The following is a 56,642-nucleotide window of genomic DNA, read 5'->3' as shown; positions in this document are numbered from 1 at the left end:
TCAGCTTGTCGATGGACGGGCCCAGGGCCGCCGGCAGGCTGGTCTTTTGTGCCGCCAGGTGCTGGATCTGCCGTTCGATCTTGTCGGCTTTGCCATTGGACACGTGCTGCGCATATTCCAGGGCGCTCAAGGTCAGCTTCGAGGCGCTGTAGAGCACGCTCAGGGTTTCCACCGGGTGTTCGGCGCTGAAGGGTTCCAGGTCGGTCTGGACGGTGTCTTCGATCGCCGACAGGGTTTCCAGGTCATCGCGCAAGGCGGTGTTGTGGGCCTGGAACTGCTCGATCAGCTTGTTCTTTTCCGCCGTGGCGTCGAGGTAGGCCTTCTTGCGCGCCTGCCAGATGCTGGAGTTGTCCAGGGAGCTGTTCTGCGCGACCAACTGGTCCCAGCGTCGGCTGGAATCGGCGATGGGGATGGCCAGCAGGTTGTAATTGTATTCGTCGCTGATGCGGGTCTTGAGAATCTTCGCGTCGAGCCTGGCATCCAGCTGCTTGAGCTGGCGGAGCAGGTCGCGGGACTCGAAATAGGTGGAGGTTTCCCGGGAAAAGGCCTTGATCAGCAGGAACGCCAGGAGGCTGACCAGAATGGCAAACAGGGTGACCAGCGCCGCACTTCTATATCGGCTCCATCGCATCATTGCGTACTTCCTGTGTCCGGTTGACGTGGCGGCTTCGGGCTCTTTTCGCAAAGTGTAGTGCCGCTGGGTCTGCAAGTGCTGGAAAAGTGTCATTTCTTTGCATGGGCGGGGGCTCCAGGGGTTTCATCAACTGCAACTGCTGACGGTATTCGTCGGTGATCTGGCGGGCCTCGCTGTTGTCGGTGATCACCCGCGGGGTGATCGGCACGATCAGTTCCGCTGACCGAGGCGGGCGTGCAACTGTTGCCGCCGGCGCTGCCTTCATCCAGCAAGGCCGCCTGGGCCGCAGCGCTGAGCCCGGAGAGGGCCAGACAAAAAATGACAATATTGAAGACGTCGGTGATGGACGGTTTATTCAGTTTCATGAACGTATCCTCATGATGAATCGCCAGGCTCCATACCTATGGGAAAAGACTGAGCCTTAATCAAGGGAACGCCTACTGTCATCTCTGGCAGTAGGCAGCCTGAGGGTTTGGGGCAGGCTGATTTATGAAAACGGTTTTAAGTGTGACACATGGGTTTTCGAGGAGATTGATATGAACGGGGTGTTCAATGACCTGGTAAAGGATGACGTTGTGGCTGATGGTGTTGCGGTTGGGCTTGTGTTGTATGGGCGAAAAGTACTTGTGTCATTTTTATGGGGTGTTACGGTCTGCTTTGTCGGAGGATTTACTTCTCAGGCACACGCTCAGCCCGTGCGCGACTTGGCGTCAGCCTTTAATGAGGCGTTGGGTGAAAAGCATTTCACAAATCAACTTGTTGTCGATAAGGAGTATCCAGAGCTGCCGAATGAAGAAATAGGCGATTCCCCCCTTCGGTCCCGGCCAGCCGCACTCCGAACACGGCTGAGGGTAGCATCAAGAAGAAATTTTGATTTTGCTGAAAAGGAGTGTGGTACAGCCCGCCGTTGCTCGGTGAGATCAGCACTGCCCGTTAGAGGAAACCATGTTTCATGAATGTTTCGTCATCTTTCCGGCGGGCGGAAGCCGTGGCGGGGGCTAGATAGAATTCAATTAGCTAAGTGTTAAGGCGTTTATAAACTATTAGTTAATAAGCTCTGCCAATTCCTTAATCCATAGATAATGGTCGATTGAGAGCCTGCGCAGGTGCAGTCTGCCCAGCGCGGCGGGTTATTCCCTATTTCTCATATCGAGTCAGTGATCATGAATATCTATACCAAGTGCTTGACCGTTGCGATCGTGCTTTTCAGTGCCCAAACCTTTGCCCTGGATAGAAAAGACATCGCGCAAGTTATCAGCGTGGATTCCGATCCTTATGCCTGCGGCATCGTCGACGCGAAGATGACCTACAAGACGCCGACCGGGGAGATCAAGGAGTACAAGTACAAGACCTGGGGCAGCGGTTGTTCCGGGGATTGATGGATCGAGTCGGTTGATAAGCAGTCTGGATTATTGAAAACGTCATATCACCTGATGTGGGAGCGAAGCTTGCCCGCGAAGCTATTGGCGGCCTCAAGGGCCTCTTCGCGAGCAAGCTCTGCTCCTACAAGGACCGTGTTCGGTCCTGATTGAGCGGCATCAGGGTTTTCCAAGCCCCACGGTTTCTTACCAGATCGGGATCACATAACTCACGTAGAAGCGGTTTTCGTCCTGGATCGTCTGGCCGGTGATGTCCGGGCTGGCATGGGCATTCTGCCAGCGCACGCCGAGGCCTTTCAGCTGGCCGGTAGGGACGTTGTAGGCCAGGGAGATATCGCGTTCCCATTCCTTGGCATTCGGATCGGCCGGTGTACGGATCTGGTCGCCATGGACGTAGGTGGTGGCGAACACCAGGCCATTCACACCCAACTGGGCGAAGTCATATTTGTACTGCGCCAGCCAGCTGCGCTCACCCGCGTGCTGGAATTTGTTCAATTGCATATTGGTCAGTGCCGGGCTGTCGGCGCCCGAACCCGGGCCCTGGAGTTCGGCACCGCTGTTCAGGCCGGAGTCCAGGTACGGGAAGTCGCTGTTGCCGCTGTTCTTCTGCACGCCGAGGCCGACGGTGTGGCCGGACAGGCTGTAGCTTTCCATCAGGCTGACGGTCGACTGGTTGATCCGGCCCTTGGTCAGGCCGTTGCCGTAGTAGCCGGCGGCCGAGTACTGGCTGTCGCCATCGGCGTTGCCGCCGGTGCCCAGGCTGCGGTAGGCGCGGAAGTCGCTGTCGATGGCGCCGACAGGCAGGGCGTCATGACGCTTGGCACCGAGGAAGGCCTGTTGGTAGTAGTCCGACAGGTTCGAGTACCAGGCGCTCAGGGTGGTGCCCGGGATACCGGCGTAGTCGGCACCGCCGTAGAGGAAGCGATCGCTTTTCTTGGTGCCGCCGGCGGTGATCATGCCGGTGTCGCCGGTTTCGTTGCGGATCTTGGTCTGGGTGATATCGCCGACGGTGAAGGTGAAGTTGTCCAGGTCCTTGGACACCAGTTGCGCACCGGTGTTGGTCTGGTGGTACAGACGGCCGTCGGTGTTGGCCAGCATCGGGTTGTTCTGGTACAGGGTACCGATGCGCAGTTCATCCTTGAGGAAACGTGCCTTGAACGTCGGGCTGATCACGCCGAACTGGTCGACGGACTTGCCGTTGTCCAGCGGGAACATACTGCCGGGGTAGCGGCCCTGGTGGGTCTTGTCGTCCAGGTCGCCGCCGGAGTCGAGCTTCAGGCCGTAGAACGCCTGCAGGTCCAGGCCCAGGCCGATGGTGCCGTCGGTGTAGCCGGACTTGAAGTCGAACTGGAAGCCCTGGCCCCAATCGTGATAGCTCTTGGCCTTGGCCGTGCTGCCACTGACGCCTTGACCATCCTGGTTCAGGTAACGGTTAAGGAGGGTCACGTCGGCGTGACTGTCATCGATGAAATCCGCATGGGCGTAGATCGTGACACTCGCCAGGGCGGCGCCCACTAAGGGGCTCAACAGCTTGTTCATTGGGTTCGGATCCTAGTCACAGAATTGAAATAAGAGCAGCAAACTCTTGAAACAATTAAAGGGTCGGTATGTGACAGTTCCGAGTCAAAAGCCCCTTGCAGGACATGAACTTTAGTTTAATAAGAGCCTGATTTCGGTCAGGTTTTTTTCTGGCTGGAAGGCTCAAGACGGCGGCTTTCAAGACCGCCGCCGGTTTCGCTGATCAGGCTTTTTGTGCTTCTGGCAGGAACCAGTTCAGCAGCAGCGCACAGATGCCACCGGTGGCCACCCCGGACTCCAGCACATTACGCAACGCCGCCGGCATATGGGCGAGGAATTCCGGTACCTGGGAGACGCCAAGGCCCAGGGCCAGGGACACGGCGATGATCAGCAGCGCGCGGCGGTCCAGGTGGATGCTGGCGAGGATATTGATGCCCGAGGCCGCCACCGCGCCGAACATCACCATGGCCGCGCCACCGAGCACCGGCTCGGGCACCGCCTGGATCGCCCCGGCCACCGAGGGGAACAGGCCGAGCAGCACCAGCATCAGGGCGATCCATTTGCCGATATGCCGGCTGGCGATGCCGGTCAGCTGAATCACCCCGTTGTTCTGGGCGAAGATCGAGCTGGGAAAGGTGTTGAACAGCCCCGCGAGCAAAGAGTTGGCGCCGTTGACCAGCACGCCGCCCTTGATCCGTTGCATCCACAGCGGGCCTTCCACCGGCTGGCGCGACACCTTGCTGGTGGCGGTGACGTCACCGATGGCTTCCAGGGACGTCACCAGGTAGATCACCAGCATCGGGATAAACAGCGACCAGGAGAAATCCAGGCCGAAATGCAGCGGCGTGGGGATCTGGAACAGCGCGGCCTCGTGCATGCCGGTGAAGTTCAGCCGACCCAGGTAGCCGGCCAGGGCATAGCCGACCGCCAGGGCGATAACGATGGCGCAGCTGCGCATCCACACCAGCGGGATACGGTTGAGGATCACGATGATCGCCAGCACCACGCCGGACAGCAGCAGGTTCTCGCCATTGGCGAAGGTGCCGTTGGCCATGGCGCTGAAACCGCCGCCCATGCTGATCAGGCCGACCTTGATCAGGGTCAGGCCGATCATCAGCACGACGATACCGGTCACCAGCGGGGTGATCATGCGTTTGACGAAGGGCAGGATGCGCGAGATGCCCATCTCGACAAAGGAACCGGCGATGACCACGCCGAAGATCGCCGCCATCACCGCTTCCACCGGTGTGCCTTGCTTGACCATCAGCGCGCCGCCGGCAATCAGCGGGCCGACGAAGTTGAAGCTGGTGCCCTGGACGATCAACAGCCCGGCGCCGAAGGGGCCGAAGCGGCGGCACTGGACGAAGGTGGCGATGCCGGAGATCACCAGGGACATCGAGACGATCAGGTTGGTGTCCCGCGCCGACACCCCCAGGGCCTGGCAGATCAGCAGGCCGGGGGTGACGATGGGCACGATGATCGCCAACAGATGTTGCAGCGCTGCCAGAAGACCGATCAGCAGGCGGGGGCGGTCCTCGAGGCCGAGGATCAGTTCGCTGGCCTGGGGCTCGGCGGCGGGCGGAGTCTGGTGAGCGGTCATGGCGGGGCCCTGGAAAAAATGAGGTCGCGATTCTACTGGGCTTGGCGCGGGGCGCCCAGCTTCGGTGGGGCTTATTCGAGAATATCGAAACCGCTGCTGCCCAGGCGCTCGCCATTGACCAGCAAGTGCACAGCGTGGTGGCCACTGTAGTGCTTGCGGGTAGTCAGTTCGCGGATGTGCTGGCGGCGGCTCAGGGTTTCACTGGCGCCGGCGGCCAGGTGCAGGGTCTTGAGCTTGAAAACCTTGCTCGAGGTGGCGCCCGATGCCTTCACGTAGTCGATAGCGTAGTCGATCACCAGCTTCTGGCTGGCGGTTGCGCTAGAGGCCAGGGTGAAGGAGAGGGTGACGCTGTCGCCGAGGCGGATCACCGCCGGTTCGACCTTCAAGTCCAGCACCTCGACCTGGGCCTTGGCACCGGCGCCCATCAGCGTAAGGGCGCGCGGGTTGCCCTGTTTGATCAGGCTGCGCAGGGCGTGACGGGCAATCCAGGCGGTGCGCGGGTCGTCCAGCGACCAGCCTTCGATCAATTCGAGCACCCAGTCGGGATGCTCCTTGGTGATGTCGTTGAGGTGGTTGGCCACCGATTTGCGCACGTAGAGGCTGTCGTCGGCTTTGAGCGTGTCGAGTATGTCGGCGGCGAGGCTTGGGTCGGCCTGGATCCTGGCCAGCCGGAAGGACCATGGCAGGCGCGGTCGCGAGCCTTCGCTGGCAAGACGGCGAACATGTTCGTTGGGGTCCCGGGACCAGGTTTTCATCACCTCCAGGGTGCGTTCGAAATCGTTGAGCAGAAAATGCCGTATGGCGAACTCCGAGGAGCCGAAGGCGGTGAAGTACTTCAGCGCGTCCATCGACAGTTCGAAGTCCTTGGCCCCGTAACTCGCCACATAGTGCGGCAGGCACATGCTGACAAAGGCGCTGTTCAGGCGCGGAGCGAGCTGGCGCAGCAGCTTGAGGGACTGCTTGTAGCTCTGGGGCAGTACCGCGTGCAGGCTTTCGCTGACCCGCGCCAGGCGCTGCATGATCGACAGCTCGTCCAGGCCCTGGTGGGTGCGGCTGATAAAGCCGGCGCTGTCGAAGTCGGGGTACACCGCGCGCATTTCGTGGGCGATATGCAGCAGGCGTTCGCTGTTAAAGATTTCCTTCAGCGCCGGGGCGGCTTGTTCGGTGCTCATGACGGGACCTTGTGGGGTTAGAACGTGGGCGGGGTGATGACCCAGATGACCACGGCGTCGACCTCGCCGGGGTTGCCGTAGCGGTGCGGTTCCTGGCTGGAGAAGCTGAAGCTGTCGCCCTCGGTCAGCTGGAAATGGCGATCGCCGACCCACAGCTCGAAAATCCCGGACAGCAGGTAGCCGGCTTCTTCGCCCTCGTGGCTGTAGCTTTGCTGGCTGTAGGTGCCCGGGGGGAAGCGCGAATGGAGCATTTCCAGCTGGCGGTTGGGTTGCGGGGTCAGCAGTTGGTCGACGATGCCGTCTTCGTAGTGCACGCTCAGGCGGCTGTTCTTGCGCACCACGTAGCCGTTGTCTTCGGGGGCGGTGATGGCTTCGCTGGCGAAGAACCACTGGATGGTCACGCCCAGGCTGCGGGCGATATTGAACAGGGCCGGGATCGACGGGTAGGCGAGGTTGCGCTCCAGCTGGCTGATATAGCCGGCGGTGAGTTCGGCCTGGGTCGCCAGTTCGGTCAGGGTCATGCCACGCCGTTTGCGCAGGCCGCGAATGCGCGTGCCGAGAAACTGCGGGCCCGCGGCGGCGCTGTCACCGGCGGGCGTTGGGGCGTTGCTCATGGCCTGCTCCAATCCTTGAAAGGGCCGCAGTATAAGGCACTTGGCGAGTGCTGAGGATGTGACTGTCAGATCTCCCAGGCGACCTTCAGCCCTTCATAGATCGCTTCCTCCACCGTGCGCGGCGCCAGGCAGTCGCCGATCCGGCGGAACTCCACCAAGCCCTGCAATTCATCACCCAGGGTATCGACCGGTTGATGCCCCTGGCACAGCACCAGGGTGTCGACCTCTTCGAACAACATCGGCTCGCCGCTGGCGGTATGTTGCAGGTACAGGGTGCTGTCGTCGCAGCCGTAGAGCCGGGCATACGGCGTGATGGGAATGCCCAGGCGGTGCAGCTCGCCGGCCAGTTGATCGCGCACATACAGCGGCAGGCTCTCGCCGCAATGGGTGCCGTTGACCGCCAGTCGCACCTGATGCCCGGCCCGCACCAGACGCTCGGCAATCCCCGGCCCGATCCAGTCGCAACGCCAGTCGACCACCACCACCGAACGGCCGATCTTCACTTCGTCACGCAGCACCTGCCAGGCATCCACCACCTGCAATTCACCTCCGCGCTCAAAGGCCGGCCAGTAAGGTTCGGCACCGGTGGCGACAATCACCAGATCCGGCTGCTCGCGTTCCACCAGCGCCCGGTCGACCCGGGTATTGCGCACCACCCGCACCCCGGCCAGTTCCATTTCCCGTTGCAGGTTGGTGCTGGCGCCGCCGAACTCGCTGCGCCGTGGCAGCAATTGCGCCAGCAACACCTGGCCGCCCAGCTGCGAACTGGCCTCGTACAGCGTCACCTCATGTCCACGCTGCGCCGCCACGGCCGCAGCTTTCATCCCGGCCGGGCCGCCACCGGCAATCATCACGCGCTTGCGCTTGGCCGTAGCAATCAACTGCCCGTACTGCAATTCGCGCCCGGTTTCCGGGTGCTGGATACAGCTGATCGGCAGGCCCTTGTGGAAATGTCCGATACAGGCCTGGTTGCAGGCAATACAGGCGCGAATATCTTCGCTATGGCCGCTATCGGTCTTGTTCGGCATCTGCGGGTCGCAGATCAGCGCCCGGGTCATGCCGCAGACATCGGCCTGGCCACGGGACAGGATCAACTCGGCCTCCTGGGGCTGGTTGATCCGCCCGGTGACGAACAGCGGAATCGACAGACTGGCCTTGAAGGTGCCGGCTTCCTTCGCCAGATAGGCGGCTTCGATGGCCATCGGCGGGACGATATGGATCGCGCCACCGAGGGATGCCGAGGTCCCGGCGACGATATGCACATAGTCCAGTTCGCCTTGCAGTTGCACCACGGCGGCCAGGGACTCGTCCTCGGTCAGGCCTTCGGCATCGCGCTCGTCGGCGGAAATCCGCAGGCCGATGATGAACTGCTCGTCAGTGGCCGCGCGCACGGCGGCGATCACTTCCCGAAGGAAACGCAGGCGCTGTTCCAGCTCACCGTTGTAGCCGTCGGTGCGTCGATTGACCCGTGGGTTGATGAACTGCGCCGGCAGGTAACCGTGACTGGCGACCACTTCCACGCCGTCGATCCCGGCCTGGTGCAAGCGCCGCGCCGCCGCTCCATAGCCCGCGACGATCTCGTCGATCATCCCCTGGTCCAGTGCCCGCGGCATGACCCGGAAGCGCTCGTTGGGCACGCAGGACGCCGAGTAGGCGACCGCCAGCAGGCCGTCGCTGGACTCCATGATTTCCCGGCCCGGATGGAAGATCTGCGACAGCACCAGGGTGCCGTGGGCATGACAGGTCTCGGCCAGCCGCCGATAGCCGTCGATGCAGGCATCGTCGGTGGCCATCAGCACATGGGAGGTATAACGCGCACTGTCGTGAACCCCCGCCACCTGCAACACGATCAGGCCGACACCGCCCTCGGCGCGGGCCCGGTGATAGGCGATCAACTGTTCGTTGACCAGGTTGTCGGTGGGCATGGAGGTGTCGTGTCCGCTGGACATGATGCGGTTCTTCAGGCGCTTGCCACGCAGCTGCAAGGGTTCGAACAAATGATGAAAGGCGTGCGTCGACGTCGACATGGCAAGGCTCCAGGCGGCCCGGGATCGAACGCGGGCGGTTGTTATTATTGTTCCATGAAAATTTACCTGTAGTAAAAAATCAACTTGTTTTTTTACTTTGCCTTGGGTTAGCTTCAAATCACGCCTGCTGACCGGGCGTACCTCATACAACAAAAAAATGGATCGCCAGGTGCTTCGGACCCGGGCGATACCGCACGAGGACTCATCAATGAAATCGAACACCCGCAAGTACGGTTTTTATCCTTTGCTCCTGACGCTGGCCATGGGCAGTGTCCAGGCCGGTCAGGACATGGTGGTGGTCGGCTATGGTGGCGCCGGGCAGAAAGCCCAGGACACGGCGTTCTTCCAGCCTTTCAGCACCAAGGACGGCAGCAAGCTGATCCAGAGCGAATACAACGGTGAAATGGCCAAGATCAAGGTCATGGTCGACACCGGCAGCGTGGACTGGGATGTGGTGCAGATCGAAGGACCGGATTTGATGCGCGGGTGTGACGAGGGCATGTATGAACGCCTCGATTGGAAGCAGATCGGCCATGCCGACCAGTTGATCCCCGACGCCGCCCAGGAGTGCGGCTCGGCGGCGTTGGTCTGGAGTGTCGCCATCGCCTACGACACCGACAAGGTGGCGCGGCCGCCGACTTCCTGGGCCGATTTCTGGGATGTGAAGACCTTTCCCGGCAAGCGCGGCCTGCGCAAGCGTGCGGTGTACAACCTGGAATTCGCGCTGATGGCGGATGGGGTGAAGGCCGAGGACGTGTATACGGTGTTGAGCACGCCCAAAGGGGTCGACCGGGCCTTTGCCAAGCTCGACCAGCTCAAGCCCTACATCCAGTGGTGGGAGGCGGGCGCCCAGCCGGCGCAGTGGCTGATGGCCGGCGATGTGGTCATGACTTCGACCTACAGCGGTCGCGTGGCCGCCGCCGCGCAGCAGGGCAGCCATCTGGCGCTGGTCTGGCCGCAGAGCCTGTATGGCATGGATTACTGGGCGATCATCAAGGGCTCGAAACACGTCGACCAGGCCAAGCGTTTTATTGCTTTTGCCAACCAGGCCGATGCCCAGATCAACTATGTGCGGCAGATTCCCTACGGCCCGACCAATACCGAGGCGGCCGCGCGGCTGGATCCGAGCCTGGCGAAGTGGGTGCCGACGGCACCGCAGAACCTCAAGGGCGCGTTGTCGATGAACGTGGCGTTCTGGAACGATCACGGCGAAGAGCTTGAAGAACGTTTCAATGCCTGGGCAAGCAAGTAAAGTAGGCAGCCTGGCGCCTTTGAGCGTGCCGGCTGCCTGATTCGATCCATTCTGCCTGAGGGAGTGATCCGCTTGAACGACCTTCTGCACACCGCCGCCGCGCCGGCGGCCATCGAGCGTCAATTGCGCGAGCAACTGGCGGCCTGTTACCGGTTGACCGCGCACTTTCGCATGACCGACCTGATCTTCACCCATATCTCCCTGCGCTTGCCGGGGCCTGATCATCATTTCCTGATCAACCCCTATGGGCTGATGTTCGAGGAAATCACTGCGTCGAGTCTGGTGAAGATTGGTCTGGATGGGCGGGCGGTGGAGGACTCGCCGTATCCGGTGAACCCGGCCGGGTTTGTGATTCACAGTGCGATTCATGGTGCCCGGGAAGATGCGCAGTGCGTGTTGCACACTCATACCCGCGCGGGTTGCGCGGTGGCGGCGCTCAAGTGCGGGTTGTTACCGGTCAACCAGATTTCCATGGAGTTCTTCGGGCGCACGGCTTATCACGACTATGAGGGCGTGGCGCTGGATCTGGACGAGCAGGCGCGGCTGGTGCAGGACCTGGGGGACAAGTCGGTGATGCTGTTGCGCAACCATGGTTTGCTGACGGTGGGCGAGAGCGTGGCCCAGGCGTTTTTCCGCATGTATTACCTGGAGAAGGCCTGCGAGATCCAGATTGCGGCCCAGGCGTGTGGGGAGTTGGTGTTGCCGTCGGACGCGGTGTGCGCCCATACCGAGCGACAGTTCAATGACCCGGGCCGGCCGCTGGAGGAGGGGCAGTTGAGCGACCCGGATGCCATGGGGTTGGCGTGGGCGGCGATGTTGCGGTTGCTGGATCGGGTAGCGCCGGGGTATCGGGATTAACACTTAGGGAATGTTGGACTCGTTTTTGTGGGAGCGGAGCTTGCCCGCGAAGAACGATAACGCGGTGTATCTGATACTCCGCGTGTTCTCGAGATTCGCGGGCAAGCTCCGCTCCCACAGTGTCCGTGTTCAGCCCATGGATCAGCGGTGTTTAGAGGTGCAACGCATGCCCCAACGCCCGCAGCGCTGCTTCCTGCACCGCTTCACCCAAGGTCGGATGGGCATGGATGGTCCCGGCGATATCTTCCAGGCAAGCGCCCATTTCCAGGGATTGCCCGAACGCCGCCGCCAGTTCCGAAACCCCGGCACCCACCGCCTGCCAGCCGACAATCAGATGATTGTCACGCCGCGCCACCACCCGTACGAAACCGCTTTTCGATTCCAGGGTCATGGCCCGTCCATTGGCCGCAAACGGGAAGCTCGACACCAGGCAATCCAGCCCGGCGGCCTTGGCTTCATCCGGCGTCTTACCGACCACCACCAACTCCGGATCGGTAAAGCACACCGCCGCAATCGCCGTCGGATTGAACTCGCGATGCTGGCCGGCAATCACCTCGGCGACCATCTCGCCCTGGGCCATGGCCCGGTGTGCGAGCATCGGTTCGCCGGTCAGGTCGCCGATGGCCCAGACATTGCGCATGCTGGTCTGGCAACGGTTGTCGATCTTGATCGCCGCGCCGTTCATCTCCAGTGCCAGGGCTTCAAGATTCCAGCCCTGGGTACGCGGTTTGCGTCCCACGGCTACCAGCACCTGGTCGGTCACCAGTTGCAGAGTTTCCCCTTGGGGATCGCGCACCGACAGGGTGTTTGACGTCGCATCGAAACCTTCGACGCTATGCCCCAGATGCACGGTAATACCCAGGGCCTTGATCGACTCGGCCACCGGCTGGGTCAGTTCACGGTCATAGGTCGGCAGGATGCGGTCGCGAGCTTCCACGACCGTCACCTCGGCCCCCAGCTTGCGGTAGGCAATCCCCAGCTCCAGGCCGATATAGCCGGCGCCGACCACGGTCAGGCGCTTGGGTATCGAGGTCGGAGCCAGCGCTTCGGTAGACGAAATAATCGCCCCGCCAATCGGCAGCATCGGCAGGTTCACCGTCTGCGAACCGCTGGCCAGCAGCAGGTGTTCGCACTGGATACGCAAGCCATCGACCTCGACATGCTTGCCGTCGATCACCTTGGCCCAACCATGGATCACCTTGACGCCATTCTTCTTCAGCAATGCCGCGACGCCGCTGGTCAGGCGGTCGACAATCCCGTCCTTCCATTCGACGCTCTTGCCGATATCCAGGGTCGGTGCCGACACCTTGATCCCCAGCGGCGAAGTGTCGCCACTGTAGCCCTGGGTGGTATGGAACTGCTCGGCGACATGGATCAGCGCCTTGGACGGAATGCAGCCGACGTTCAGGCAGGTGCCGCCCAGCGCCTGGCCTTCCACCAGCACGGTGGGAATGCCCAACTGGCCGGCACGAATGGCCGCGACATAACCGCCGGGGCCGCCGCCGATGATCAACAGGGTGGTGTTTTGGGTCTGTTGCATGATCACTCCACAAACAGGCTGGCGGGTTGTTCGAGCAAGCCGCGAATGGCCTGGATGAATTGGGCCGCGTCCATGCCGTCGACCACCCGGTGATCGAAGGAGCTGGACAGGTTCATCATCTTGCGGATGACGATCTGGCCCTTGATGACCACGGGCCGCTCGACAATGCGGTTGACCCCGACAATGGCCACTTCCGGCAGGTTCAGCACCGGTGTGCTGACAATCCCGCCCAACGCCCCGAGGCTGGTCAGGGTGATGGTCGAACCGGACATTTCATCGCGACTGGCCTTGCCACTCCGGGCCGCCTGGGCCAGGCGGTTGATCTCGTCCGAGGTGCCCCACAGGTTGAGGCTCTCGGCGTGGCGCACCACCGGCACCATCAGGCCACCGTCGGTCTGCGCGGCGACCCCGACATGCACCGCGCCATGGCGGGTGATGACCTGGGCTTCGTCGTCATAACGCACGTTGATCTGCGGGAAGTCCCGCAGGGCCACGACCATCGCCCGCACCAGGAACGGCAGCAGGGTCAGCTTGCCGCGGCTGTCGCCGTACTTGTGATTCAGGTGCACCCGCAGCTCTTCGAGGGCAGTGACATCCACTTCCTCGACATAGCTGAAGTGGGCGGCGCGGCGCTTGGCATCCTGCATGCGCTGGGCGATCTTGCGGCGCAGGCCGATTACCGGGATCTGCTGTTCGTCGGTGCGCCTGGCATAGCTGGCAACGGCCGGGGCCGGTTGCTCGCTCTGGGCCAGGTAAGCGTCGAGGTCGTCGTGCAGGATGCGCCCGGCCGGGCCGCTGCCGTGGACAAAACGCAATTCGATCCCGGCATCCCAGGCGCGTTTGCGCACGGCCGGGGAGGCCAGCGGACGTTCATCGGCGGCACGGGCCACCGGGGCTGGGCGAGGCGCTGCGGCGCTGGTTGGCGCCGGTTTGGCGACGGGCTTGCTCGGTGCTTCAGCTTCGGCAACCGGCTTTTCCACGACGGCCACAGGTGCTGCTTTCGCTGCCGGCGCTTCAGTGCCTTCGCGCAGGTTGCCGGCGCCTTCCACTTCAATGCTGATCAGCACGCTGCCGACCGCCATGACTTCACCGGGAACACCGCCCAGGGCAATCACCTTGCCGTGGACCGGCGAGGGAATATCGACCATGGCCTTGTCGGTCATGACATCCGCCAGCACCTGGTCTTCGACCACCAGGTCACCGACCTGCACGTGCCACTGGGACAGTTCGACTTCTGCGATGCCTTCGCCAATGTCCGGCATCTTGATGATATGAGTACCCATTCAGACCTCCATGACCCGTTTCAAGGCCGCACCGACCCGTACCGGACCTGGGAAATAAGCCCATTCCTGTGCGTGGGGGTAAGGCGTGTCCCAGCCGGTGACGCGCTCGATCGGCGCTTCCAGGTAATGGAAGCAATGCTCCTGGACCAGGGCGATCAGCTCGGCACCGAAGCCGCAGGTGCGGGTGGCTTCGTGGACGACGACACAACGACGGGTTTTCTTCACGGAATTGACGATGGTTTCCAGGTCCAGCGGCCAGAGGCTGCGCAGGTCGATGACTTCGGCGTCGACCCCGGTTTCCTCGGCGGCGGCCTGGGCCACATAGACGGTGGTGCCGTAGGTGAGAATGGTCACTTCGCTGCCGGGGCGGACAATCGCCGCGCAGTCCAGCGGCACGGTGTAGTAGCCCTCGGGCACGGCACTGGCCGGGTGCTTGGACCAGGGCGTTACCGGACGCTCGTGATGGCCGTCGAACGGACCGTTGTACAGGCGCTTGGGCTCAAGAAAGATCACCGGGTCATCGTTCTCGATGGCGGCGATCAGCAGGCCCTTGGCGTCATAGGGGTTGGACGGCATCACCGTGCGCAGGCCGCAGACCTGGGTGAACATCGCTTCCGGGCTCTGGCTGTGGGTCTGGCCGCCATAGATGCCGCCGCCGCAGGGCATGCGCAGGGTCATCGGTACGGTGAACTCGCCGGCGGAGCGGTAGCGTATCCGCGCCGCTTCCGAGACGATCTGGTCGGAGGCGGGGTAGAAATAGTCGGCGAACTGGATTTCCGCCACCGGGCGCAGGCCGTAGGCGCCCATGCCGACGGCGACGCCGACGATGCCGCTTTCCGAGATCGGGGCGTCAAACACCCGCGAGGTGCCGTACTTGCCCTGCAGGCCTTCGGTGCAGCGGAACACGCCGCCGAAGTAGCCCACGTCCTGGCCGAACACCACCACGTTGTCGTCGCGCTCGAGCATCACATCCATGGCCGAGCGCAGGGCCTGGATCATGGTCATGGTGCTGGTGGCCACGGCGTTCTCCGTTTGCAGTTTGCTGTGATCGTTCATGGCTTATAACCCCAATTCCTGACGCTGCCGGCGCAAGTGCTCGGGCATGTCCTTGTAGACGTCCTCGAAGATGGTCGCGGCGCTGGGCATCTGCCCGCCGGCCAGGGTGCCGAAGCGTTCGGCTTCCTTCTGCGCGGCAATGATCTCGGCTTCCAGTTCGGCGCTGACGGCCGCGTGCTCTTCCTCGGACCATTGGCCGATGGCGATCAGATGCTGCTTGAGGCGCAGGATCGGGTCGCCCAGGGGGAAGTGGCTCCAGTCGTCGGCGGGACGGTACTTGGATGGATCGTCGGAGGTGGAGTGTGGGCCGGCGCGGTAGGTGACCCACTCGATCAGGGTCGGCCCGAGGTTGCGCCGGGCCCGTTCGGCGGCCCAGACGGAGGCCGCGTAGACGGCGATGAAGTCGTTGCCGTCGACCCGCAGCGAAGCGATGCCGCAGCCCACGCCACGCCCGGCGAAGGTGGTGGCTTCACCGCCGGCGATGGCCTGGAAGGTGGAGATCGCCCACTGGTTGTTGACCACGTTGAGGATTACCGGGGCGCGGTAGACGTGGGCGAAGGTCAGGGCGGTGTGGAAGTCCGACTCGGCGGTGGCGCCGTCGCCGATCCAGGCCGAAGCAATCTTGGTATCGCCCTTGATCGCCGACGCCATGCCCCAGCCGACGGCCTGGACGAACTGGGTGGCCAGGTTGCCGGAAATGGTGAAGAAACCATGGTCACGCACCGAGTACATGATCGGCAGTTGCCGGCCCTTGAGCGGATCGCGCTCGTTGGACAGCAGCTGGCAGATCATGTCCACCAGCGGTACGTCCCGGGCCATCAGGATGCTCTGCTGGCGGTAGGTGGGGAAGCACATGTCGTCGAGGTTCAAAGCCAGGGCCTGGGCGCTGCCGATGGCTTCCTCGCCGAGGCTCTGCATGTAGAACGACATTTTTTTCTGGCGCTGGGCAACCACCATGCGCGTGTCGAAGATCCGGGTCTTGAGCATGGCGCGCATGCCCTGGCGCAGGATCGCCACCGGCACGCCTTCGGCCCAGGGGCCAAGGGCCTGGCCCTGGTCGTCGAGCACGCGGATCAGGCCTTTGGCCAAATCGGCGGTGTCGGCGGGTTCGACGTCGATAGGGGGTTTGCGGACCTGGCCGGCATCGGTCAGGCGCAGGTAACTGAAGTCGGTCTTGCAACCCGGACGGCCTGAGGGTTCAGGAACGTGCAGGCGCAGCGGTGCGTACGCTGGGTTCATGGCTTTCTACGCTCTATCTTGTGAATTTCTTGTAGTGGGCGCGCGAGCTGGCAGTCATCCCCTGGGTAAGGGAAATCTTGTCCTACAACAATCATAGGCCGGTCGTGGGAGAATATTTCTCTCTGTTTCGTTGCGCTCAAGACGATTTGCAGATAAAAAATCTGCATAACCATAAAAAGCAGGTGTTTTTATCTCATGCGCAAACTGGATCGCACCGATATCGGGATTCTCAACAGCCTTCAGGAGAATGCCCGCATCACCAACGCCGACCTCGCCCGTTCGGTCAACCTGTCGCCCACGCCCTGCTTCAACCGGGTCAAGGCCATGGAGGAACTGGGGCTGATTCGCGAGCAGGTGACCTTGCTCGATCCGGAATTGCTCGGCCTGCACGTCAACGTGTTTATCCATGTCAGCCTGGAAAAACAGGTGGAAGAGGCGTTGCAGCATTTCGAGGCGGCGATTGCCGATCGGCCGGAAGTGATGGAGTGCTACCTGATGGCCGGGGACCCGGACTATCTGATCCGCGTGCTGGTGCCGACGATCCAGGCGCTGGAGCGCTTCATGATGGATTTTCTGACCAAGGTGCCGGGGGTGGCGAACATCCGCTCCAGTTTTGCCCTCAAGCAGGTGCGCTACAAGACGGCGCTGCCGTTGCCGGCGGGCGGTCTGATCCTGGGCAGTTGAGAAAACGGGGGAGGTTGAGCCAGTAGCGAGGAGAGGGGGGAGCTTTCGTCAGCCGCGGCCAATGGCAGGGCTGACGAGGGAGCGGGCTTGTTACTTTGGTTCTTTGTCTCCGGCAGACAGGCCGGCCTGGATACGCTGGTAAATCTCTTCACGGTGCACGGCAACGTCTTTGGGAGCGTTGATGCCCACCCGGACTTGCTGGCCGCTAACGCCCAGAATCGTGATCGTGATGTTGTCACCGATGTTGATGCTTTCACCGACTTTGCGGGTGAGTATCAGCATGTCTTTCTCCTTGAATGTTACTAAGGTGCCTTTCTCAGGCATTCCTGGCTTAGGTCTTACACACAGAATACCGCTAAGTGCATTCGAACGGGTGGCTCATTACAGACGTCATTTCATTCTATTTAATTCCCCAGAGTCGGAAAATCGTCGGTAATTCAGCCTGATAAGACCGCCACAGCCAGTGGAACGAGGTTAAGACAGGCTGCAAGGTGATAAAATCACATTAACTGATCATTACGGGAGACGCTTTGTGCGCAGAATAGCAGTGATGATGGCACTCGTGGTGCTGGGCGGTTGTGGTGATGGCTCGGGAAACAAGGTCGAGCCGACGAAAGTGGCTTCGCCGGTGGTCGTGGCGGCGCCGCCGGTGGTCGGCGGTTGGGATCTGTTGATCAAGGATGACAAGACCAAGGCCCTCACCGATTGGACGGCCTGGCTGATCGAGCATGGTTATCCGTTCAAGATCCTCGATGACGGCAAGGTCATTGCCGGGCCGTTCGCGAGCAAGGAAATTGCCGAGCAGAAAAAGGCGCAACTGGCCGACAAGCAGAACATGGATTCCGAGGTGGTGGAGCACAAGGCGCCCGCCGACAGCTCAGCACCCAATACCGCTGCGCCGGCGCCGGGCTACTGAGCCTTAGCCGCAGGCCTTGAGGTTCACCGGCCCGACAAAGCCGTTGCCATGGCCCATGACGCAGGCCACGCTCTGGTTGCGCTGGCGTTCCCACGCCTGGACCGGATAGGTCTTGTTCCAGGCTTCGTACAGCTGACGGTCCTGCCTCGACAGGCGCAGGCCGTACTGCTTGCTCATGTAGAAATAGGTCCGCGCGATCATCCCGCGAATCGACGGGCGTGGCATGACCTTCTTGGCCTTGAAGTCGACCTGGGTCAGGCAGGAACCGTACTGGCCCTTCTGCACCGGCAACCAGCCGAAGCTGAAGTTGCTGCGGTCGCCGTTGACCTCGCCGATGCTCGGCACCAGGTTGTGCAGGTCGGCCTCGGCCTTTTTGTAGGTCGCGTCGTTCTGGCTGCAGTTCTTGCGTCCGCCCTGTTGCCAGCACTGGCGCTGATGGCCGATCTGCCAGGCCGGGACAATATGTTCCCACTCGATGCGTTCAGCCCGCTTGGCATTCTTGCGCGGCACATACCCGCAGGCCGCGAGGTCGACCCGGTTGCCGTTGTACTTGCAGCCACAATAAAACTCCGTGGACTGCCGCGCGTAGAGCTTCCAGGCGACTTTCTTGGCTTCGGCAAAGGTGCGGGGCGCCTCGGCCTGGGCCGGTAAAACACAGAAAAAACACAGCAAAGCGATAAAGCGGACAATCATTGGTTCAGTCTTCCTTCGGCACAACCCAGAAAATCTGCACGCCACCGTCGTCGCGGTAGGCCAGCGTGACGTTGTCGTTTTCGGCAATTTCCTCGAGCAGTTGCTCCCACTCGTCCACCGGTTCGTCCGGCAGCCGAAAGAGCAGGGCGGCCTTGGCTTTTTGCGCGTTCGGCGAGTTGATGATTTTCTGGACGCGCAGGCCCATGCGTTCGTAGGTGCTGGGGGGGGCGGAGGCGGAAGTTGAGTTGGCCACGGAACAATCCTTAATTAGCTGTACGTGCATACAGTATTTAACTGTAAGCCATTTCGCAACTGTCAGGGAATGATGAGGTGCTTCTGACAACGCTTTTTGCGATTTGGTGCACGCCAATCAAGAAATTATTAGGTTTTACAGTGGGATGCGCAGTATGACGGCGGGGGCTGGGGGCCGCCGCCAGGGAAATCCTCGCCCGACCTCGTCAAGGAGGCCTTGTTTGTAGGAGGGGCGACTATGCTGTGACAGACCGTTGACAAATCCTCGCAATATTCCCATAGTTGGATTACGCAAACGTTTGCGCGAACCGTTTCCAGGGCTGTGCACACGCATTTCCCGTCACGCTCCTGGCGTTGCTCACAACAATCATAAGATCCGGAGTAAACCCATGAAGTTGCCATTCGCTGGACGCCTTCTTGCTGTCGCCGTACTTGCTGCCGCCTCCGCTACCCTGCCGCTGTCCCAGGCCTTCGCTGCCGACGCCGCCGCTAAACCCAAAGTCGGCCTGGTGATGAAATCCCTCGCCAACGAGTTCTTCCGCACCATGGAAGACGGCGCCAAGGATTACCAGAAAGCCCACACCGCCGATTTCGACCTGATCTCCAACGGCATCAAGAACGAAACCGACACCACCGCGCAGATCGACATCGTCAACCAGATGATCGTCTCCAAGGTCAACGCCATCGTGATCGCCCCGGCCGACTCCAAGGCCATGGTCTCGGTGATCAAGAAAGCCAAGGATGCCGGGATCGTCGTCATCAACATCGACAACCAGCTCGACGCTGGCGTGCTGAAAAGCAAAGGCATCGAAGTGCCGTTCGTAGGGCCTGACAACCGCAAGGGCGCGCGCCTGGTCGGCGAGTACCTGGCCAAGCAACTGAAAGCCGGTGACGAAGTCGGCATCATCGAAGGGGTGTCCACCACCACCAACGCCCAGATGCGCACCGCCGGTTTCACCGATGCGATGAAAGCCGCGGACATGAAGATCGTCTCCGTGCAGTCCGGCGATTGGGAAATCGACAAGGGCAACGCGGTGGCCTCGGCGATGCTCAACGAATACCCGAACCTCAAGGCGCTGCTGGCCGGCAACGACAGCATGGCCTTGGGCGCGGTCTCCGCCGTCCGTTCGGCGGGCAAGGCCGGCAAGGTGCAGGTGGTGGGCTATGACAATATCAACGCCATCAAGCCGATGCTCCAGGACGGTCGTGTACTTGCCACCGCCGACCAGTTCGCTGCCCGCCAGGCGGTGTTCGGCATCGAAACCGCACTGAAAATCATCAAGGGCGAAAAAGTCGACAGCAAGGACGGCGTGATCGAAACCCCGGTCGAGCTGGTACTGAAGAAGTAAACCTCTCGCCGTTCAATGGTGCCCGCTCGTCCTGAGCGGGCGCATGGAGACTCCCTATGTCATCTTCCGCTCCGAACGCTGTCCTGTCGGTCAGCGGTATCGGCAAGACCTATGCGCAACCTGTCCTCAGCAACATCGACCTGACGTTGCTGCGCGGCGAAGTGTTGGCGCTGACCGGTGAAAACGGTGCCGGCAAAAGCACGCTGTCGAAGATCATCGGCGGGCTGGTCACGCCGACCACCGGGCAGATGCTGTTCAACGGTCGCGCCTATACCCCGGGCAGCCGGACCCAGGCTGAAGAGCTGGGTATCCGCATGGTCATGCAGGAACTCAATCTGCTGCCGACGTTGTCCGTGGCGGAAAACCTGTTTCTCGACAACCTGCCCAGCCACGGTGGCTGGATCAGCCGCAAGCAGTTGCGCAGCGCCGCCATTGAAGCCATGGCCCAGGTCGGCCTCGATGCCATCGACCCGGACACCCTGGTGGGCGAGTTGGGCATCGGTCACCAGCAGATGGTGGAAATTGCCCGCAACCTGATCGGCGATTGCCATGTGCTGATTCTCGACGAGCCGACCGCGATGCTCACGGCCCGCGAAGTCGAAATGCTGTTCGACCAGATCACCCGCCTGCAAGCCCGTGGCGTGGCGATCATCTATATCTCCCACCGGCTCGAAGAACTGGCCCGGGTCGCCCAGCGCATTGCGGTGTTACGCGACGGCAACCTGGTCTGTGTCGAGCCGATGGCCAATTACAACAGCGAGCAACTGGTCAACCTGATGGTCGGCCGCGAGCTGGGCGAACATATGGACATGGGCGTGCGCAAGATTGGCGCGCCGGCCCTGACCGTCAAGGGCCTGAGCCGTGCGGACAAGGTGATCGACGTTTCCTTCGAGGTGCGCGCCGGTGAGATCTTCGGGATTTCCGGCCTGATCGGTGCCGGTCGTACCGAGCTGCTGCGGCTGATCTACGGCGCGGATATCGCCGACAGCGGCACGGTGGGCCTGGGCGCCTCGGCGCAGGTCGCGGACATTCGTTCGCCGGTCGACGCGGTGCGTCATGGCATCGCTTTGATCACTGAAGACCGCAAGGGTGAGGGGTTGCTGCTGACGCAATCCATCAGCGCCAATATCGCCTTGGGCAATATGCCGGCGATTTCCAGCGGTGGCGTGGTCAACGGCCGTGACGAGACGGCACTGGCACGGCGTCAGATCGATGCCATGCGCATTCGCAGTTCCAGCCCGGACCAACTGGTGTCCGAGCTGTCCGGCGGCAACCAGCAGAAGGTGGTGATCGGCCGCTGGCTGGAGCGCGACTGCGCGGTGCTACTGTTCGATGAACCGACCCGCGGGATCGACGTCGGCGCCAAGTTCGATATCTACGCCTTGTTGGGCGAACTGACCCGCCAGGGCAAGGCCCTGGTGGTGGTGTCCAGCGACCTGCGCGAGCTGATGCTGATCTGCGACCGCATCGGCGTGCTCTCGGCCGGACGCCTGATCGAGACCTTCGAGCGTGACAGCTGGACCCAGGATGAGTTGCTTGCCGCCGCGTTCGCCGGCTACCAAAAACGTGATGCGTTGCTCAATGAAGCGGCGCCCAGGAATACCCTATGAAAAATGCACCTTCTGCCGGCAAGACCTCGCGTCACTTCTATGGCCTGGGCACCTACCTGGGCCTGGCGGGCGCGTTGCTCGCCATGATCATCCTGTTTTCCAGCCTGAGCAGTCATTTCCTCTCCTATGACACCTTCAGCACCCTGGCCAACCAGATTCCCGACCTGATGGTGCTGGCGGTGGGCATGACCTTCGTGCTGATCATCGGCGGCATCGACCTGTCGGTGGGCTCGGTCCTGGCCCTGGCGGCTTCGGCGGTCAGCGTGGCGATCCTCGGTTGGGGTTGGGGCGTGTTGCCGGCTTCCGTGCTGGGCATGGGGTGCGCGGCGCTGGCCGGCACCGTGACCGGTTCGATCACCGTGGCCTGGCGCATTCCGTCGTTTATCGTGTCCCTCGGCGTGCTGGAAATGGCCCGTGGTTTGGCCTACCAGATGACCGGCTCGCGCACCGCCTATATCGGCGACTCGTTCGCCTGGCTGTCGAATCCGGTGGCCTTTGGTATTTCGCCGTCGTTCATCATTGCCTTGCTGGTGATTGTCGTTGCCCAACTGGTGCTGACGCGGACCGTGTTCGGCCGCTACCTGATCGGCATCGGTACCAATGAGGAAGCCGTGCGCCTGGCGGGGATCAATCCCAAGCCCTACAAGGTCCTGGTGTTCAGCCTGATGGGCCTGCTCGCCGGTGTCGCCGCGCTGTTCCAGATCTCGCGCCTGGAAGCGGCGGACCCGAATGCCGGTTCCGGCCTGGAGCTGCAAGTGATTGCCGCCGTGGTGATCGGCGGCACCAGCCTGATGGGCGGCCGTGGTTCGGTGATCAGCACCTTCTTCGGCGTGCTGATCATCTCGGTGCTGGCGGCGGGGCTGGCGCAGATCGGTGCCACCGAGCCGACTAAACGCATCATCACCGGTGCGGTGATCGTGATCGCGGTGGTACTCGATACCTACCGCAGCCAACGCGCCCGTCGGCGGACCTGAGGCATGGCTACCATCAAGGATGTGGCCGCGTTGGCCGGGATCTCCTACACCACGGTGTCCCATGTGCTGAACAAGACGCGGCCGGTGAGCGAGCAGGTGCGGCTCAAGGTCGAAGCGGCGATTGCCCAGCTCGACTATGTGCCCAGCGCCGTGGCGCGCTCGTTGAAAGCCAAGACCACCGCGACCATCGGCCTGCTGGTGCCCAACAGTCTCAACCCGTACTTCGCCGAGCTGGCGCGGGGCATCGAGGATTACTGCGAGCGCAACAACTACTGCGTGATCCTCTGCAACTCCGATGACGACCCGGACAAGCAGCGCAGCTACCTGCGGGTGCTGCTGGAGAAGCGGGTCGACGGTTTGATCGTCACCTCCACCGGCGGCGATGACAGCTTTGCCGGCGGCTTGGCGGCGGTGCGCACGCCCATGGTGATTGTCGACCGGGGCATTGCCGGGGTCGAAGCCGATCTGGTGCGTATCGACCACGAAGAGGGCGCCTACCTGGCGACCCGGCATCTGCTGGAGCTGGGGCATCGGGCGATTGCCTTTATCGGCGGCCCGGCCGATACCAGCGTGGCGCAGATGCGTCTGGCCGGTTATCGGCGCGCGCTCGAACAGGCGTCCGTGCAAGTGCCCGAGCGCTGGGTGGTGGAAAGCGATTTCACCAGCCCCGGCGGTTATCAGGCGGCGGCCGTGCTCCTGGAGCAGGACCGGCCCAGCGCGATTTTCGCCGGCAACGACATGCTCGGTATCGGCGTGCTGCGCGCGGCGGCGGAACGCAATATCCGCGTGCCCAGCGAGCTGTCGGTGATCGGTTTCGACGATATCCAGATGAGCCGTTATGTCTACCCGGCGCTGACCACGGTCGGCCAGTCGATTCTCCAATTGGGGGAAACGGCGGCCGAAATGCTCTTGAACCGAATCGCCACGCCGCTGCTGGCGGTTGACCGGCGGATTGTCAAGCCAAGTATTGTCCTGCGCGAATCGACGGCCGCGGTGCCGGGCGTGTTTGCGCAATACCGCTGAATCGAATTGATGGGTACTGATGTATGCAAGCAAAAGTAGTGGTGGTGGGCAGCCTCAATATGGACCTGGTCACCCGTGCCGAGCGCTTGCCGCGGGCCGGGGAGACCCTGGTGGGCCAGTCGTTCGCCACGGTGTCCGGCGGCAAGGGCGCGAACCAGGCCGTGGCGGCCGCGCGCCTGGGGGCCGCGGTGTCGATGATCGGCTGCGTGGGTGACGATGCCTACGGTCCGCAACTGCGCGATGCGTTGTTGGCGGAGGGCATCGATTGCCAGGCCGTTACGGTGGCGCCGGGTGTGTCCAGTGGCGTCGCGCTGATCGTGGTCGATGACAACAGCCAGAACGCCATTGTGATTGTCGCCGGAGGCAACGGTTGTCTCTCCCCCGAGGTGCTCAAGGGCTTTGACGCGGTGCTGCAGGAGGCGGATGTGATCATCTGCCAACTGGAAGTACCGATGGAGACTGTCGGCTACACGCTCAAGCGTGGGCGCGAACTGGGCAAGATCGTGATCCTCAATCCGGCGCCGGCCAGCGCGCCGCTGCCGGCCGATTGGTACGCGTCCATCGACTACCTGATTCCCAATGAAAGCGAGGCTTCGGCCCTGAGCGGCCTGCCGGTGGACTCCCTGGCGAGTGCCCAGGCGGCCGCGACCCAACTGATGGCCGCCGGGGCAGGGAAGGTGATCGTCACCCTCGGTGCCCAGGGTTCGCTGTTCGCCGACGGCCAGGGCTTTGCGCATTTCCCGGCGCCGAAGGTCAAGGCCCTCGACACCACGGCGGCCGGCGACACCTTTGTCGGCGGCTTCGCGGCGGCGCTGGCCCAAGGGCAAAGCGAGGCTGAGGCCATTCGCTTCGGCCAGGTCGCGGCGGCGCTCTCGGTCACCCGTGCCGGCGCCCAGCCGTCCATTCCCCACTTGTCCGACGTACAAGGTTTCAAATCGCCATGAAAAAAACACCGTTGCTCAATATTGCCCTGTCACGCCTGATCGCTTCCCTTGGCCACGGCGACATGGTGGTGATCGGTGACGCCGGCCTGCCGGTCCCGCCGGGTGTGGAACTGATCGACCTGGCCCTGACCCACGGCATCCCCGATTTCGTCAGCACCCTGCGCACGATACTCAGTGAAATGCAGGTGGAGAGCCATGTGCTGGCCGAGGAAATCCTGCTCAAGCGCCCACCGGCGCTGGAACACCTCGACGCGCTGAACGCCGAGGGCGCCATGGGGCAGCGCCGGTTGCTCAGCCATGAAGAATTCAAAGTGCTCAACCGCAAGGCCAGGGCTGTGATCCGCACCGGTGAATGCCAGCCTTACTGCAATGTCGTGCTGGTGGCCGGCGTTACGTTCTAACTGTTCTTTCTCGCACAAGGAGTGCGCTATGCAACGCTATGCTCAGATCTTGCAACGCTGGTTTCGGAGTCTGCTGATTTTGTCCTTTCTCACGGCTACAGGCGCCCAGGCGGCGGAAAAGATCGACCTGATTATCGACACCGACCCGGGGGCCGATGATGTGGTGGCACTGCTGTTCGCCCTGGCCTCGCCGGAAGAGCTGCATATCCGTGCGCTGACCACCGTGGCCGGCAACGTGCGCCTGGACAAGACCTCGCGTAATGCCCGCCTGGCCCGCGAGTGGGCAGGGCGCGAAGACGTGCCGGTCTACGCCGGTGCGCCCAAGCCGCTGATGCGCACGCCGATCTATGCCGAGAATATCCACGGCAAGGAAGGCATCTCCGGGGTTGCCGTGCATGAACCCAAGGCGCCCCTGGCCAAGGGCAACGCGGTCAACTACCTGATCGAGACCCTGCGCGCGGCCAAGCCCCACAGCATCACCCTGGCCATGCTCGGGCCAGAAACCAACCTGGCCCTGGCCTTGATCCAGGACCCCGAGATCACCCAGGGCATCAAGGAAGTGGTGGTCATGGGCGGTGCGCACTTCAATGGTGGCAATATCACCCCGGTCGCCGAGTTCAATATGTTCGCCGATCCCCAGGCCGCCGAAGTGGTACTCAAGAGTGGCGTCAAGCTGACCTACCTGCCGCTGGACGTGACCCACAAGATCCTCACCAGCGACGAGCGCCTGAAGCAGATCGCGGCACTGAACAACAACGCCAGCAAGGTGGTCAGTGATATCCTCAACGAATACGTCAAGGGCGACATGGAACACTACGGTATTCCTGGCGGCCCGGTACACGACGCCACCGTTATCGCCTATCTGCTCAAGCCCGAGCTGTTCAGCGGACGTCAGGTCAACCTGGTGATCGACAGCCGTGAAGGCCCGACCTTCGGCCAGACCATCGTCGACTGGTACGACGGCCTGAAACAGCCCAAGAACGTGTTCTGGGTCGAGAATGGCGATGCCCAAGGCTTCTTCAACTTGCTGACAGAGCGTCTGGCACGCCTTAAGTGACTACATGCAAATCGATCTGAACAACCCTGACAACCTGACCCAGGACGCCGTGCGCCAGATGCTCGCGGCGGCCAGTGACGAGGTGCATACCCAGCTGCGCGTAACGCGCTCGGGTCTGGCCTATATCTCCTCGGGGGTTGTCGGCGGTGCGCAGATCGACGACCTGCTGTTCCGCCTGGAAACCTGGGCGGCGGGCTCCGGCTACGTCGGCAAGGTCGCGGCCGCCGACGAGGTCTGGGTCATGCAGGTGTACAATGCCTTGAAGCAGAACTGGCCCAACCCGCCCTTCGATTACATCGATATCTACTGAGCGGCAGCGCTCGTTCATATTCAGTCACGATTCCCCGCAGAAGTCGTCCGACAGCTCAGGCAGACTTGTCAGCGGCGGCTGTCGGAATCGGATGATCTGACACCTTGCGTGCAACCAATGGTGCAAATCGCGGTCGCACGCACTCTACTTATTTTATTTGAAGGAGGCTTCATGCCTTGGAAGCTTGCATCCCTGGGGACGCTGTTCGCCCTGTCGGTACTGGCGGGTTGCTCCACCTCCGAGTCATCCGCGGCTAAAGAGTCTGCCAAGGACTCGGGCGCCCAGATCACTTACGATCGTTGTGAAGCCAAAGGCGCCGATTTCACCATTGGCCAGACGGCCACGGCCGCGCTGCTGCAACAGGCTCGTACCCGTAGCGGCGCGCAGAGCGCACGGGTCCTCGGCCCTAACGACATGGTGACCCTGGAGTACCGTTCGGACCGTCTGAATCTCAACACCGACAGCAGCGGCAAAATCATTCGCGCCAACTGCGGTTAAGGCTGCCGGGCTTTTCTAGCGCCCATAAAAAACCCCGTCGCATGGACGGGGTTTTTTCAGTTCGCGGAAACTTACTCCGGACGAACCTGTGCAGCTTGCATACCCTTTTGGCCTTTCTCAGCCACGAAGGAAACGGTCTGGCCTTCTTTCAGGCTTTTGAAACCGTCGCTTTCGATAGCTTTGAAGTGTACGAACAGGTCGTCACCGCCACCTTGAGGAGTGATGAAGCCGAAGCCTTTTTCATCGTTGAACCATTTTACGGTGCCGGTTTGGCGATTAGACATGGTGTATCTCCAAGAAACATATATTTTCAGTAGTACTGTGCTGCTCAGGCCAACTGGGCACACTGGGCTATCATAGTCGAAATGTTCGACTTGGGAGCCCCCCCCGGCAGCGGATTGCCCATCCGTTGCCCTTTGTTTGGCCGTTTTATTAGCTGGAGGCCCCGGTTTTAAAGGCTTTCACTGAAAACGACAGCCCCTAAAAAAACCCATAAAAGCTGCGTAAATATTGATGAAAATCACTTTTTCCGCTGTTTTTCACCCGGTTTGAGGCCCAAAAGCCCCGTGGCTGCGGGTTACTTCTGCACCTTGCAGACGGCGATTTCTTTCAAGGCGCGGTTGCGCAGCTCCTCCGGCGGCATGGTCTTGGCGTTCATCAACTGAGTGATTTCCTCGGAGGTGAATTTTTTCTCGATGACATCGGCGCCGCAGGTGCAGTGCTGCTTGGCCACGGTCGGGTTGACGCTCTGGCTGGCCGCGCCAACACAGTCTTTCATGTAGCTGGCTTTGGCGCCGGCCGGCCAGGCGGCCTGCGCGCTCAGTGGCAACAGCAGGGCGAGCGGGGCGGCAAAGGCGAAAAGGTGGATCAGACGCATGTTCGGGTACTCCTTGGAGACGGGTGGATACGGTGCTGCATTCTAGGTATTTGAGGGTGAGAGCGTGGAGCAAGTTCAGCCCTGACACAAAACCCCGCGACTTTAGCAGTTTGTGAACGAGGCGATGACCGTTCATCTGTGCTAGCATCCCAGACTTGGTTATTTTTGGTATTGCAGTCGTGTCTCGCGCTCGATACCGAGCCATCAACCCTTTTTTTGAACTCCAGTCACTCTGGTTCGCTTCCGGTTGGCCTTACGGCTCCTGCCACTGTGCGGCAGGCGTTTTTCATAAACGGCTGGACGAATCGCGTACTGGCTGCTCATCCCAACCCACGTGACCTTTGGTAGGGGTCACCACTAGGAGAGGAGGCGCCATGCCCACTATTACTCTTCCCGACGGCAGTCAACGTTCGTTCGACCATCCGGTTTCCGTAGCCGAGGTCGCCGCTTCCATTGGCGCCGGCCTGGCCAAGGCCACCGTGGCCGGCAAGGTCAACGGCAAGCTGGTCGACGCCTGCGACCTGATCGACAGCGACGCGACCCTGCAAATCATCACGCCCAAGGACGAAGAGGGGCTGGAGATCATTCGCCACTCTTGCGCGCACCTGGTTGGCCACGCGGTCAAGCAGCTGTACCCGACGGCGAAAATGGTCATCGGTCCGGTCATCGATGAAGGCTTTTACTACGATATCGCCTACGAGCGTCCGTTCACCCCGGACGACCTGGCCGCGATCGAGCAGCGCATGCAACTGCTGATCGAAAAAGACTACGACGTGATCAAGAAGGTCACGCCGCGCGCCGAAGTCATCGACGTGTTCACCCAGCGCGGCGAAGACTACAAGCTGCGCCTGGTCGAAGACATGCCGAATGAACAGGCCATGGGTCTGTACTATCACGAAGAATACGTCGACATGTGCCGTGGTCCGCACGTGCCGAACACCCGCTTCCTGAAATCCTTCAAGCTGACCAAGCTGTCCGGCGCCTACTGGCGTGGTGATGCCAAGAACGAGCAACTGCAGCGCGTCTATGGCACGGCCTGGGCCGACAAGAAGCAACTGGCCGCCTACGTCCTGCGCATCGAAGAAGCGGAAAAACGCGACCATCGCAAGATCGGCAAGCGCCTGGGCCTGTTCCATACCCAGGAAGAAGCGCCGGGCATGGTGTTCTGGCACCCGAACGGCTGGACCCTGTACCAGGTGCTCGAGCAGTACATGCGCAAGGTGCAGCGTGACAATGGCTACCTGGAGATCAAGACCCCGCAAGTGGTCGATCGCTCCCTGTGGGAGAAATCCGGGCACTGGGCCAACTACGCCGAAAACATGTTCACCACCCAGTCGGAAAGCCGCGACTACGCCATCAAGCCGATGAACTGCCCGTGCCACGTGCAGGTGTTCAACCAGGGCCTGAAGAGCTACCGCGAGCTGCCGATGCGCCTGGCCGAGTTCGGTGCCTGTCACCGCAACGAGCCATCGGGTGCGCTGCACGGCATCATGCGCGTTCGGGCTTTCACCCAGGACGACGCCCACATCTTCTGCACCGAAGAGCAGATGCAGGCTGAATCCGCGGCGTTCATCAAGCTGACCATGGATGTCTACGCCGACTTCGGCTTCAAAGACATCGAAATGAAGCTGTCCACCCGCCCTGAAAAGCGCGTGGGTTCCGACGAATTGTGGGATCGCGCCGAAAGCGCACTGGCTGCCGCGCTCGACAGCGCCGGCCTGCCGTACGACCTGCAGCCGGGCGAAGGCGCCTTCTACGGTCCGAAAATCGAATTTTCGCTCAAGGACTGTCTCGGTCGCGTGTGGCAGTGTGGTACCCTGCAGCTCGATTTCAACCTGCCGATCCGTTTGGGCGCCGAATACGTGTCCGAAGACAACAGCCGTAAGCACCCGGTCATGCTGCACCGGGCGATCCTCGGCTCCTTCGAGCGTTTCGTCGGGATTCTGATCGAACACTACGAGGGTGCGTTCCCTGCTTGGCTGGCGCCAACCCAGGCCGTGATCATGAATATCACGGACAAGCAGGCTGATTTTGCCCTCGAAGTCGAAAAAACTCTGGCCGAAAGCGGATTTCGTGCCAAGTCCGACTTGAGAAATGAAAAGATCGGCTTTAAAATCCGCGAGCATACTTTGCTCAAGGTTCCCTATCTTTTGGTTATCGGAGATCGGGAAGTCGAGATGCAGACTGTCGCTGTGCGTACTCGTGAAGGTGCTGACCTGGGCTCGATGCCCGTCGCCCAGTTCGCCGAGTTCCTCGCGCAAGCGGTTTCCCGGCGTGGTCGCCCAGATTCGGAGTAATTACTATTAAGCGTGAAATGAGACAAGATAAACGAGCTGCACCGAAGGCCCCGATCAACGAGAATATCTCGGCACGCGAGGTTCGGTTAATTGGCGCTGATGGCGAGCAGATTGGCATCGTCTCGATTGATGAAGCGCTTCGGATTGCCGAAGAAGCCAAACTGGATCTGGTGGAGATTTCCGCCGATGCAGTGCCACCCGTCTGCCGGGTGATGGACTACGGCAAGTCGATTTTCGAAAAGAAAAAGCAAATTGCTGCTGCGAAGAAAAACCAGAAGCAAGTGCAGGTTAAAGAAATCAAGTTTCGTCCAGGGACGGAGGAAGGGGATTACCAGGTAAAACTGCGCAACCTGGTACGTTTCCTGAGTGATGGGGACAGGGCCAAGGTTTCCTTGAGATTCCGCGGTCGTGAGATGGCCCACCAGGAGCTGGGGATGGAACTCCTCAAGCGGGTTGAAGGTGACCTGCTCGAGTACGGTTCGGTCGAACAGCATCCTAAGATGGAAGGACGCCAGCTTATTATGGTCATCGCCCCGAAAAAGAAGAAGTAACCACCAGGGCACGGCAGGCCTTGCGGTTATGTTTATCAACTGAATGCGGAGTATCCGAACATGCCAAAGATGAAAACTAAAAGTGGTGCTGCCAAGCGGTTTCTGAAAACTGCTAACGGCATCAAGCACAAGCACGCTTTCAAGAGCCACATCCTGACCAAAATGTCGACCAAGCGTAAGCGTCAACTGCGCGGTAGCAGCTTGCTGCATCCGTCTGACGTGGCAAAAGTCGAGCGCATGCTGCGCCTTCGTTAATTTTTGGTTGAATAGAGGAAGTAACTCATGGCTCGTGTAAAGCGTGGCGTCATTGCCCGTAAGCGTCACAAAAAGATTCTGAAACTTGCAAAAGGCTACTACGGCGCTCGCTCGCGCGTATTCCGTGTTGCTAAGCAAGCGGTCATCAAGGCAGGCCAATACGCCTACCGCGACCGTCGTCAGAAAAAACGTCAGTTCCGCGCTCTGTGGATCGCTCGTATCAACGCTGGTGCGCGTATCAACGGTCTGTCCTACAGCCGTTTCATCGCTGGCCTGAAAAAAGCGTCGATCGAAATCGACCGTAAGGTTCTGGCTGATCTGGCTGTGAACGAAAAAGCGGTGTTTGCTGCGATTGTCGAGAAAGCTAAAGCCACCTTGGCTTAAGTACCCCCCGACAATCACCGGGTTTCGTTTTTGCGGGGCTCGGTGTCAAACGTCATAAATAGGGGAAGAGCCTTTAAGCTCTTCCCCTATTTCGTATCTGGAGTCTGTACATGGAAAACCTGGACGCGCTGGTCTCTCAAGCTCTCGAGGCTGTGCAAAGCGCTGAAGATATCAATGCCCTGGAGCAAATCCGGGTTCAGTACCTTGGCAAGAAAGGTGAATTGACTCAGGTGATGAAGACCCTGGGCAGCTTGCCAGCAGAAGAGCGTCCGCAAGTCGGTGCGCTGATCAACGTCGCCAAGGAGCGTGTCACAGAGGTTCTCAATGCGCGCAAGGCGTCGTTCGAGGAGGCCGACCTGGCCACCAAGCTCGCGGCCGAGTCCATTGACGTGACCCTGCCTGGCCGCGGCCAGACTTCCGGTGGTTTGCATCCGGTTACCCGGACTCTGGAACGTGTCGAACAATTTTTCACCCACATCGGCTACGGCATCGCCGAAGGTCCCGAGGTGGAAGACGATTACCACAACTTCGAAGCGCTCAACATCCCAGGCCATCACCCGGCCCGGTCGATGCATGACACCTTCTATTTCAATGCCAACATGTTGCTGCGCACCCATACCTCGCCGGTACAGGTCCGCACCATGGAATCGAAAAAGCCGCCGATCCGCATCGTCTGTCCAGGCCGTGTGTACCGTAGCGACTCGGATATCACCCACTCGCCGATGTTCCACCAGGTCGAAGGCCTGCTGGTTGATCGCGACATCAACTTCGCCGACCTGAAAGGCACCATCGAAGAGTTCCTGCGGGTGTTCTTCGAGAAGGAACTGGCGGTGCGTTTCCGTCCTTCCTACTTCCCGTTCACCGAGCCGTCCGCTGAAGTCGACATGGAATGCGTGATGTGCAGCGGTAAAGGCTGCCGCGTCTGCAAGCAGACCGGCTGGCTGGAAGTCATGGGCTGCGGCATGGTTCACCCGAACGTGCTGCGCATGTCCGGGATCGACCCGGAAGAGTTCCAGGGCTTTGCCTTCGGCATGGGCGTTGAACGCCTGGCCATGCTGCGTTACGGCGTGAACGACTTGCGCCTGTTCTTCGACAACGACTTGCGGTTCCTCGCGCAATTTCGCTAGGTCGCGGCCCGTAACGAATCTATTAGGAGAGCAGGATGAAATTCAGTGAACAATGGCTGCGTGGCTGGGTAAGCCCGCAAGTGAGCCGCGACGAGCTGGTCGCTCGTCTGTCCATGGCCGGTCTTGAGGTCGATAGCGTGACGCCGGCCGCCGGCGCGTTCAGCGGCGTGGTCGTCGGTGAAGTCCTCAGCACCGAACAGCACCCGGATGCTGACAAGCTGCGCGTGTGCCAGGTCAGCAATGGTTCGGAGACCTTCCAGGTGGTCTGCGGCGCGCCGAATGTGCGCCCGGGCCTGAAGATCCCGTTCGCGATGATCGGTGCCGAACTGCCGGGCGACTTCAAGATCAAGAAAGCCAAGCTGCGCGGCGTCGAGTCCAACGGCATGCTCTGCTCGCAAGCCGAGCTGCAGGTCGGTGAAGGCAACGACGGTCTGATGGAGCTGGCGGCCGATGCGCCGGTCGGCGAAGACATTCGTGTCTACCTGAGCCTGGACGATGCCAGCATCGAGGTCGACCTGACCCCGAACCGTGGCGACTGCCTGTCCCTGGCCGGTCTGGCCCGTGAAGTCGGCGCGCTGTATGCCGCTCCGGTCGTCCGTCCGGTAGTACCGGCTGTGCCTGCTGTACACGACGAAGTCCGTTCGATCGAAGTGTTGGCGCCGGCCGCTTGCCCGCGTTACCTGGGCCGTGTGATCCGTAACGTCGACCTGTCGAAGCCGACCCCACTGTGGATGGTCGAGCGCCTGCGTCGTTCCGACGTGCGCAGCATCGACGCCGCCGTCGATATCACCAACTACGTGATGATCGAGCTGGGCCAGCCGCTGCACGCTTTCGATCTCTCCGAGATCAATGGCGGCATCCGCGTGCGCATGGCGGAAGAGGGCGAGAAGCTGGTGCTGCTCGACGGTCAGGAAGTCACCCTGCGTAGCGATACCCTGGTGATTGCCGACCACACCCGCGCCCTGGCGATTGCCGGCGTGATGGGGGGCGAGCACAGCGGCGTCAACACCGCGACCACTCGTGACATCTTCCTCGAAAGCGCGTTCTTCGATCAGATCGCCGTCGCTGGCAAGGCCCGTTCCTATGGCCTGCACACCGATGCCTCGCACCGCTACGAGCGTGGCGTGGACTGGCAACTGGCCCGTGAAGCCATGGAGCGCGCCACTGGCCTGCTGCTGGAAATCACCGGTGGCGAAGCCGGCCCGATCATCGAAACCGTCAGCGAAGCGCACCTGCCTTCCATTGCTCCGGTGACCTTGCGTGCCGAGCGCATCACCCAGATGCTGGGCATGGAAATGGATGCACCGCAGGTCGAGCGCCTGTTGTCCGGCCTGGGCCTGGGTATTGTTGCCAGCGGAGCAGGGCAGTGGCAGGTAGAAGTACCAAGCCATCGCTTCGATATCAGCCTGGAAGTCGACCTGATCGAAGAACTGGCGCGCCTGTACGGCTACAACCGCCTGCCGGTTCGTTACCCGCAAGCCCGCCTGGCGCCACAAGCCAAGGCTGAAGCCCGTAGCGACCTGCCTGAGCTGCGTCGCCTGCTGGTGGCCCGTGGTTACCAGGAAGCGATCACCTACAGCTTCATCGATCCTAAGCAGTTCGAACTGTTCAACCCGGGCGTTGAGCCGTTGCTGTTGGCCAACCCGATCTCCAACGACATGGCGGCCATGCGCTCGTCCCTGTGGCCAGGTCTGGTCAAGGCGTTGCAGCACAACCTGAACCGTCAGCAGGATCGCGTGCGTCTGTTCGAAAGCGGCCTGCGTTTTGTCGGTCAGCTGGAAGGTCTGAAGCAAGAGCCGATGCTGGCCGGTGTGGTGTGCGGCAGCCGTCTGCCGGAAGGTTGGGCACAGGGTCGCGACACCGTCGACTTCTTCGACGTCAAGGCTGACGTGGAAGCGCTGCTGGGCTTTGCCGGTGCGCTGGATTCGTTCACGTTTGTGCCGGGCAAACACCCTGCGTTGCACCCGGGTCAGACCGCGCGCATCGAGCGGGAAGGGCGTCTGGTCGGTTTCATCGGCGCAATCCACCCTGAATTGTCGAAAACCCTCGGTCTCGACCGTCCGGTTTTCGTTTTCGAGCTGGTATTGGCTGAAGTGGCGTTGGGAAAAATGCCTAAATTCAGCGAGCTGTCGCGCTTTCCTGAAGTGCGTCGTGACCTGGCGTTGCTGGCGGACAAGGGTGTGGCCTCCAGTGCCGTGCTGGACGTAATCCGTGAAAATGCAGGCGAATGGCTCACAGAGCTCAGGCTCTTTGACGTCTATGAGGGTAAAGGCATTGATCCGCATAGAAAAAGCCTTGCAGTTGGCTTGACCTGGCAGCATCCATCGCGCACTCTTAATGACGATGAGGTGAATTCCACGACGCAAAATATCCTCACCTCGCTCGAAACCAGGTTGAACGCCACGTTAAGGAAGTGACGTATGGGGGCTCTGACGAAAGCTGAAATGGCGGAACGTCTCTACGAGGAGCTGGGTCTGAACAAACGGGAGGCCAAGGAATTGGTCGAACTGTTTTTTGAAGAAATCAGACACGCTCTCGAAGACAACGAGCAGGTCAAACTGTCGGGTTTCGGCAATTTTGACTTGCGGGATAAACGCCAGCGGCCTGGCCGCAATCCAAAAACGGGAGAAGAAATCCCGATCACGGCTCGCCGTGTGGTCACCTTTCGTCCAGGGCAGAAGTTGAAAGCCCGAGTTGAGGCCTATGCTGGAACCAAGTCATAACGACGAGCTTCCGCCGATCCCAGGCAAACGCTACTTCACCATTGGTGAAGTCAGCGAGCTGTGTGCGGTCAAACCGCACGTGCTGCGTTACTGGGAACAGGAGTTTCCTCAACTCAACCCCGCCAAGCGTGGTGGCAATCGCCGGTATTATCAGCGCCATGACGTGCTGATGATCCGGCAGATTCGCGCGTTGCTGTACGACCAGGGGTTCACCATCGGCGGGGCGCGTCTGCGTCTCTCCGGCGATGAGGCCAAGGATGACAGCACCCAGTACAAGCAACTGATCCGCCAGATGATCTCGGAGCTGGAGGATGTGCTGGTGGTGCTGAAGAAGTGATTCAAGGTTTTAAAATACTTTGACATTTCAAAAGCTTGCGGTATATTTCTCCTCGCTTCCACAAGAAGCAAAACCCAGTTTCACGCCTAGTCGGGGCGTAGCGCAGTCCGGTAGCGCACTAGCATGGGGTGCTAGGGGTCGAGTGTTCGAATCACTCCGTCCCGACCATATAATTCAATGACTTAGGTCGGTAGCGAAAGCACCGGCCTTTTTCATTTATGAATTTACCCCACCTTTTACCCCACTGAAAAAATTGCCCCGCCAGCAGAATGTGCGGCGGGTGGGTGTCTAATTGATTCCTTGCCAGTAATGACCAGTCTCGCCCGCGCGCACGATAGCGTTTCCGGGTTGGCGATTAAGCAAGGCTTTTCCAGTTTCATTAGACCACTACACAGACCGCGCGTACTAGGTGGGAAATCAAAGAGTTGTGGTAGCTATGGTTAGTGGGCTTTCGTCCCCAGTTAACGGGGTGAGTGTGGAAAATTTGTGGCGCTTTAATCGTCGAGGGAGCGCCCCTTGCCTGATCGATGGTTCAGGCAATATTTGCCTTTACGGCATCAAAAATGCCAACCGCCTTGCATGCTTGCAGGAAGCCGTGCTTCAAGAAATTTTCGTTGGCGTAGGGGGAGCTGGTTGCATGACAGGCGACGTCCTCTAAGTAGTCCTCCAGCATCCTACCGTTTAACCCTGCTGTTTCGTTATGTAAGCGCTTTGCCGTGAGAACTTGCTCAAGCCAATCCTTCGCATCCTCGCTGCACAACTCTGCACGATATCGCTCCTCGATTCCATAAACGTCTTTCCACGTATCGATCTGTTCAGCAAGCTCTGGCGGGCCAAAGCTGAGGTCGATGTCTTCGGGAACTAAGTTCTCGATGTCGCCATGCTGCAGTAACACATGCAGCTCAATTCGGTAGTCCTCAGTTGAAAACGGGTAGAACATCTTACGGCGACCTACACCGCCTGCGGCATCCTTGGGGCTATACGCAGGGTCCTTGCTACCCTTGTAACTGCTATTACAGTGATGGCAGGTGGGTAGCAGATTTCTGAAATTGATCGAGTTGAATGGGTAAATCGCCTTGGGGAGGTAATGGTCGTAGGCCTCACGTCTGCTGTTGTATACGCTCAGAAGTCTGCTGATGCCGCAGTACGGGCACTTACCAGTCTTGTTGGTAGTCACAAAGGCCTTGTAATGCTCGTCGATGCTGCCAATCTTGGACTTGAGCGCGGCAAGTCCCAGCAGTGACTGTGAATAAAGCTCTTTGAAAAATGCTGCCAAATGCTTGCTGAGTACCGGGTGGCTCGCGGCGATGTCAGCGTACCTCGCCAATTCTGCCGTAGGGTCATTGGCGCAGACTTTTTCCAGATCGTTGTTGCCTCGATAAAACCTTTTTAATTGATCGATCTCGTTCGCTGACAGTAATGCGAAATGCTCGTAAATCGCCTTTATGTCTTTATAAAACGCCTTCCCACGCTCGGCCGCTTGCACCGAGAACCCAAACTCTGACATTACATCTTGAAGCTCAGGCTTGCCCACGAAAAGACTGGGGTGAAACGTTAAGCCAATGGGTGCCTTACACCACACTTCAAAGAAAATGTAGTCGATGAATTCCTGCATCTTCTCCAACTGGTGCGGCACATAGGTATAGGCGAATAACATCAGCTATGTACCCCTCAGTCTTGCTGGACGCGGTCGAGCATGGTATTGACCAGTAGCACCTTTTCCACCGAGTCGCCCAGTTCACGATCCAGTTCGACAATCAGCGTCGAAACATCTTCGCCTCGCTCAAAGCGTGTCCGTAACCCCTCAAGCAAGCCTTGGGCATGACCACCAATGGTTTCGTGCTTTCCGAAGGTCGTCATAGTGATCTTGTTGATCGATGCGCCCAGCGTGTTGTACTCGGGGTGGGCAATGCTCACGGCTCCGGTGTCCGCGTTCTTGTCGAACACCAGCACTTTGTCCGGCTTGCTGTCCGAGATCAGAAAAGGCGAGTGCGTGGTGATCAGCATCTCCTGGCTGGCTCCAGCCTGTCCTTGCAAGCAGTTGCGCAAGCGGCTGATGAAACTCGCTCGCCATGCCGGGTTGAAATGGGTTTCTGGCTCATCCAGCAGAAAAAGACTGTTGGTGTTGCGGAACAGTAGGCATAGGCCAAGGCTATGCAACAACTGATGCTCGCCGTCCGACAATTCCTTGAGCAACATCGGCTTGGCCACGCCCTGCTTTGTGAAGTAGAAATTTTTGAAGCGCATAACACGTTCGTCAGACGCCAGCGTCGGCACAGTTTCGCTGGCATAGTGGCTGGTGGAGCGGTATAGATCAGCCTTGATCTCATCGCTCACGGCATACAGATTGAGTGTAAGCAAGACCTGAAAAGCCTGGAACAGGGCCAGCGGAGAACCATCGAAATTTTTGCGGAACGCCTCTTTGGTAGCGTCATTCACCCAGTAATCGAGAACCAGTGTGTCAGTGGTCTCATCCACGTAGTGCAATGTGGCGCAGCGCTTCAGCGCGCTTACCGCCAGCGAAGACTTTTCATCACCTTCTAGCAGTTGCATCAGATTTAATCGGTAACGGTTCGAACCTCGGTCATCCGTTTCGACGCGCAGCGCAGCGTTATTTTTGACAATCTCGTGACGAATCAAATCCTGACGCTCAGAATCCGTTGTGTTGGGTTTCTCCGCACGAATTCTGTTTGCTCGCTCTTTTTGTTGATCATCACTAGCTTCGTCAAAAGCTTCAAGCTGAGCGGGGTTAATTGGAATGCTGCGTTGCAGGATGACGCGGAATTGTCGTAGCGTGTCGATGCCGACATCCTTGCGGAAGGGTTGCAGCGTCGCGTCGTCTTGAAAGAGCAAATTGCACAGTAGGATGGCCTGGCTGAAGCTGTTGTCGAGGTAGGCCAGCCGCGTTTCCGGGTGTCCGGGATAGCTCAGCTGCTTGGTTAACGCGTTCCAGTATTCATCGAATTGAACGAAGCCTAGCTTGAAGAATGGCAAGCTAAGAATTTCGTTCTCACCCGAGGAGTAACCCAGCACGTATTGGGGCAATAGGATGTCGGCGTGGCCACCTTTGAATGCTTCGTAAGCATCCGTGTCGAAGTCGCTTTGGTTCTCCCACTGGAGGCGCACAGACTCACCGGGATTTTTCCACACCCTCACCTTGGCCCACGCTGGGCCATCGGGTTGGATATATTCAGTCGGTATTCGAATCAGGTACTCCAACTCAAACGCCACAGGCAAGAGATTTTGATCGGCGTTCTGCAATACCTCCGGTAGAAAGCTCCGGCGCACACGCAAGATTTCGAGCTGAAAAAAGATCTCAGCCAGTGCTTCAAGCAGGTTGGATTTACCGCTGCCATTGGGCCCCGCGCAAACGAAGGGCGCAAACTCTTCGGCCTGGGCTAGTTCATCCTGCAAGCTCCATTCACTGCGAAAGTGATGCTCAAAACCACAGGGCAGGCTGCGAAAACCTGCCGGGTCGCTAATCTGGAGGCGCAACAGCTTCATACTTGCGTAGCCTTGAGCTGGACGTGGTTGCCGGTATCATCAAACTCCTGTGTCAGTGTGCCCGAACCGATCGACTCGAAAACCCAAGCCTTAATGTACTCGTAGTCATTGGCTCCCAGCTCGAAATCATTGTCAGGGCACAGTTCCGCTAGGCGAGTTTGCGCAGCCGACATAAAGCGTTGCACCGAAAACGGCGTGGTGCCCATTTGGCCGCGATAGGCTTCCAGCCATTGGGCGATCAATGCCTTTCGCTCCTCGGCGCTCTTTAGAGCACCGAGCACATTGTCGATTTCAGGCAGGTTGAGGGCAAAGTTTTCATCGGGGCGAGCTTGCACGGAGTCTGTTACCACGGCTTTTTCTTCCTTGAGTTCTATGCCAGGCAAGGGCACGCGCGATAAATCAAGATCGCCCTTGAACGCCTGATGGCTCAGCGCGCTATAAAGAGCTTCTAAATCAGCAAGGCTTTGTTGGTAGCCTATCTTGATACTTTCCACTTTCTCAACAATGGAAGCGAATTGATTCTGAAGCTCCAGTGGAGGTAAAGGAAGGGGATAGTCCAGTAGCATTGACTGATTAATGAATGGAAGATCTAACTGCTTTACTCGTTCTCTTATTGGCGCATAATGAAAAGCTTTTGCCAAATAAACTATGTTGAGCACGTCATTGTCCTCGATGCTAAGAACAATCGCATTATCTGTTACCCAGCACGGTCCCTTTGATATATGAATAACTCCACATTGCTGCCCGACTCGCCCCGCAATAACGGCAGGAGTCTCGTATAGCGCCTCAGTTGCCCAACCATTTATGCCATTTCCACCAAATATTGGGATACCCGTCGCATCGTCTGAAATTACGTTCTTACTGGATTTTCCGCTGTTTGCCTTGAGATATGGCCTTAATGCTGCCCATGGGTGACTAGATTTCTTCGCTCTGATGTCACCAAACATCTCTATAAATACGCTGTTGAGCAGGTCGTTGAGCTGTTGCAGGTGTCGTTTGCGCTGCTCGACCAGGCTTTCCACTTTGCCGAGCAGGTGGGCAATACGGATTTGGTCGTCGATGGGTGGAACGAAGATTTCGAGGTTGTATAGCTCGTCCTGAGTTATGCCTTTGACGGTAGCTCCTGTCCCCTTGCGTACGATAGCTTGCTTTAGTGATAAGACGGCGTGCAACAAATAGTTTGCATCCAGAGGAATCCTAGGGATTAGGGCCCGTAAGTCTTGATTGATTGCGAGATCAATTTCATTGATGGCAGCTTTGCCGAGCGCCATTCGGGTTGGAATGATCACGTGTCCGCGGGCAATCAAATTCGCAGAACTATTTTTTAGACCTGCCTCCGTAATAGCGTCTTGTGTGGACTTGAGCGCTGTAGAAGTAAAGTCTTTAACAGTTGCCCATGGTATTTCGCCATTCCAGTACTCGTCTATTGCTTTTGATGGTGTACCGCCGCCTTTGAATGTGATGATGTCTCGAAGTGTTTTGAAGGAACTCATTCAACCATCCCCTTCAGTTCCAACAACTCGCGCACAATGCCACTTTGCACCTTGGACAGTTCTGCCTCATTCACATCGCCCACTTCAATCTGAATCAGCCGATCCAGAATCGCGCTTGGTGCATCGTAGTGCACCTCCTCGAACACATCCTTTTTATAGCGGGACAGCGAGAGATCATAAGTGTTTTTTTCATCAGCAATCTCGGTACGCGGCACCATGAAGCACTTCGCCGTACGGTCGGTGTCGGTTGCAGCATCGCGGGTGCGGTACTTGGCAATGATGTCTTGCAAGTCGCCATAGCCTTCCTGCTTGCTTCGCTTGTCGTCCAAGCTGTAGCCGTCGGCGGTCATCTCGTAAAACCAGACGTTCTCGGTAGCCGGCTGGGTTATCTTGTCTTTCGGGCCCCACACTTTGGTGAACAACAGAATTGCGGTACTAACTCCGGCGTAGGGTCTGAACACTCCGCTGGGCAGCGTGATCACGGCTTTCAGGTCGCAACGCTCGACCAGTAACTGGCGCAGTGTTTTGAATGCTCCGCCAGAGCCAAAAACCACCCCCTGCGGTACGATCACACAGGCGGTACCGCCTTTCTTGAGCAGGCGATAAATGTTTTCGACAAACAACAACTCGGTCTTGGTTGTGGCCAGTTGCAGGTTTTCGTTGATATCGCCCTTGTCGATGCTGCCGGTGAAGGGCGGGTTGGCCAGGACGATGTCGTATTCGGCTTCTTGGTTGTAACTTTTGGAAAGCGTGTCCTTATAGTCGATGTGCGGCTCGTCAATGCCGTGCATCATCAAGTTCATCAACCCCAGTCGCACCATTGTGCTGTCGATGTCGTAACCCCAGAGAGACTCTTGAAGGATGGTCTGGGCCTTTTCGGTGAGTGCGGCGGCGACCGAGCTGCGGACGAAGCCGTCTTCATCGGGTGTTAGGTCTTTTGTCCCCGCTTTGACGGCGAGCTGGGTGACGATGTGTTGGTAAGCGCCGAGCAGGAAGCCGCCCGAGCCACAGGCCGGGTCGGCAACTTTGTGGCCCAGTTGCGGCTGCACCAGCTCAGCCATCAGCTTGATGATGTGGCGCGGAGTACGGAATTGACCGTTCTTACCAGCGGTAGCGATTTCTGAGAGCAGCATTTCATAGACATCACCCTGGATATCCTGGAAAGCCTGGCCCTTCTCCCGTGAATCTTTCTCCATGATCTCGAAGATTTCGTCGATAGTTTTCACCGCTTCCACCAGCAGGGCCGCTTTGGGGATGATGAAAACAGCATTCTTCATGTGGTGGGTGAAATTGGACTCGGTGCCGTTCAGGTCCTTTAGAAATGGGAATACCTTGCTCTGCACGTGTGGCAGCATCTCTTCGGCTGGCTTGTGCTTGAATTCGCTCCAGCGCAGCGAGTGTTTGTCGATGGGGCGTTGTTCCGTCGCGGGCCAGTTACGTTCCTCAGGTGGAGTCCAGCTGCCTTCAAATTTGGAGGCATAGTGCTCGCCCGTCCATTCGGCATCGGCCTGTTTTTTCAGGTCCAGTTCATCCAGTCGCTTCATGAACAGCAGGTAGGTAATCTGCTCGATGGCGGTGAGCGGGTTGCTGATACCGCCGCTCCAGAATTTATTCCAGAGCTGGTCGATCTTGCCTTTGAGTTCGGGGTTGTTTTGCAGCATGGGATTGCCTGTGCTTTAGGCGGCCAACCGTTCGGTCAGCCGCAGGATTTCGTTGATTTCGGCCGGGCTGAACACGCCACGGATGCCTTGCGGGTGAATGACCGTGAAGGGCGCGCTAATCAGATCTCTCTTTTCCACCTTTTCACGCTCGACAATGAAGTTATTCAATAAGTTGAGGAACTCCAGTTGGCGGCTGCTAAGAGTGGTGTGGGCGCGAATGAACTGATCAAACGCCGCGCTGACTTCGTCCGGGAAACTTTTAAGCACTTCAATGCCTAGAATGTGCCGAATGAACTGGATGAAGCGGGCTTTGCGGTTCTTGTAAACCTGACGCAGCAGGTCTTCAGTGATGTGCGGATGCTCTTCATGCAGTAGCTCGGCCAGTTCGTTGGTCTCATCGGCACGGACCATCTCACCGTTTTTGATTTTTTGCAGCACAGGGTTGTGCTCAGTCAGCTCGACAATCAAGGCCTCGACCATTTCTCGATAGCGGGTGATGCTCACAGCTTCGTGCTGCGGGCCGAACTCCACCCATTCCTTCTTGTACAGCTCGTCGGCCAGATCTAGATGCGTTTGCTCCTGGCCACTGCTTTGCTCGCGGAATTTCATTAGTGGACCTAGCTTGGCCACCATGTCATCGAAGGCGTCTTCATCGGCTTTGGCCCAGTAGTGGCTGGTTTGCGAGGCGCGGATCAGTGTTTCTTCCTGTTTAACAAAGCTAATTGACAGTGGAAGTTCGCTGATCTGTTCAGCAATACCTGTCTTGATCGTTTCGGCTTGTGCCTTGTCTTCGTTGAGCACGGCCAGCGAGTACTCCAGCATGTCGCGCTCGAAACGCATGGCCTTGAAGTCGGCCTCGGAGACGGTACGGAACAGCGGTTTGATTTCGGTGCGTAGGAACTCTAGCCGGTCGTGGTTGAGACTAATCCAGAAATTTTCCTCTTCCAGCCGTGCCAGTGTAGCGGCAGCTTCTTTGATGACGACGGATGCTTGGGGTAGCGTGGTAATTTGCAGTCGGAGCTTGGCGATTTCGCGTGCGGCTGTATCAGCATGGTCACTGTCATTGGCTTTCTCGATTTTGTCGAGCCGCAGGCCAACCAACCGCACGGGGAGCGGCAACTGTGGTTTGAGTTCTTTGCCCTTGGGGTTGAGCTTGAAGTATTCGAAGTTGTCCCAGCAATCGAGGATCAGGAACACGTCTTTCTCGGGGCACCAGGGCTTGGGTTTGCTGATTTCCAGCAAGCGCGTACCTCGTCCCACCATTTGCCAGAACTTGGTATAGGAATACACCGGTTTGGCGAAGACGAGGTTGACAATCTCGCGTACATCGATGCCAGTATCGAGCATGTCCACGCTGATGGCGATGCGAGGCATGTCGTTGTTGGTGAATTGGTCGAGCAGACCGCCTTTGCCATAAACGCGCGGGTCGTCGGACACCAGCACCTTGGCCAGTTCACCGTGGTACTGCGGATAGAGCCTGTCGAAAATTTCTTCGATCCGTCGGGCGTGTGCCTTGGTGGCGCAGAAGAAGATAGTCTTCCCGGGTAGCACGCCGTTAGCGTCCTTAATGGCCTCTTCCATGAACTCACGAACGATCAGGGTGTTGGTGCCCTTGTTGATCACCTGCTTTTCGAGCTGCGAGCCTTCAAAGTTGATTTCTTCAACCTCCTTGCCTTGCAGGATCAGTTTTTTCTGGTCTTCAAGCGAAATGGTGCGCTTGCTGATACCTTCCATTTGGAACTTGGTCTGTATCTTCATAACCTGGAAGTTGCAGAGGTAAGGCGGCACGTTGTTGACGGCCTCCTCGAAGGTATAGGCAAAGGTCGGCAGGCCGTCTTCGCAATGGAAAAGCTGGAAGGTGTTGTGATCGATGATATCGGTCGGCGTGGCTGTTAACCCTAGGGTGATAGTTTTGAAGTAGTTGAGCACTTCGCCGAAGGTGTTGTAGATGGAGCGGTGGCTCTCATCGACGACGATGAAATCAAAGAAGTGCGGCGACAGGTGCTGTGCCTGGTCTCGAATGATGTTGAGCATCGTAGGGTAGGTAGCAACGTACACGCGGCGGTCTTTGGCAATGAGCATTTCGCCCACCTTGGGCCAGCGCGGCTCGTTGGGCATGTGCTCTTTGAACGCCGACAGTGCTTGCTCGCGTAGGGCGATGCGGTCAACGAGGAATAACACCTTCTCGGCATGGCCAGAGCGCATCAGCGTATCGATCAAGGCAATGCAGGTTCGAGTTTTACCTGTGCCGGTGGCCATCACTAGCAGGAAGTCACGCTTTTTCTGTTCAATGCCTTCAAGTACCGAACGAATAGCGCGTATCTGGTAGTCACGACCGGCAATCGAAGTGTTGATAAACTCTTGCGTCAGCGGTTTGCGGTTGCGGCGGATATAGGAGAAGCGCTCAAGATCGTCCCGGGTAGGAAAGCCGATGACCTTGCGCGGCGGGGCGTTCTCAAGATCCCAGAAGTAGATCGAGTGGCCATTGGTATAGAAGCAGAACGGCAGCTCACCACCCAGTTGCTTCTGGATGTTGTAGCAATATTGTTTGGCTTGTTCACGGCCTATGGCAGCATCCAGGCTGGATTTTTTTGCCTCGATTACCGCCAAGGGCTTGCGGTCTTTACCCAACAAGACGTAATCACTGAACTGATGGCCATTGTATGGGGAATGTAGTTGGGCCAGACCTTCAGGCAAGGCGGTCAAAATGTCGAATTCTTCGACGACCTGCGTGAGGTCTTTGACATTCCATCCTGACTGGGCGAGCTGCTGGTCGATCATATCGGCACGTGTCTGTGCTTCGGATTTCGACATGCCTACTATCCTCCTGGGAGATAAAAGGACCTTTGGCCCGTAATACTTGCGGCTAAATTTGGTTCAGTTGCTTGGCGGCTATCGAGTGTTTCGAAGCTCTTGACAAACTCTCCCCACTCAGTCGTTTTGCCCAGTACTGAGTGCAGTGATTTCTCATTGAGCATTTTGCCCATCCTGGCTTATCGGTAGGTTTCCCTCACCCGTGACCATCAATCCAGCACGACCAAAAATTCGGTCGCCAGCGCTGTAGGCTGGACATCCCGGACGTTGCGTTGTAACGAAACCAAACCGTAATCCGCCATTAAGCGAAGAGTACGTGACAGATTCGGCACCTTTCGACCGCTGAGTTCGGCCAGCACCGTCAGGGATTTAGGTTGCTTGTCATGGATCAGTCGCAGCAAGCGGCGGTTGTCGTCCGACAGTACGGCGGCCAAGGAGGCAAGAGAAGGGAACCAGATGCTCGGTGTCTCATTTAGCTTTGGTAGTGAGCCCGCGGGGTGTCTGATACCGACGATGCAGCTCTCCATGGCTCATAGTTCCTATGACGACTTAATCGCTAATTGTATCAGTGCCTGATAATGATCGTCGATCAAAGGCAGTCCGTTTGCCGTAGTCATCCGGATGGGAATGAATCTCCTCGGATTGCATAGGCGTGTGACTGGCTGGTTTTTGGGACCATCCGGACACCCATTCCACCAACATCCGGACACTGATTCCACGCTGATCCGGACACTCATTCCGCGAGCATCCGGACACCGATTCCACGGCCATCCGGACACTTTCAGGCAGGCAGCAACGCAGGATTATTCACTACCATCGGCCTCTTTTCTCGAAGCGAAGAGGTCGTCGTGGAGCGTATATCCATGCGTAAAATACGAGAGGTACTGCGCCTAAAGTTCGACGTCGGCCTGTCCGTGCGCAAGATTGCGAAAAGCTTGTGTATCGGCCATTCGAGTGCGGGAGATTACCTTTGTCGCTTCGCTGCTAGCGGCCTCAAATGGCCCATCAATCTCTCCGATGCTGAACTGAATCGGTGCCTTTTTCCGCCGACAGTGCCTGCACCCAGCGATCAACGTCCGACACCGGACTGGGCTCATGTCCACACCGAGTTTGCGCCGCCCCGGCGTCACTCTGGCCCTGCTTTGGCAAGAGTATCGACTCGCTAACCCGCAAGGCTTCCAGTAAAGCTGGTTCTGCGAGCACTACCGCCTCTGGGCTGCCAAGGTCGACGTGGTCATGCGCCAGGAGCACCGCGCCGGCGAGAAGCTGTTCGTCGACTACGCAGGCCAAACCGTGCCGGTCATCGACCGGCAGAGCGGAGAGATCCGCCAGACACAGATCTTCGTCGCCGTCCTCGGCGCCTCCAGCTATACCTTCGCCGAAGCCACCTGGTCGCAGAAGTTGCCTGATTGGCTGGGCTCGCATGTGCGCTGCTTCGCTTTTCTCGGCGGTACCTCGCAGATCCTGGTGCCCGACAACCTTCGCAGCGGCGTTACCAAGGCTCACCGTTACGAACCTGATATCAACCCCAGTTACCGCGACCTGGCCGAGCATTACGGCGTAGCCGTATTGCCTGCTCGCTCCCGCAAGCCTCGGGATAAAGCCAAGGTTGAGGTCGGCGTCCAAGTGGTCGAGCGCTGGATCCTGGCGGTGCTGCGCAACCGCCAGTTCTTCTCGTTGGGCGAACTCAACATAGCCATCGGACTGCTGCTGGATCGCCTCAATCACAAGCCCTTCAAAAAGCTGCCCGGCTCACGCCGGTCAGCCTTCGAGACCCTCGACCAACCGGCGTTGCAAGCGCTGCCGGAGCACCCATACGTCTATGCCGAATGGAAAAAGGTGCGGGTACACATCGACTACCACGTCGAGGTCGACGGCCATTACTATTCGGTGCCGTACCAACTGGTGAAGCATCAACTCGAAGTGCGCCTGACCGCGCAGACTGTCGAGTGCTTCCATGCCAACCAGCGTGTGGCCAGCCATCTGCGCTCGCCGCACAAAGGTCGGCACACCACTCAGACCGAGCACATGCCCAAGAGCCACCGCGAACACGCCGAGTGGACACCACAACGGCTGATCCGCTGGGCGGAGCAGACCGGGCCCAACACCGCTGGCGTCATCGCCTACATCCTCGAACGCCGAATCCATCCGCAGCACGGCTTCCGCGCCTGCCTGGGCATCCTGCGGCTGAGCAAACAGCACGGCGAAGAGCGGCTGGAAGCCGCTTGCCAGCGTGCGCTGGCGCTGGGCGCATGCAGCTACAAAAGCCTCGAATCGATTCTGCGCCAAGGGCTGGAACGACTGCCGCTGGCCCAGCAAAACCTGCCGCTGCTGCCCGACGAGCACATCAACCTGCGCGGCCCCGGCTACTACCACTGACTGAAAAAGGAGCACGAACATGTTGCCCAATCCGACACTCGACAAGCAGCAAACCCTACGACTGCACGGGATGATCAAGGCGCTCGGCGAGCAACATGCAACGCCCGATATCAACGACCTGAGCTTCGATGAACGACTCGGCCTGATGGTCGACCGCGAGCTGACCGAGCGCGAAGACGCCCGCCTGAGCACTCGACTCAAAGCCGCGCGACTGCGTCATAACGCTTGTCTGGAAGACATCGACTACCGCAGCCTGCGCGGCTTGGACAAGTCCCTGATCTTGCAACTGGGCAGCGGCTAATGGCTGCGTGATGGCCTGAACCTGATCATCGGCGGCCCCACCGGGGTGGGCAAAACCTGGCTCGCTTGCGCACTGGCCCACAAGGCCTGCCGGGACGGCTACAGCGTCCGTTACCTGCGTCTGCCGCGCCTGATGGAGGAGCTGGGCCTGGCCCATGGCGATGGACGCTTCGCCAAACTAATGGCGGGGTATGCCAAGACCGACCTACTGATCCTGGACGACTGGGGCTTGGCGCCGTTTGCCGCAGCGCAACGTCGCGACATGCTTGAACTGCTGGATGACCGCTACGGCAACCGCTCGACGCTGGTCACCAGCCAGATGCCAGTGGACAAATGGCATGCGCTGATCGGCGATCCGACCTTGGGCGATGCGATCCTCGACCGGCTGGTGCATAACGCTTATCGAATCGAACTGAAAGGCGAATCGATGCGCAGACGCGCAACGAAATTGACGGCAACATCGACTTCAGACTAAGAATGCAAACCTGCGTCGCCGCGCTCCGACTGCCTGTCCGAATGAGCGTGGAACGAGTGTCCGGATGTTGGTGGGCTGAGTGTCCGGATGGCGTGGAATCCGCACTCTTGGCTGAAGTGCATTAAGTCTCTGAAGTCGCCTTGATGCAGGATTATGATCTTGTCCCTCTGGCGTGTCAGAGCGGTGTAGAGCATCTCGCGTGTTAGGTTGCGGCAGGGGTTGGGAGCGAAGTGGCATGCTCCTTCTATTTGTTCTCGCGCAAGCTTCCGCAGTCTTCGCTCCTTCGTCGGCGATAGCCCATAGCGACGGGGGCAGTTCAGAACATCTACAGCTCCAGTGAGTGATGGACCCGCGGATGCGCGGTTTGCTCTGCCGGTATCAGGCGCTAATGTGCGAAGTGTAGTGTCGATTCCGAGAATAGGCGCCCAACCTTGGTGATACCGGTACCGGCGCATGTAATCGACAAAGGTACGCCACAAGCCAGTTTGCGAACTTGAGTGCCGTGGTTCAGGACTGCAAGTGCACCGCCTCAATCGAACATCAAAGCCTGGGTCAGGCTGGGATCGTAATCCGTATTACTCAGATGGCTCGCCATGCACATCAAGCCAAACGCCGATGCTTTGTGCTTATTCCAGAGGGTTTCCAGATTCTCCAACAGCGGTAACAGGCACCTTTTTTCGTAGCGGCCGAGCTTATATTCGCTCGGCTGTGAGCCGATCGTGTCGAAGTAATCCTGAGCCGTCAGCTCTTCCTCTGCGTCGGATCGTAAGCTGGTCATATCATCGTAGGCGGAACGACACATCTCGCGCTCTTCGGCCATAAACGTCTTGAACTCGGCTTCGTCATCGGAGAACTCCTCCTTTAGGTCGTCAGGTATATCCGCTAGGCTTCTCACGAGCCGCCCTCGGTAATCCTGCTTGATACATGCGACGAAGTATTCGTGGCGATCGAATTTTGTGCTCCAATCCGATAACCACCCTGCAGTGATATTCAGCATCCGCGCATCCGTGACCTTATCCACCAGCACATCCAGATCGTCGCCTAATGGCGTTCGGCCGAATATCGTTTTCAAGAAATCGTGCTGCACCATGAACTGGTCGTATTGCTTTTCGTAAGCAGCGGCTATCTCGTTTGCCTGTTTGATCGTCATAGGTAGGGCTCGCTTGGGCTGATTGAGAGAAACGCAGGGTGCGGGGCTTGAGGTTGTGCTGCCATTACTTAATTTGGAAGGGGTCAATTCAGCTTGAACAAAGTACAGGGATGATGGACAGGTGCCATCACCCTTGTAACTTACGAGCTATGGGGTTATCCCTGTAAGATCAAAAAAAGTAATTGGCTTCGGCTTTGTGATCTAGTCCAACCACCACGCTTTCCTCGATACGGCACGCAGTGGGCGGATCGGATGGGCCCCAATGCCGGCAGTAATAGCGGCCGTTGTTTACCGCCTCACCCTCCTCGGTGAACACTTCGATCACCGCGTTCCAGAGGGACACTTTCGGCGCTTCGCTGGTGGGGTCGAGGCAGAGTAAATGAGTGATCTGCAGCTCATCCTCATCATCGACCTGAAAGCCTTGGTAGCCGATGACGAGAAGCCAGTGTCCCGACTGTCCGCCTTCCCATTGAACACCCACTATGGGGATCTTTCGATGATCGACCGCTTCGGCGAGGTTGCCGATAGTGGTTTTGCGGCGCGGGGCTACGTCCAATACTTCGGTTACCACCCCGGCTCTCTTGAACAACTCGACCAGCCAACTCACTTCAAGATCGTCGGTGCCTTCTGTCACAAGCGCACCAAAGGCCATTAAGTTGTCGCGGAAGCGTCCAAGACGAGTACGGCCGTCGAACTTGTCGAGCGTCAGCGCCTGCTCGCGAGACATAACCCCGAGCGTAATCAGTGTCATCACGGCGCAGTAGGGTCCGCAGGCACCATCCATTTCACCTTGACGCAGGTGGATATGGTCATTGTTGTGGGGATGGGCGCAGGTCACGGGGCCTTGCGGTGAAACGGACAGCCATGGGCTGACGAACATTCGATTCATGCGGTGTCATTCCTTTACGCATGGAGCAAGCCACGGCCTGGGAAGTGGCCGTGGCGAAACTGATGCGATTGCTCAGCTAGTTGCGGATTTGAAGCACTGTCCGGTAGTTACTGGGCAGGCTCCAGTACCTTGTATACGCCGGACTTTACCCGAAGGTATTGAGCCTTGGTGCCATTGCTGACACTGTGGCCGTCTGCACCGGTCTTCTCGTCACTGGCATTGTTGGCGATGGTTGTACCAATCGCTGACTTCTTGAAGAACTCGAAACCTATCCGGTACTTTTCAACCAGCTCCTTGTTCATCACCTGGCGACGCTCTGAGGTCAGTTCCTGAACTTCAAAGGGGTTGCTTAGTGCGCCATTGCGTACTTCCAACAAGATTGACTCATACAACGTCATGCATTTTTCCTTAGAGAGATAGGCGGTCTGAAGGAAACCCGGCCGCCGTGATTGATCGTTAACGCAAGTACGCAAACACACTTATGGTTAGAAAACCCGAACGGCACCCGCAGCCGTAGGCAGGAAGATCCACGCCTCTTTCACCGGCCGACCAGATGCCGCCTCAATCGCTTGGGCATACGCGTCGAGTTGGCCGGCATGTTCTTGGGCCAGCCGCTCCCACTGCGCCTCGGGAGATGGATTGGATTTGTGGTCAATCAGTACCCAGCCATCTTTCGTATCCAACAACAGGTCAATCCGTCCATTCAGTACCTGCCCCGAGGTGAGCAACTGTTGCACCGGGTACTCGGCCATGGCTTTAGCCTGCGGCCACCGGGACTCGATCCAGGCATGCAAGGCAGATAGCTGATTGATGACCTGGCTGGCGCTCACATGCTCATGTACTTCATGGTTCAGCAGCAGGCGCTGCACTTCGTCCAGGACGACGGGCCGGCTTGGATCGGTGAACGAGAGGCACAGACTGGCGTGAATCGCGGTCCCCAATGCACTCATTTCCGGGATGCCCTGCAAGGCAATGCGGGTGCCGATTTGGCATTTTTCGCCGGCGCCTGTCATCGATCGGATGACGCTACTGGACGGTTGAAAGCTCAGTTGCATGCGGGGCTCGGCAACTACCAGTGGTGCAAACCAATGCAGATTTTGCATGGCAACTGGGATAGGTTCTGGCGTATGGCCGGCGGTAAGTGTTTGACAGTTGGCCGGCAGCGTTTTTCCGTTAGGTAAACGTAGGACCTGCTCGCCTGGGGTTGTCATCAGCCACGGAGCCTGGACGCAGTCGAGCCACTGCCCGGTTGTTTTTCTGCCGGAACGTGCAATCACCAGCAGATCGCGGGCGCGGGTCATGCTCACGTAGAGCAGGCGTTTTGCTTCTTCAACAGCTTCCTCTCGGCACGTTTGGGCCAGGCTGGTCTGCTCGAACTTCTCGGCCAGCGGGACCTTCTGCTGTTTGCCTAGAGGCCAAGGCCAGTAGCGGATGAAGCGGTCGTGCAATGGTTTGTGCGGATCGAACGCGCTATTGGAGCGCGAAGAAACGGACCATAGACGGTCGCCAATATCGCGAGCCAAATCCATCAGGATGACAACCGGCCATTCCAGACCTTTGCTGGCATGATGGGTCATCACCTGAACGGCGTCCAACGCCGGTGTGGCCAATGCATCATTGTTGGCGCTGGCCGTTTCGCCCAACCAGAGCACCAGCCCGGAGATAGATGCAGCCCCTAGCCCATTTCGGCATAGGTCCTCATATTGCTGTGCCAAGTCGATTATTGCGTCGAGGTTGGCTATGCGCTTTTGAGCCTGTGCCGGCGAGGTCGACCAACTCGTGACGCGCGAGGGTAAGTCACACTCAGCGATTAAGCGCTGCAACGCTTCCACAGGCGTCAGCAATGGAAGGTCCGCGCGCAGCCGCGCCACTGCCGCAACCAAGGGGTGTGCCCGATAATCGTCGACGTCTTGCTCGCGCCACAGCGCTTTTGGATGACCCGCATGCAAATAACGCAGGCGCTCCGCAACCCAGCTCTCCGGCTCTTCTGCCTCAGCCAGAGAAACAATCTGCGCGGTAGCCAGAGTATCGAAGGGATCATTCAAGCGACGCAAGCACGCCAGCGCCAGGGTTGCTTCTGCGGTAGCCAGCAAGCCGGGCTGCGCAGTGGAGCAGGGCATTCCCGCTGCAGCGAGGGCGGCGGTCACTTTGGCGACGTTGCTGTGGGAGTAGCAAAGTACGGTGATATCGCCCAGCCGGACGTCACGGATTTCTTTGGTGGCTTTATCGAGTATCTGATGCCGACTGTTAACCAGTTGGCCAATCCCTTCAGCCAACGCACTCACCTGCTGCTCGGCGTTGCTACCATCGAGTAGCCAGTTGGCGAATGCGGGCCCGGGCAATTGATCCTCGCGGGTGGGTAAAAGCCGGACTTCATCGGGCGGCAAGCTGTTGGCGAACGCCTGACTGAATACTTCGTTGGCCAGTTCGACCAACTCCGGTCGTGAGCGCCACGAGTTGGGCAACACCTGTTTCTCACCACCCAGTTCGGGCAAGGCGTTCAGGATGGCCTGCATCAATGCACAGTCGCTGCCACGGAAGCCATAGATGGCTTGCTTGATATCGCCTACCCAGTAAACCCGTTTGGCAAAGCGAGAAAGCTTCAGGAAGACCGCCAACTGCATCGGGCTGGTGTCCTGGAACTCGTCAACCATGACCAGATCAAGTTCTTGCTCCAGCACCTGAATCACGGCGGGGTTGTCTAGCAGTTTCAGCAATGCATGTTCCTGGTCGGCAAAGTCCAGCACGCCGAGCTCAAGTTTGCTCTGGCCGTACACGTGCAATGCGTCGATGGCCAAGGTGAACACTTGTTCCAGATACACCGTGATATCGCGATGCAAGTCCGTGTGTTCGGCGTAGCGCTCGACCGTTTCGGTCAGGCTTGCAACCAAATGCTTGAGCTTGGCTTCCGGGGCCGATTTGGCCAACTTTGCCCAGGCACTCCAGCGCGCGTTGCCTTGCAGCAACTCACGGTGGAAATCCATGAGTAGGGATACATAGTCAGCCGTTACTTTTTTGTCGCTTTCAGCGGCGACCAGTTGAGCGAGCGCATCGGGAATAATGCCTAGGAGCTCACCACTCAAGTCGGTTTTGGTCGCAGTGGGGAAATGCTCAAGCATGTCCTCGGCATTGCGGACAGCAAAGCCACGGGCCAGATCGAGGTCGATGTCGTTGGTGCGTAATTGATCCAACAGTCTGCGCAGTTCATCGAGCCAGTTGTTGCTCGCATAGTCGCCCTGTTGATGGGTGACCTCCAGGCCAAGACGGCGTGCGATGGCAAGGAAGGTGTCCATGCTTTCACCATGCAGGACCCGATCTACTGCCTGATTGAGCAGCACTTTCGCCTGATTCTCTTCCAGGACTCGTTGTTGTGGTGGCATGCCTGCTTCAAATGCGAAGCGCTCAAGCAATTGGCCGCAAACGCTGTTGACGGTGCCTATCCGGGCCTGCCCCATAGAGGTCGCCAAGCCAATCTCACCTTTTTTGAGCAAATGGCTGCGTACTCGCTCGCGAAGTTCGGCCGCCGCTTTTCGTGTGAAGGTGGTGGCAATAATGCCTGCAGGTTGGACCTGCTGACTGAGCAATTCCTGGTGCAGAATCTCTGTGAGCCGGTGAGTTTTTCCGCTGCCGGCGCCTGCGCTGATAAAAGTGATGTGCGCGTTCTTAGGCATTGTCATTGCTCCCATCCGGCCAGGGCCAGGTAGTCGTTGTAGGCTTCCTTGAGGTATTCCATTGGCATCGCTTTCTCGGGCGGTGTCGAAGCCTCGTCGTCTTCAATGCTTTCCAGTGCCACTTCAAAGAGGCCCGCAGTGATTTGCGCCTGACGCCATTTCCAGGCCTCGGTAAAACTCAGCCAGAGCTCCGGCGTGGTGCTTGGTGGATTGGCGGGCACCCGCTCAGAATCGGCAAATACGCGGTCATCCGGTGTCAGCAGGCGGGCGGACTCCAGAATGAAATACGCCACGGACGGCAACGAACCGGTCTCCTGACGCAGCAACTCGGCATAAATCGCCAGTTGCAAATGGCGGTTCGCCTTGAGTTGTTCGGGGTATTTTTTGCCGCCGGCCCACTTCATGTCGACGATGGCTCGATGCCCGGTTTCTGTGGTCAGTACCAGGTCGGCAGAACCCGCCAGAGCGCCTCCAGCGAAATGCCCGTCCAACGCCTGCTCTGCGGTTACGACGCGGACATTGGCATTGGCCAAGTGCGCTCGCAGCTGGGTCATTGCACGCAACACTCGGTGGCGCAGGGTTGACAGATCGGCACCGCGCCCCTCCATCAACAGCACTGCCCCTTCTTCACGCACCACGCGCGGGAAATGAATCGAGAACCATGTGGCGAAGTCTGCCGCGTCCATGGTCAACGCGTCGGTTCTGCTGAAAAAGTGTTCAGCTAAACGGTGGGCAAGCGAACCGTTCAGAAGAAAACTGTCGCTCAGACTGAGACTCTTGGATGCCTGAATCTTGGCTCCGTATTGCAGCAGCCATTGGTAAGGGTTGAACAGCAGCAGGTTGAGGCTCGAGAAAGAGGCTTTTTCTGGCAGAGCCAGCGGCATGTCTGCCGGCAGCTTCCACCAGCGTTTGCGCACTGGTAGGGGGGTCGACGGTTGTGGCTGAAATAGGAGGCCGGGCGCAAGCAAAAGGTCCTCCAGCGCATGTACTTTTGGGTGCTGAGCAACCGCTTCGATCATCTGCCAAAGTGGGTGACTTTCCTCGTGCGGTGGCGCCAGCACCAGCATTAGATTGCGGTTCGCGACCAGCAAAGGCCGTAGCCAGTCTTGGGCCGCTTGAGCCAGCAGCGTTCCACCGTCGGGCAGCGCCACTCCTGCATTTGCGAGTTGCAGCAGTTCCGCCTTGGACCACGGCGAAATGGCAGGCAGTGCCGGCATGGCCAGATTCCACCACACCACCGTGTCCGAGCTCTCAATGGCGGCCCCCGGGCGGGAAACGGTCGAATGAGCGCCGACCTGGGCGGCCAGTAACGGATTATCCGTGCCACTCGCAGTGGCCTGTTCGATCACCTGCTGCAACTGCCGCGGACGCAACCGCTCGACGCCTTGAAGTTGAAGCGTCTCTAGTGTTTCCAAAGCAGCTTCGCACTGCGCATAACCCGCCCGAGCAGCTAGGCTGTGTGCGGGTTCTTCGTGGCCCAGGCGCGGTTGAAAGAACGCCAGCAAGCGCTGGACACGCAGCAGCACTTCGCTCAGCGGCGCGCCTTCATCAACACTGAACGTGGGAGCTTCGAGCCAGTCGCCAATGGATGTCCGAACACGAGACGCTTCGGCACCGTAGTGTTCTGCGATGCGCTCCAGGACTGCTTCCCATTCGGCTCCGACAATACCCGGCATACTCGATACCTTGGTCGCCAACTGTCGACGGGCAAACAGCCGAATCGGGCATATCGGATGGGTCAGAAACTGTAATAGCGCCGGGTAATTCAGTGGCGCCCAAAGCAACTCCATTGCCAAAGGCAATACCTGCAGGGCCGGCCGCAAATCGCTGCTGCCATTCAGGCCATGGCGAGCTTGGTTTGCACCGACTAAATGACCATCAAGGCAGCCGCCTTCGGCACCGGCCACCAGCAAGGTCTGCACGCTTTCATCCAGCGAGCGGCTCAACCAGCTCGCCGCCAACACTCGAGTCTGTGCCTGAACTACCTTTACCGTGCCGTCCTCTTGCCACGGCATCGGTGTCACGCGCTCACCGGCAATGCTCTTGCGCAGTTGCGTCTGCAACTGGCCTAGGAAGCCTTGCGCCGTGCCCACGGGCACCTCAAGGCGCTCGTGTGGGAGTTGATGCAGCACCGCTTGCCAACCAAGTGGGTACACCTCCCAATCGTCAGCCAGCAGCACATTCTTGATCGGTGGTCGCCGCACAGCCAGAGCCGCGGCAACATTGTGCAGGCGTTGCCCAATCGATGGCGCGACTACCTCGCGGGCTTTCATCTCTACCTCGGTAAGGTCCTTCAGGCGTTGGCTGGCATCTGCCTCCACGCGCCCATCCCAACCGTACAGATACAAGTCATCTCGCCAAGCCAGCAATGCAGCGGACACACCCAGCTCATCAGCGGAAAAACTGGCGTTGTAGAAACGCTGTGCGTTGTTGCAGTGTGTCAGGCAATCCCGATACGCCGCTGTACGCTGCGCCGCGCAAGGCTGGCGTGCTGTCAGGCCCAGTTGGGTTTCCAGAATATCCAGAAATCCCTGTGGCCCGACCGTCAAAGCGCCCAGCTGATTGCTCGCCCGGGTTGCCCGTTGACCATCGAGTTGCATACCGAACGTGATGAGCATTTCAGACACGTTGACGCTCCTTGTGAACGTTGAGGGTTCAACACACCGCTATCGGTGAGTTGTTGTAACGGCCTAAAGACGAAACACATTTAGCGGCTGGCGGCTACCGTACGAACGAGGTGCGACGGATTGCGTCGTGGTCGAGACGTTTGTCAGCGAAGGCGCTGTTCTCGCCATATTTGCGACTTATCCAGGATTGAGCCAACTCAGGGCTCGATGAACACGTAAGGCGAGGTTGGGGTGGTGGGCGTTGC

At 59.1% G+C, this 56,642-nt stretch carries 49 protein-coding genes, 1 tRNA gene and 3 pseudogenes (1 of these 53 running past the window's edge); 26 read left to right on the top strand and 27 right to left on the bottom strand.

Annotation, left to right across the window (positions count from 1 at the left end):
• Positions 1–634, bottom strand: partial view of a DAHL domain-containing protein gene (locus M5C01_RS14000; RefSeq protein WP_103495572.1) — the 5' portion only. 1,226 nt of this gene lie to the left of the window's left edge; only the first 634 of its 1,860 coding nucleotides appear in the window; the start codon lies at positions 632–634; its stop codon lies off the left edge, out of view.
• 89 nt (positions 635–723) lie between these two features.
• Complete coding sequence (locus M5C01_RS13995; protein ID WP_178129875.1) at positions 724–999, bottom strand: hypothetical protein; 276 nt, start codon at positions 997–999, stop codon at positions 724–726.
• A 171-nt stretch (positions 1,000–1,170) separates the two neighbouring features.
• On the opposite strand from M5C01_RS13995, the gene M5C01_RS13990 reads away from it, so the two are divergent.
• Together M5C01_RS13990 and M5C01_RS13985 are read left to right on the top strand one after the other, a co-directional pair.
• The gene (locus M5C01_RS13990; RefSeq protein ID WP_152739906.1) at positions 1,171–1,590 is read left to right on the top strand and encodes a hypothetical protein; all 420 of its coding nucleotides are present in this window, start codon (positions 1,171–1,173) and stop codon (positions 1,588–1,590) included.
• A gap of 207 nt (positions 1,591–1,797) precedes the next feature.
• On the top strand, positions 1,798–2,013 hold the full coding sequence (locus M5C01_RS13985; RefSeq protein WP_152739907.1) for a DUF2790 domain-containing protein: 216 nt from the start codon (positions 1,798–1,800) through the stop codon (positions 2,011–2,013).
• 186 nt (positions 2,014–2,199) lie between these two features.
• On the opposite strand, the gene M5C01_RS13980 is transcribed toward M5C01_RS13985, so the two are convergent.
• The 5 genes from M5C01_RS13980 to M5C01_RS13960 form a co-directional block, all read right to left on the bottom strand.
• Positions 2,200–3,552: an OprD family outer membrane porin gene (locus tag M5C01_RS13980; protein ID WP_103495569.1), complete on the bottom strand. Its 1,353-nt coding sequence runs from the start codon at positions 3,550–3,552 to the stop codon at positions 2,200–2,202.
• Positions 3,553–3,754: 202 nt separating this feature from the next.
• Positions 3,755–5,131 (bottom strand): uracil-xanthine permease family protein, encoded by a 1,377-nt coding sequence (locus M5C01_RS13975; RefSeq protein WP_152739908.1) that lies wholly within the window; start codon positions 5,129–5,131, stop codon positions 3,755–3,757.
• Between the two features lie 71 nt (positions 5,132–5,202).
• A complete protein-coding gene (locus M5C01_RS13970) occupies positions 5,203–6,303 on the bottom strand; it encodes a DNA alkylation repair protein (RefSeq protein ID WP_152739909.1) in 1,101 nt (366 codons plus the stop codon).
• 17 nt (positions 6,304–6,320) lie between these two features.
• Positions 6,321–6,917 (bottom strand): cupin domain-containing protein, encoded by a 597-nt coding sequence (locus M5C01_RS13965; RefSeq protein ID WP_152739910.1) that lies wholly within the window; start codon positions 6,915–6,917, stop codon positions 6,321–6,323.
• A 65-nt stretch (positions 6,918–6,982) separates the two neighbouring features.
• Positions 6,983–8,944 carry an FAD-dependent oxidoreductase gene (locus M5C01_RS13960; RefSeq protein ID WP_152739911.1) on the bottom strand — a complete coding sequence of 654 codons (1,962 nt, stop codon included), beginning with the start codon at positions 8,942–8,944 and terminating at the stop codon, positions 6,983–6,985.
• 208 nt (positions 8,945–9,152) lie between these two features.
• Here M5C01_RS13960 and M5C01_RS13955 point away from each other — a divergent pair, with 208 nt between their 5' ends.
• Both M5C01_RS13955 and M5C01_RS13950 read left to right on the top strand, forming a co-directional pair.
• Positions 9,153–10,196, top strand: a complete 1,044-nt coding sequence (locus M5C01_RS13955; protein WP_152739912.1) for an ABC transporter substrate-binding protein — start codon at positions 9,153–9,155, stop codon at positions 10,194–10,196.
• Positions 10,197–10,268: 72 nt separating this feature from the next.
• Positions 10,269–11,054 (top strand): class II aldolase/adducin family protein, encoded by a 786-nt coding sequence (locus tag M5C01_RS13950; RefSeq protein WP_152739913.1) that lies wholly within the window; start codon positions 10,269–10,271, stop codon positions 11,052–11,054.
• Between the two features lie 151 nt (positions 11,055–11,205).
• Here the strand turns inward: M5C01_RS13950 and lpdA are convergent, their stop codons facing one another.
• The 4 genes from lpdA to M5C01_RS13930 are packed head-to-tail and all read right to left on the bottom strand — an operon-like array spanning position 11,206 to position 16,172.
• Positions 11,206–12,594, bottom strand: a complete 1,389-nt coding sequence (gene lpdA / locus M5C01_RS13945; RefSeq protein WP_152739914.1) for a dihydrolipoyl dehydrogenase — start codon at positions 12,592–12,594, stop codon at positions 11,206–11,208.
• Between the two features lie 2 nt (positions 12,595–12,596).
• A complete protein-coding gene (locus M5C01_RS13940) occupies positions 12,597–13,877 on the bottom strand; it encodes a dihydrolipoamide acetyltransferase family protein (protein ID WP_152739915.1) in 1,281 nt (426 codons plus the stop codon).
• Positions 13,878–14,933: an alpha-ketoacid dehydrogenase subunit beta gene (locus tag M5C01_RS13935; RefSeq protein ID WP_100940157.1), complete on the bottom strand. Its 1,056-nt coding sequence runs from the start codon at positions 14,931–14,933 to the stop codon at positions 13,878–13,880.
• Between the two features lie 3 nt (positions 14,934–14,936).
• The gene (locus M5C01_RS13930; protein WP_103496451.1) at positions 14,937–16,172 is read right to left on the bottom strand and encodes a 3-methyl-2-oxobutanoate dehydrogenase (2-methylpropanoyl-transferring) subunit alpha; all 1,236 of its coding nucleotides are present in this window, start codon (positions 16,170–16,172) and stop codon (positions 14,937–14,939) included.
• A gap of 195 nt (positions 16,173–16,367) precedes the next feature.
• On the opposite strand from M5C01_RS13930, the gene bkdR reads away from it, so the two are divergent.
• The gene (gene bkdR, locus M5C01_RS13925; RefSeq protein WP_103496452.1) at positions 16,368–16,856 is read left to right on the top strand and encodes a Bkd operon transcriptional regulator BkdR; all 489 of its coding nucleotides are present in this window, start codon (positions 16,368–16,370) and stop codon (positions 16,854–16,856) included.
• A gap of 90 nt (positions 16,857–16,946) precedes the next feature.
• On the opposite strand, the gene csrA is transcribed toward bkdR, so the two are convergent.
• Positions 16,947–17,138 (bottom strand): carbon storage regulator CsrA, encoded by a 192-nt coding sequence (csrA, locus tag M5C01_RS13920; RefSeq protein ID WP_100940160.1) that lies wholly within the window; start codon positions 17,136–17,138, stop codon positions 16,947–16,949.
• 250 nt (positions 17,139–17,388) lie between these two features.
• On the opposite strand from csrA, the gene M5C01_RS13915 reads away from it, so the two are divergent.
• Positions 17,389–17,772, top strand: coding sequence for a hypothetical protein (locus M5C01_RS13915; protein ID WP_247263383.1), 384 nt, complete (start codon positions 17,389–17,391; stop codon positions 17,770–17,772).
• Positions 17,773–17,775: 3 nt separating this feature from the next.
• Here M5C01_RS13915 and M5C01_RS13910 read toward each other — a convergent pair whose 3' ends face one another.
• The gene (locus tag M5C01_RS13910) at positions 17,776–18,465 is read right to left on the bottom strand and encodes an endonuclease I family protein (RefSeq protein WP_103496454.1); all 690 of its coding nucleotides are present in this window, start codon (positions 18,463–18,465) and stop codon (positions 17,776–17,778) included.
• 4 nt (positions 18,466–18,469) lie between these two features.
• Positions 18,470–18,748, bottom strand: a complete 279-nt coding sequence (locus tag M5C01_RS13905; RefSeq protein ID WP_152739916.1) for a DUF1654 domain-containing protein — start codon at positions 18,746–18,748, stop codon at positions 18,470–18,472.
• Positions 18,749–19,106: 358 nt separating this feature from the next.
• Here M5C01_RS13905 and M5C01_RS13900 point away from each other — a divergent pair, with 358 nt between their 5' ends.
• The 9 genes from M5C01_RS13900 (at position 19,107) to M5C01_RS13860 (ending at position 26,883) form a co-directional block, all read left to right on the top strand.
• Positions 19,107–20,066, top strand: a complete 960-nt coding sequence (locus M5C01_RS13900; protein WP_152739917.1) for a sugar ABC transporter substrate-binding protein — start codon at positions 19,107–19,109, stop codon at positions 20,064–20,066.
• 56 nt (positions 20,067–20,122) lie between these two features.
• A complete protein-coding gene (locus M5C01_RS13895) occupies positions 20,123–21,676 on the top strand; it encodes a sugar ABC transporter ATP-binding protein (protein WP_152739918.1) in 1,554 nt (517 codons plus the stop codon).
• A complete protein-coding gene (locus M5C01_RS13890; RefSeq protein ID WP_152739919.1) occupies positions 21,673–22,650 on the top strand; it encodes an ABC transporter permease in 978 nt (325 codons plus the stop codon). Before M5C01_RS13895 ends, M5C01_RS13890 begins: the two co-directional genes overlap by 4 nt.
• A gap of 3 nt (positions 22,651–22,653) precedes the next feature.
• Positions 22,654–23,673 (top strand): LacI family DNA-binding transcriptional regulator, encoded by a 1,020-nt coding sequence (locus tag M5C01_RS13885; protein ID WP_152739920.1) that lies wholly within the window; start codon positions 22,654–22,656, stop codon positions 23,671–23,673.
• A 23-nt stretch (positions 23,674–23,696) separates the two neighbouring features.
• Positions 23,697–24,617: a ribokinase gene (rbsK, locus tag M5C01_RS13880; RefSeq protein WP_152739921.1), complete on the top strand. Its 921-nt coding sequence runs from the start codon at positions 23,697–23,699 to the stop codon at positions 24,615–24,617.
• On the top strand, positions 24,614–25,018 hold the full coding sequence (gene rbsD, locus M5C01_RS13875) for a D-ribose pyranase (RefSeq protein WP_103496460.1): 405 nt from the start codon (positions 24,614–24,616) through the stop codon (positions 25,016–25,018). The genes rbsK and rbsD overlap by 4 nt, the downstream gene beginning before the upstream one ends.
• A 28-nt stretch (positions 25,019–25,046) precedes the next feature.
• Complete coding sequence (locus tag M5C01_RS13870; RefSeq protein WP_103496461.1) at positions 25,047–26,075, top strand: nucleoside hydrolase; 1,029 nt, start codon at positions 25,047–25,049, stop codon at positions 26,073–26,075.
• A 4-nt stretch (positions 26,076–26,079) separates the two neighbouring features.
• Positions 26,080–26,385: a hypothetical protein gene (locus M5C01_RS13865; RefSeq protein WP_152739922.1), complete on the top strand. Its 306-nt coding sequence runs from the start codon at positions 26,080–26,082 to the stop codon at positions 26,383–26,385.
• A 171-nt stretch (positions 26,386–26,556) separates the two neighbouring features.
• Positions 26,557–26,883, top strand: a complete 327-nt coding sequence (locus tag M5C01_RS13860) for an I78 family peptidase inhibitor (protein WP_103496463.1) — start codon at positions 26,557–26,559, stop codon at positions 26,881–26,883.
• 71 nt (positions 26,884–26,954) lie between these two features.
• On the opposite strand, the gene M5C01_RS13855 is transcribed toward M5C01_RS13860, so the two are convergent.
• Together M5C01_RS13855 and M5C01_RS13850 are read right to left on the bottom strand one after the other, a co-directional pair.
• On the bottom strand, positions 26,955–27,167 hold the full coding sequence (locus M5C01_RS13855) for a cold-shock protein (RefSeq protein WP_003179963.1): 213 nt from the start codon (positions 27,165–27,167) through the stop codon (positions 26,955–26,957).
• A 293-nt stretch (positions 27,168–27,460) separates the two neighbouring features.
• Complete coding sequence (locus M5C01_RS13850; protein WP_152739923.1) at positions 27,461–27,760, bottom strand: hypothetical protein; 300 nt, start codon at positions 27,758–27,760, stop codon at positions 27,461–27,463.
• A gap of 374 nt (positions 27,761–28,134) precedes the next feature.
• Between M5C01_RS13850 and thrS the strand changes: the two genes are divergently transcribed.
• The 9 genes from thrS to M5C01_RS13805 all read left to right on the top strand — a co-directional run bounded on the left by thrS (position 28,135) and on the right by M5C01_RS13805 (position 35,602).
• Entirely contained in the window at positions 28,135–30,057 is a 1,923-nt protein-coding gene (gene thrS / locus M5C01_RS13845; protein WP_103496465.1) for a threonine--tRNA ligase, read from the top strand.
• Positions 30,057–30,608: a translation initiation factor IF-3 gene (gene infC / locus M5C01_RS13840; RefSeq protein WP_177103717.1), complete on the top strand. Its 552-nt coding sequence runs from the start codon at positions 30,057–30,059 to the stop codon at positions 30,606–30,608. The genes thrS and infC overlap by 1 nt, the downstream gene beginning before the upstream one ends.
• Before the next feature lie 60 nt (positions 30,609–30,668).
• The gene (gene rpmI / locus M5C01_RS13835; protein ID WP_002553160.1) at positions 30,669–30,863 is read left to right on the top strand and encodes a 50S ribosomal protein L35; all 195 of its coding nucleotides are present in this window, start codon (positions 30,669–30,671) and stop codon (positions 30,861–30,863) included.
• Between the two features lie 27 nt (positions 30,864–30,890).
• Entirely contained in the window at positions 30,891–31,247 is a 357-nt protein-coding gene (rplT, locus tag M5C01_RS13830; RefSeq protein ID WP_100940175.1) for a 50S ribosomal protein L20, read from the top strand.
• A gap of 110 nt (positions 31,248–31,357) precedes the next feature.
• Entirely contained in the window at positions 31,358–32,374 is a 1,017-nt protein-coding gene (pheS, locus tag M5C01_RS13825) for a phenylalanine--tRNA ligase subunit alpha (protein WP_103496466.1), read from the top strand.
• Positions 32,375–32,409: 35 nt separating this feature from the next.
• Entirely contained in the window at positions 32,410–34,791 is a 2,382-nt protein-coding gene (pheT, locus tag M5C01_RS13820; protein WP_103496467.1) for a phenylalanine--tRNA ligase subunit beta, read from the top strand.
• A 3-nt stretch (positions 34,792–34,794) separates the two neighbouring features.
• Complete coding sequence (gene ihfA / locus M5C01_RS13815) at positions 34,795–35,097, top strand: integration host factor subunit alpha (RefSeq protein ID WP_002553164.1); 303 nt, start codon at positions 34,795–34,797, stop codon at positions 35,095–35,097.
• Positions 35,078–35,434 (top strand): MerR family transcriptional regulator, encoded by a 357-nt coding sequence (locus tag M5C01_RS13810; protein WP_017128239.1) that lies wholly within the window; start codon positions 35,078–35,080, stop codon positions 35,432–35,434. The genes ihfA and M5C01_RS13810 overlap by 20 nt, the downstream gene beginning before the upstream one ends.
• 91 nt (positions 35,435–35,525) lie before the next feature.
• Positions 35,526–35,602: transfer RNA gene (locus tag M5C01_RS13805), tRNA-Pro, on the top strand.
• Between the two features lie 364 nt (positions 35,603–35,966).
• Here the strand turns inward: M5C01_RS13805 and M5C01_RS13800 are convergent.
• From M5C01_RS13800 to M5C01_RS13775, 6 genes and pseudogenes are all read right to left on the bottom strand, one after another.
• Entirely contained in the window at positions 35,967–37,091 is a 1,125-nt protein-coding gene (locus M5C01_RS13800) for a hypothetical protein (protein WP_152739924.1), read from the bottom strand.
• 14 nt (positions 37,092–37,105) lie between these two features.
• Positions 37,106–38,938, bottom strand: a complete 1,833-nt coding sequence (locus M5C01_RS13795) for a restriction system-associated AAA family ATPase (protein ID WP_152739925.1) — start codon at positions 38,936–38,938, stop codon at positions 37,106–37,108.
• A complete protein-coding gene (locus M5C01_RS13790; protein WP_178129876.1) occupies positions 38,935–40,431 on the bottom strand; it encodes a restriction endonuclease subunit S in 1,497 nt (498 codons plus the stop codon). The genes M5C01_RS13795 and M5C01_RS13790 overlap by 4 nt, the downstream gene beginning before the upstream one ends.
• Entirely contained in the window at positions 40,428–42,092 is a 1,665-nt protein-coding gene (locus tag M5C01_RS13785; protein ID WP_152739926.1) for a class I SAM-dependent DNA methyltransferase, read from the bottom strand. Before M5C01_RS13785 ends, M5C01_RS13790 begins: the two co-directional genes overlap by 4 nt.
• A gap of 15 nt (positions 42,093–42,107) precedes the next feature.
• Positions 42,108–44,906 carry a DEAD/DEAH box helicase family protein gene (locus M5C01_RS13780; RefSeq protein ID WP_152739927.1) on the bottom strand — a complete coding sequence of 933 codons (2,799 nt, stop codon included), beginning with the start codon at positions 44,904–44,906 and terminating at the stop codon, positions 42,108–42,110.
• Positions 44,907–45,115: 209 nt separating this feature from the next.
• Positions 45,116–45,499: pseudogene (locus M5C01_RS13775) on the bottom strand (helix-turn-helix domain-containing protein).
• A 270-nt stretch (positions 45,500–45,769) separates the two neighbouring features.
• On the opposite strand from M5C01_RS13775, the pseudogene istA reads away from it, so the two are divergent.
• Together istA and istB are read left to right on the top strand one after the other, a co-directional pair.
• Positions 45,770–47,285, top strand: a pseudogene (gene istA, locus M5C01_RS13770) (IS21 family transposase).
• A gap of 19 nt (positions 47,286–47,304) precedes the next feature.
• Positions 47,305–48,060 (top strand): annotated as a pseudogene (istB, locus tag M5C01_RS13765) (IS21-like element ISPre4 family helper ATPase IstB).
• 529 nt (positions 48,061–48,589) lie between these two features.
• Here istB and M5C01_RS13760 read toward each other — a convergent pair.
• The 5 genes from M5C01_RS13760 to M5C01_RS13740 all read right to left on the bottom strand — a co-directional run bounded on the left by M5C01_RS13760 (position 48,590) and on the right by M5C01_RS13740 (position 56,388).
• The gene (locus tag M5C01_RS13760) at positions 48,590–49,210 is read right to left on the bottom strand and encodes a hypothetical protein (protein ID WP_152739930.1); all 621 of its coding nucleotides are present in this window, start codon (positions 49,208–49,210) and stop codon (positions 48,590–48,592) included.
• A gap of 169 nt (positions 49,211–49,379) precedes the next feature.
• Positions 49,380–50,099 carry a hypothetical protein gene (locus tag M5C01_RS13755; protein ID WP_152739931.1) on the bottom strand — a complete coding sequence of 240 codons (720 nt, stop codon included), beginning with the start codon at positions 50,097–50,099 and terminating at the stop codon, positions 49,380–49,382.
• A 107-nt stretch (positions 50,100–50,206) separates the two neighbouring features.
• The gene (locus M5C01_RS13750) at positions 50,207–50,497 is read right to left on the bottom strand and encodes a hypothetical protein (RefSeq protein ID WP_152739932.1); all 291 of its coding nucleotides are present in this window, start codon (positions 50,495–50,497) and stop codon (positions 50,207–50,209) included.
• Between the two features lie 87 nt (positions 50,498–50,584).
• Positions 50,585–53,770: a UvrD-helicase domain-containing protein gene (locus tag M5C01_RS13745; protein WP_152739933.1), complete on the bottom strand. Its 3,186-nt coding sequence runs from the start codon at positions 53,768–53,770 to the stop codon at positions 50,585–50,587.
• A 2-nt stretch (positions 53,771–53,772) separates the two neighbouring features.
• Positions 53,773–56,388, bottom strand: coding sequence for a PD-(D/E)XK nuclease family protein (locus tag M5C01_RS13740; RefSeq protein ID WP_152739986.1), 2,616 nt, complete (start codon positions 56,386–56,388; stop codon positions 53,773–53,775).
• Positions 56,389–56,642 lie beyond the last annotated feature (254 nt).

It is taken from the genome of Pseudomonas sp. MWU12-2319 (assembly GCF_023242525.1).
Lineage (GTDB): Bacteria > Pseudomonadota > Gammaproteobacteria > Pseudomonadales > Pseudomonadaceae > Aquipseudomonas > Aquipseudomonas gingeri_D.
This window is presented reverse-complemented; position numbering and strand designations above follow the sequence as displayed.

Excerpts from the sequence above, each read along its gene's own strand:
- M5C01_RS13995 (WP_178129875.1), bottom strand. The coding sequence starts at position 999 with ATGAAACTGAATAAACCGTCCATCACCGACGTCTTCAATATTGTCATT.
- M5C01_RS13990 (WP_152739906.1), top strand. The coding sequence starts at position 1,171 with ATGAACGGGGTGTTCAATGACCTGGTAAAGGATGACGTTGTGGCTGAT.
- M5C01_RS13985 (WP_152739907.1), top strand. The coding sequence starts at position 1,798 with ATGAATATCTATACCAAGTGCTTGACCGTTGCGATCGTGCTTTTCAGT.
- M5C01_RS13980 (WP_103495569.1), bottom strand. The coding sequence starts at position 3,552 with ATGAACAAGCTGTTGAGCCCCTTAGTGGGCGCCGCCCTGGCGAGTGTC.
- M5C01_RS13975 (WP_152739908.1), bottom strand. The coding sequence starts at position 5,131 with ATGACCGCTCACCAGACTCCGCCCGCCGCCGAGCCCCAGGCCAGCGAA.
- M5C01_RS13970 (WP_152739909.1), bottom strand. The coding sequence starts at position 6,303 with ATGAGCACCGAACAAGCCGCCCCGGCGCTGAAGGAAATCTTTAACAGC.
- M5C01_RS13965 (WP_152739910.1), bottom strand. The coding sequence starts at position 6,917 with ATGAGCAACGCCCCAACGCCCGCCGGTGACAGCGCCGCCGCGGGCCCG.
- M5C01_RS13960 (WP_152739911.1), bottom strand. The coding sequence starts at position 8,944 with ATGTCGACGTCGACGCACGCCTTTCATCATTTGTTCGAACCCTTGCAG.
- M5C01_RS13955 (WP_152739912.1), top strand. The coding sequence starts at position 9,153 with ATGAAATCGAACACCCGCAAGTACGGTTTTTATCCTTTGCTCCTGACG.
- lpdA (WP_152739914.1), bottom strand. The coding sequence starts at position 12,594 with ATGCAACAGACCCAAAACACCACCCTGTTGATCATCGGCGGCGGCCCC.
- M5C01_RS13940 (WP_152739915.1), bottom strand. The coding sequence starts at position 13,877 with ATGGGTACTCATATCATCAAGATGCCGGACATTGGCGAAGGCATCGCA.
- M5C01_RS13935 (WP_100940157.1), bottom strand. The coding sequence starts at position 14,933 with ATGAACGATCACAGCAAACTGCAAACGGAGAACGCCGTGGCCACCAGC.
- M5C01_RS13930 (WP_103496451.1), bottom strand. The coding sequence starts at position 16,172 with ATGAACCCAGCGTACGCACCGCTGCGCCTGCACGTTCCTGAACCCTCA.
- bkdR (WP_103496452.1), top strand. The coding sequence starts at position 16,368 with ATGCGCAAACTGGATCGCACCGATATCGGGATTCTCAACAGCCTTCAG.
- csrA (WP_100940160.1), bottom strand. The coding sequence starts at position 17,138 with ATGCTGATACTCACCCGCAAAGTCGGTGAAAGCATCAACATCGGTGAC.
- M5C01_RS13910 (WP_103496454.1), bottom strand. The coding sequence starts at position 18,465 with ATGATTGTCCGCTTTATCGCTTTGCTGTGTTTTTTCTGTGTTTTACCG.
- M5C01_RS13905 (WP_152739916.1), bottom strand. The coding sequence starts at position 18,748 with ATGCACGTACAGCTAATTAAGGATTGTTCCGTGGCCAACTCAACTTCC.
- M5C01_RS13900 (WP_152739917.1), top strand. The coding sequence starts at position 19,107 with ATGAAGTTGCCATTCGCTGGACGCCTTCTTGCTGTCGCCGTACTTGCT.
- M5C01_RS13895 (WP_152739918.1), top strand. The coding sequence starts at position 20,123 with ATGTCATCTTCCGCTCCGAACGCTGTCCTGTCGGTCAGCGGTATCGGC.
- M5C01_RS13890 (WP_152739919.1), top strand. The coding sequence starts at position 21,673 with ATGAAAAATGCACCTTCTGCCGGCAAGACCTCGCGTCACTTCTATGGC.
- M5C01_RS13885 (WP_152739920.1), top strand. The coding sequence starts at position 22,654 with ATGGCTACCATCAAGGATGTGGCCGCGTTGGCCGGGATCTCCTACACC.
- rbsK (WP_152739921.1), top strand. The coding sequence starts at position 23,697 with ATGCAAGCAAAAGTAGTGGTGGTGGGCAGCCTCAATATGGACCTGGTC.
- rbsD (WP_103496460.1), top strand. The coding sequence starts at position 24,614 with ATGAAAAAAACACCGTTGCTCAATATTGCCCTGTCACGCCTGATCGCT.
- M5C01_RS13870 (WP_103496461.1), top strand. The coding sequence starts at position 25,047 with ATGCAACGCTATGCTCAGATCTTGCAACGCTGGTTTCGGAGTCTGCTG.
- M5C01_RS13865 (WP_152739922.1), top strand. The coding sequence starts at position 26,080 with ATGCAAATCGATCTGAACAACCCTGACAACCTGACCCAGGACGCCGTG.
- M5C01_RS13860 (WP_103496463.1), top strand. The coding sequence starts at position 26,557 with ATGCCTTGGAAGCTTGCATCCCTGGGGACGCTGTTCGCCCTGTCGGTA.
- M5C01_RS13855 (WP_003179963.1), bottom strand. The coding sequence starts at position 27,167 with ATGTCTAATCGCCAAACCGGCACCGTAAAATGGTTCAACGATGAAAAA.
- M5C01_RS13850 (WP_152739923.1), bottom strand. The coding sequence starts at position 27,760 with ATGCGTCTGATCCACCTTTTCGCCTTTGCCGCCCCGCTCGCCCTGCTG.
- thrS (WP_103496465.1), top strand. The coding sequence starts at position 28,135 with ATGCCCACTATTACTCTTCCCGACGGCAGTCAACGTTCGTTCGACCAT.
- rpmI (WP_002553160.1), top strand. The coding sequence starts at position 30,669 with ATGCCAAAGATGAAAACTAAAAGTGGTGCTGCCAAGCGGTTTCTGAAA.
- rplT (WP_100940175.1), top strand. The coding sequence starts at position 30,891 with ATGGCTCGTGTAAAGCGTGGCGTCATTGCCCGTAAGCGTCACAAAAAG.
- pheS (WP_103496466.1), top strand. The coding sequence starts at position 31,358 with ATGGAAAACCTGGACGCGCTGGTCTCTCAAGCTCTCGAGGCTGTGCAA.
- pheT (WP_103496467.1), top strand. The coding sequence starts at position 32,410 with ATGAAATTCAGTGAACAATGGCTGCGTGGCTGGGTAAGCCCGCAAGTG.
- ihfA (WP_002553164.1), top strand. The coding sequence starts at position 34,795 with ATGGGGGCTCTGACGAAAGCTGAAATGGCGGAACGTCTCTACGAGGAG.
- M5C01_RS13810 (WP_017128239.1), top strand. The coding sequence starts at position 35,078 with ATGCTGGAACCAAGTCATAACGACGAGCTTCCGCCGATCCCAGGCAAA.
- M5C01_RS13800 (WP_152739924.1), bottom strand. The coding sequence starts at position 37,091 with ATGTTATTCGCCTATACCTATGTGCCGCACCAGTTGGAGAAGATGCAG.
- M5C01_RS13795 (WP_152739925.1), bottom strand. The coding sequence starts at position 38,938 with ATGAAGCTGTTGCGCCTCCAGATTAGCGACCCGGCAGGTTTTCGCAGC.
- M5C01_RS13790 (WP_178129876.1), bottom strand. The coding sequence starts at position 40,431 with ATGAGTTCCTTCAAAACACTTCGAGACATCATCACATTCAAAGGCGGC.
- M5C01_RS13785 (WP_152739926.1), bottom strand. The coding sequence starts at position 42,092 with ATGCTGCAAAACAACCCCGAACTCAAAGGCAAGATCGACCAGCTCTGG.
- M5C01_RS13780 (WP_152739927.1), bottom strand. The coding sequence starts at position 44,906 with ATGTCGAAATCCGAAGCACAGACACGTGCCGATATGATCGACCAGCAG.
- M5C01_RS13760 (WP_152739930.1), bottom strand. The coding sequence starts at position 49,210 with ATGACGATCAAACAGGCAAACGAGATAGCCGCTGCTTACGAAAAGCAA.
- M5C01_RS13755 (WP_152739931.1), bottom strand. The coding sequence starts at position 50,099 with ATGAATCGAATGTTCGTCAGCCCATGGCTGTCCGTTTCACCGCAAGGC.
- M5C01_RS13750 (WP_152739932.1), bottom strand. The coding sequence starts at position 50,497 with ATGACGTTGTATGAGTCAATCTTGTTGGAAGTACGCAATGGCGCACTA.
- M5C01_RS13745 (WP_152739933.1), bottom strand. The coding sequence starts at position 53,770 with ATGCCTAAGAACGCGCACATCACTTTTATCAGCGCAGGCGCCGGCAGC.
- M5C01_RS13740 (WP_152739986.1), bottom strand. The coding sequence starts at position 56,388 with ATGCTCATCACGTTCGGTATGCAACTCGATGGTCAACGGGCAACCCGG.